The organism is Endozoicomonas sp. ALC013 (assembly GCF_049310205.1).
GTDB lineage: Bacteria > Pseudomonadota > Gammaproteobacteria > Pseudomonadales > Endozoicomonadaceae > Endozoicomonas.
Window position 1 is genome coordinate 1 of the sequence record NZ_JBLYNS010000023.1, and the last position, 46,085, is coordinate 46,085.

Annotated in this window: 39 protein-coding genes and 1 pseudogene; 17 read left to right on the top strand and 23 right to left on the bottom strand. The window is 48.8% G+C overall.

What is annotated here, in order from left to right:
* The coding region (mnmC, locus tag ACO6V1_RS06765) for an FAD-dependent 5-carboxymethylaminomethyl-2-thiouridine(34) oxidoreductase MnmC (RefSeq protein WP_422466271.1) at nt 1–1,105 on the top strand (1,105 nt) is incomplete at its 5' end.
* Nucleotides 1,106–1,379: 274 nt separating this feature from the next.
* Here the strand turns inward: mnmC and msrA are convergent.
* Entirely contained in the window at nt 1,380–2,021 is a 642-nt protein-coding gene (gene msrA, locus ACO6V1_RS06770) for a peptide-methionine (S)-S-oxide reductase MsrA (protein ID WP_422445856.1), read from the bottom strand.
* Nucleotides 2,022–2,072: 51 nt separating this feature from the next.
* The gene (locus ACO6V1_RS06775) at nt 2,073–2,873 is read right to left on the bottom strand and encodes a M23 family metallopeptidase (RefSeq protein WP_422461687.1); all 801 of its coding nucleotides are present in this window, start codon (nt 2,871–2,873) and stop codon (nt 2,073–2,075) included.
* Nucleotides 2,874–3,179: 306 nt separating this feature from the next.
* On the opposite strand from ACO6V1_RS06775, the gene ACO6V1_RS06780 reads away from it, so the two are divergent.
* Nucleotides 3,180–3,800 (top strand): hypothetical protein, encoded by a 621-nt coding sequence (locus ACO6V1_RS06780; protein ID WP_422445860.1) that lies wholly within the window; start codon nt 3,180–3,182, stop codon nt 3,798–3,800.
* Between the two features lie 28 nt (nt 3,801–3,828).
* On the opposite strand, the gene hemG is transcribed toward ACO6V1_RS06780, so the two are convergent.
* The 6 genes from hemG to alaE all read right to left on the bottom strand — a co-directional run bounded on the left by hemG (nt 3,829) and on the right by alaE (nt 11,070).
* Nucleotides 3,829–4,434, bottom strand: coding sequence for a menaquinone-dependent protoporphyrinogen IX dehydrogenase (gene hemG, locus ACO6V1_RS06785; protein ID WP_422466273.1), 606 nt, complete (start codon nt 4,432–4,434; stop codon nt 3,829–3,831).
* Nucleotides 4,435–4,766: 332 nt separating this feature from the next.
* Nucleotides 4,767–5,735: an ABC transporter permease gene (locus ACO6V1_RS06790; protein WP_422466306.1), complete on the bottom strand. Its 969-nt coding sequence runs from the start codon at nt 5,733–5,735 to the stop codon at nt 4,767–4,769.
* Nucleotides 5,736–5,740: 5 nt separating this feature from the next.
* Nucleotides 5,741–6,721, bottom strand: coding sequence for an ABC transporter permease (locus ACO6V1_RS06795; RefSeq protein ID WP_101747624.1), 981 nt, complete (start codon nt 6,719–6,721; stop codon nt 5,741–5,743).
* Nucleotides 6,722–6,853: 132 nt separating this feature from the next.
* A complete protein-coding gene (locus ACO6V1_RS06800) occupies nt 6,854–8,422 on the bottom strand; it encodes an ABC transporter substrate-binding protein (RefSeq protein WP_422466275.1) in 1,569 nt (522 codons plus the stop codon).
* A gap of 63 nt (nt 8,423–8,485) precedes the next feature.
* A complete protein-coding gene (locus tag ACO6V1_RS06805; RefSeq protein WP_422466277.1) occupies nt 8,486–10,234 on the bottom strand; it encodes a dipeptide ABC transporter ATP-binding protein in 1,749 nt (582 codons plus the stop codon).
* 407 nt (nt 10,235–10,641) lie between these two features.
* The gene (gene alaE / locus ACO6V1_RS06810) at nt 10,642–11,070 is read right to left on the bottom strand and encodes an L-alanine exporter AlaE (protein ID WP_163369906.1); all 429 of its coding nucleotides are present in this window, start codon (nt 11,068–11,070) and stop codon (nt 10,642–10,644) included.
* Between the two features lie 461 nt (nt 11,071–11,531).
* Between alaE and thiM the strand changes: the two genes are divergently transcribed.
* The 7 genes and pseudogenes from thiM (at nt 11,532) to ACO6V1_RS06845 (ending at nt 16,385) form a co-directional block, all read left to right on the top strand.
* Nucleotides 11,532–12,341 carry a hydroxyethylthiazole kinase gene (thiM, locus tag ACO6V1_RS06815; RefSeq protein WP_422445870.1) on the top strand — a complete coding sequence of 270 codons (810 nt, stop codon included), beginning with the start codon at nt 11,532–11,534 and terminating at the stop codon, nt 12,339–12,341.
* Nucleotides 12,338–12,850: a ubiquinone anaerobic biosynthesis accessory factor UbiT gene (gene ubiT / locus ACO6V1_RS06820; protein WP_422445872.1), complete on the top strand. Its 513-nt coding sequence runs from the start codon at nt 12,338–12,340 to the stop codon at nt 12,848–12,850. The genes thiM and ubiT overlap by 4 nt, the downstream gene beginning before the upstream one ends.
* Before the next feature lie 208 nt (nt 12,851–13,058).
* Nucleotides 13,059–13,229 (top strand): annotated as a pseudogene (locus tag ACO6V1_RS06825) (IS1 family transposase); the annotation flags it as partial.
* Between the two features lie 44 nt (nt 13,230–13,273).
* Entirely contained in the window at nt 13,274–14,230 is a 957-nt protein-coding gene (locus tag ACO6V1_RS06830; RefSeq protein WP_422445874.1) for an esterase/lipase family protein, read from the top strand.
* A 68-nt stretch (nt 14,231–14,298) separates the two neighbouring features.
* On the top strand, nt 14,299–15,372 hold the full coding sequence (locus ACO6V1_RS06835) for a lipase secretion chaperone (protein ID WP_422445876.1): 1,074 nt from the start codon (nt 14,299–14,301) through the stop codon (nt 15,370–15,372).
* A 378-nt stretch (nt 15,373–15,750) separates the two neighbouring features.
* Nucleotides 15,751–16,017, top strand: a complete 267-nt coding sequence (locus tag ACO6V1_RS06840) for a hypothetical protein (protein ID WP_422445878.1) — start codon at nt 15,751–15,753, stop codon at nt 16,015–16,017.
* Nucleotides 16,017–16,385, top strand: a complete 369-nt coding sequence (locus ACO6V1_RS06845; protein ID WP_422445880.1) for a type II toxin-antitoxin system PemK/MazF family toxin — start codon at nt 16,017–16,019, stop codon at nt 16,383–16,385. The genes ACO6V1_RS06840 and ACO6V1_RS06845 overlap by 1 nt, the downstream gene beginning before the upstream one ends.
* A gap of 190 nt (nt 16,386–16,575) precedes the next feature.
* Here ACO6V1_RS06845 and ACO6V1_RS06850 read toward each other — a convergent pair whose 3' ends face one another.
* Together ACO6V1_RS06850 and ACO6V1_RS06855 are read right to left on the bottom strand one after the other, a co-directional pair.
* Complete coding sequence (locus ACO6V1_RS06850) at nt 16,576–17,001, bottom strand: helix-turn-helix domain-containing protein (RefSeq protein WP_422461695.1); 426 nt, start codon at nt 16,999–17,001, stop codon at nt 16,576–16,578.
* Nucleotides 16,998–17,312 (bottom strand): type II toxin-antitoxin system HigB family toxin, encoded by a 315-nt coding sequence (locus ACO6V1_RS06855; protein ID WP_422445884.1) that lies wholly within the window; start codon nt 17,310–17,312, stop codon nt 16,998–17,000. The genes ACO6V1_RS06850 and ACO6V1_RS06855 overlap by 4 nt, the downstream gene beginning before the upstream one ends.
* A gap of 330 nt (nt 17,313–17,642) precedes the next feature.
* On the opposite strand from ACO6V1_RS06855, the gene ACO6V1_RS06860 reads away from it, so the two are divergent.
* Together ACO6V1_RS06860 and ACO6V1_RS06865 are read left to right on the top strand one after the other, a co-directional pair.
* Entirely contained in the window at nt 17,643–17,876 is a 234-nt protein-coding gene (locus tag ACO6V1_RS06860; RefSeq protein ID WP_422445885.1) for a DUF6364 family protein, read from the top strand.
* Between the two features lie 196 nt (nt 17,877–18,072).
* On the top strand, nt 18,073–26,574 hold the full coding sequence (locus tag ACO6V1_RS06865) for an autotransporter domain-containing protein (RefSeq protein WP_422466279.1): 8,502 nt from the start codon (nt 18,073–18,075) through the stop codon (nt 26,572–26,574).
* Nucleotides 26,575–26,744: 170 nt separating this feature from the next.
* On the opposite strand, the gene ACO6V1_RS06870 is transcribed toward ACO6V1_RS06865, so the two are convergent.
* A complete protein-coding gene (locus ACO6V1_RS06870) occupies nt 26,745–27,035 on the bottom strand; it encodes a helix-turn-helix domain-containing protein (RefSeq protein WP_422466281.1) in 291 nt (96 codons plus the stop codon).
* Nucleotides 27,016–27,153 carry a type II toxin-antitoxin system RelE/ParE family toxin gene (locus ACO6V1_RS06875; RefSeq protein ID WP_422445891.1) on the bottom strand — a complete coding sequence of 46 codons (138 nt, stop codon included), beginning with the start codon at nt 27,151–27,153 and terminating at the stop codon, nt 27,016–27,018. Before ACO6V1_RS06875 ends, ACO6V1_RS06870 begins: the two co-directional genes overlap by 20 nt.
* Before the next feature lie 228 nt (nt 27,154–27,381).
* Between ACO6V1_RS06875 and ACO6V1_RS06880 the strand changes: the two genes are divergently transcribed.
* On the top strand, nt 27,382–27,663 hold the full coding sequence (locus tag ACO6V1_RS06880; RefSeq protein WP_422466283.1) for a hypothetical protein: 282 nt from the start codon (nt 27,382–27,384) through the stop codon (nt 27,661–27,663).
* The gene (locus ACO6V1_RS06885) at nt 27,650–28,033 is read left to right on the top strand and encodes a type II toxin-antitoxin system VapC family toxin (RefSeq protein ID WP_422466285.1); all 384 of its coding nucleotides are present in this window, start codon (nt 27,650–27,652) and stop codon (nt 28,031–28,033) included. Before ACO6V1_RS06880 ends, ACO6V1_RS06885 begins: the two co-directional genes overlap by 14 nt.
* Before the next feature lie 39 nt (nt 28,034–28,072).
* Here the strand turns inward: ACO6V1_RS06885 and ACO6V1_RS06890 are convergent, their stop codons facing one another.
* The 8 genes from ACO6V1_RS06890 to menD form a co-directional block, all read right to left on the bottom strand.
* Complete coding sequence (locus ACO6V1_RS06890; RefSeq protein WP_422466286.1) at nt 28,073–28,945, bottom strand: U32 family peptidase; 873 nt, start codon at nt 28,943–28,945, stop codon at nt 28,073–28,075.
* Between the two features lie 131 nt (nt 28,946–29,076).
* Entirely contained in the window at nt 29,077–30,084 is a 1,008-nt protein-coding gene (gene ubiU / locus ACO6V1_RS06895; protein ID WP_422466288.1) for a ubiquinone anaerobic biosynthesis protein UbiU, read from the bottom strand.
* A gap of 317 nt (nt 30,085–30,401) precedes the next feature.
* Complete coding sequence (thpR, locus tag ACO6V1_RS06900; protein ID WP_422466290.1) at nt 30,402–31,043, bottom strand: RNA 2',3'-cyclic phosphodiesterase; 642 nt, start codon at nt 31,041–31,043, stop codon at nt 30,402–30,404.
* A 123-nt stretch (nt 31,044–31,166) separates the two neighbouring features.
* Nucleotides 31,167–32,567 carry an o-succinylbenzoate--CoA ligase gene (menE, locus tag ACO6V1_RS06905; RefSeq protein ID WP_422466292.1) on the bottom strand — a complete coding sequence of 467 codons (1,401 nt, stop codon included), beginning with the start codon at nt 32,565–32,567 and terminating at the stop codon, nt 31,167–31,169.
* A 36-nt stretch (nt 32,568–32,603) separates the two neighbouring features.
* Complete coding sequence (menC, locus tag ACO6V1_RS06910; RefSeq protein WP_422466294.1) at nt 32,604–33,599, bottom strand: o-succinylbenzoate synthase; 996 nt, start codon at nt 33,597–33,599, stop codon at nt 32,604–32,606.
* A gap of 3 nt (nt 33,600–33,602) precedes the next feature.
* On the bottom strand, nt 33,603–34,442 hold the full coding sequence (gene menB / locus ACO6V1_RS06915) for a 1,4-dihydroxy-2-naphthoyl-CoA synthase (RefSeq protein ID WP_422466296.1): 840 nt from the start codon (nt 34,440–34,442) through the stop codon (nt 33,603–33,605).
* 20 nt (nt 34,443–34,462) lie between these two features.
* Complete coding sequence (gene menH / locus ACO6V1_RS06920) at nt 34,463–35,284, bottom strand: 2-succinyl-6-hydroxy-2,4-cyclohexadiene-1-carboxylate synthase (RefSeq protein ID WP_422466298.1); 822 nt, start codon at nt 35,282–35,284, stop codon at nt 34,463–34,465.
* On the bottom strand, nt 35,281–37,032 hold the full coding sequence (gene menD, locus ACO6V1_RS06925) for a 2-succinyl-5-enolpyruvyl-6-hydroxy-3-cyclohexene-1-carboxylic-acid synthase (protein WP_422466300.1): 1,752 nt from the start codon (nt 37,030–37,032) through the stop codon (nt 35,281–35,283). Before menD ends, menH begins: the two co-directional genes overlap by 4 nt.
* A gap of 239 nt (nt 37,033–37,271) precedes the next feature.
* On the opposite strand from menD, the gene ACO6V1_RS06930 reads away from it, so the two are divergent.
* Complete coding sequence (locus ACO6V1_RS06930; RefSeq protein ID WP_422461713.1) at nt 37,272–38,507, top strand: hypothetical protein; 1,236 nt, start codon at nt 37,272–37,274, stop codon at nt 38,505–38,507.
* Nucleotides 38,508–38,584: 77 nt separating this feature from the next.
* Here the strand turns inward: ACO6V1_RS06930 and ACO6V1_RS06935 are convergent, their stop codons facing one another.
* On the bottom strand, nt 38,585–40,036 hold the full coding sequence (locus ACO6V1_RS06935; RefSeq protein ID WP_422466302.1) for an isochorismate synthase: 1,452 nt from the start codon (nt 40,034–40,036) through the stop codon (nt 38,585–38,587).
* A 255-nt stretch (nt 40,037–40,291) separates the two neighbouring features.
* Between ACO6V1_RS06935 and ACO6V1_RS06940 the strand changes: the two genes are divergently transcribed.
* Nucleotides 40,292–40,636, top strand: coding sequence for a hypothetical protein (locus ACO6V1_RS06940; protein WP_422445917.1), 345 nt, complete (start codon nt 40,292–40,294; stop codon nt 40,634–40,636).
* Between the two features lie 53 nt (nt 40,637–40,689).
* Here the strand turns inward: ACO6V1_RS06940 and ACO6V1_RS06945 are convergent, their stop codons facing one another.
* A complete protein-coding gene (locus ACO6V1_RS06945) occupies nt 40,690–40,914 on the bottom strand; it encodes a hypothetical protein (RefSeq protein ID WP_101749297.1) in 225 nt (74 codons plus the stop codon).
* 150 nt (nt 40,915–41,064) lie between these two features.
* On the opposite strand from ACO6V1_RS06945, the gene ACO6V1_RS06950 reads away from it, so the two are divergent.
* Nucleotides 41,065–41,613, top strand: coding sequence for a hypothetical protein (locus ACO6V1_RS06950; protein ID WP_209203948.1), 549 nt, complete (start codon nt 41,065–41,067; stop codon nt 41,611–41,613).
* Here the strand turns inward: ACO6V1_RS06950 and putP are convergent, their stop codons facing one another.
* On the bottom strand, nt 41,614–43,134 hold the full coding sequence (gene putP, locus ACO6V1_RS06955; RefSeq protein WP_422445920.1) for a sodium/proline symporter PutP: 1,521 nt from the start codon (nt 43,132–43,134) through the stop codon (nt 41,614–41,616).
* Nucleotides 43,135–43,362: 228 nt separating this feature from the next.
* Between putP and ACO6V1_RS06960 the strand changes: the two genes are divergently transcribed.
* Nucleotides 43,363–45,954, top strand: a complete 2,592-nt coding sequence (locus tag ACO6V1_RS06960) for a hypothetical protein (RefSeq protein ID WP_422466304.1) — start codon at nt 43,363–43,365, stop codon at nt 45,952–45,954.
* The last annotated feature ends 131 nt before the right edge of the window (nt 45,955–46,085 follow it).

Genomic DNA, 46,085 nt, shown 5'->3' on the forward strand with positions numbered 1-46,085 from the left:
GGCCCTGGCCAGCGAAGCATCGGGTAATCCGCAGGGTGTTCTCTATGCCAAACTTTCTGCCGATAACACGCCGCTCAGCCAGTTCATCCTTAAAGGTTATCAATTCACCCTGGATACGCTAAAAGCACTGGAAATTGAACAGTGGCAGCAGTGCGGTGTTATCCAGTTAGCCATTGATGCCAAAACGGATCAACGATACCAGGCCCTGGATAAACAACATCCGAATGCTCTGCTGCAATACCTGACGGAAGCGCAACTGAGCGATATCGCCGGATTGGGTATTCACTATCCCGGCCTCTACTTTCCCCAGGCAGGCTGGGTGCACCCACCCGCACTCTGTCAGGCTTTGGCCGATCACCCAAACATTCGGGTGGTCACCAGCACGACGGTGAATACGATCGAACCCGTTGAGCAGGGCTGGCTGGTGAAAACCGATGGCGACAGGTTGCACAGTAAAACCGTGATCATTGCCCGGGGAGCGGCCAGTCATCAGTTGTCACAGTTTAACTACCTGCCACTTAAAGCCATCCGTGGCCAGATTACTCAGGCCAGAGCAACCACCGAAAGTGACAAACTGGCCTCCTGTGTCTGCGGAGAAGGCTATATAGCCCCCGCTGTCGATGGCTATCACACCCTGGGCGCAACGTTCAGTTTTAACGACAAAGGTACAGAAGTTCGAGAAGCCGACCACCTGGAAAACCTGGCCATGCAGGCCGGGTATTTCCCTGCCATGTATCAGGCACTCGGTGGAACTGATGCACAAGTGACCGGCGGACGCACAGGGTTCCGCTGCACAACACCGGATTACCTGCCCGTGGTGGGTCCAATCGTTGACCTTAAGCACTTTGTTGCCGCTTATGCACCCCTCAGAAAAAACAGCAAGTTGACCATTGACGTCTGCCCTGAATATCTGGAAGGCCTGTACGTGACCGCCGGACACGGCTCCAGGGGAATAATCTCCTGCCCTGTTGCCGGTGAGATTCTGGCCACCATGATCACCGGTGAGCCCGATAGTACTGTCGGTCTATCAATGCCTGCAAAACTGCTGGAAGCGATTCACCCCTCCCGCTTCCTGATCAGGGATCTGATCAGAAATAAAATATAGGAGGCTTATGACGAGAGTTATAACGGAAGCGAGACTGCCGTCTTTCCTCGACCAATAAACTAGGTAAAAATCGCAAAAAAACAGGTAGCAATACGCAGGGAGGAATCAACAATGGCTGTCTATCTTAGTAGGCATGGATTAGGTAACACATGGTTACCTGTTCATGAAGCTCCTGTTTCAATCCATTCAGCAAACTGCGTCCGGGCAACCTGATCTATCTCTTGGTTGCCCGTTTTTTTGTCTGGGTGAAAATCTTTAGCGGCTACTTAAGTAGTTAACCAAGACAAACACCCGTACCTTTCAGACCACAGTAACCGCCGGGATTCCTGGCCAGATATTGCTGATGGTATTCTTCTGCGTAGTAAAACGGCGGAGCCCCACGAATTTCTGTGGTAATGTCCGGATAGCCCTGCTGTTGCAAAGACGTTGAGAATTCACTCCTTGAGCTTTCAGCCAATACGGCCTGTTCATCCGTGGTGGTATAAATGGCTGAACGATACTGAGTTCCCACGTCGTTACCCTGCCTCATTCCCTGGGTTGGGTCATGGGATTCCCAGAAACATGCTAATAAAGCCTGTGTCGTTACCTTTTCAGGATCGTAAACCACCATCACCATTTCTGTATGCCCGGTTGCTCCGGTGCAGACCTCTTCATAAGTAGGATTGGGTGTGTAACCACCTGCATAGCCAACCGCCGTTGTATAAACACCGGGCAGTTGCCAGAACAATCGCTCTGCTCCCCAGAAACAGCCAAGCCCCAGGTAGATGGTCTGCAAGCCTTCGGGAAATGGCGGCCTCAATGGCTGTCCATTGACATAATGCCGGGCCGGGACCGGCATCACGTCTTCCCTGCCCGGCAGGGCTTTTTCTTCAGTTGGAAGTTGCTGTTTATCAGGGTCTTTACCAAAGAATGTCATGATTATGTCCTCCCTGGCAGGGATCATAACATACCGCAGGGTCTGATGGATTTACTGATCCCCAAGGGTTAACAGTGCAGGGTCAAGCCGCTTATCAAACCAGTTATAGCGCCAGTCAAGATGGGCACCGGTAACCCGGCCTGTGGCACCCACTTCACCGATAGTCTGCCCTCGTTTGATAGCCGCCCCACTTTTCACAGAGACTTTGCTGAGATGGAGAAAGCTGGAAAAAATACCGTGGCCATGATCAATAATGATGGTGCCGCCGGAATAGTAGAGATCCGGGTCCACCAGTCGCACAACCCCATCAGCCGGTGCCACTACCGGTGTGCCTGTGGGTACGGCGATATCCAGGCCGTAGTGTGGCCGCCCCGGTTGACCGTTATACACGCGCTGGCTGCCATAAACGCCACTGATGCGACCTTTTACCGGCCAGTCAAAGCCGTTAAAAAAATCCGCCTGATCGGTATCAGGCACTCTGGCTGCACGCACCTGTTGAGCTTCTCTGCGGATACGGGATAGCACCCGCTCATCCGGTGATACATATTTTCTGGCAATCCCGGTCAACCGCTGAATATCATATTTCCGTGGCTTAAGGATTAAATTAAACGTCTTCAGTTCGCCACTGGCAAAATGCTCTGTATAGGACTGCTTCAGTTCTGCATCACGACCAAAGCCTAGAATAAAGCGCCCATCTTTCGCTACTCTGACTTCCTGGTTGTCATAAACAATCCGACTCCCCGGTGCTGCCTGACCGACCAAAATACCTCCGGGTGTCAGCTGGCTCTGCAGACCGTCTGCACTGACCATCAGAGAAAACACCAGAAGAAAAAAACCTGTAACGAGATGCATTTAAACGTTCTCCTTTTATCATCCTGCCTGGTAATCATTATCGACATTATGATGTTTAACAAAATTGGCACATAACAAAACAGCCTTAAATGGCAATAACTTATTTTTAGAGAAATAAGATATTAATATCAATAAGTTATATACCCCCTACCATTGCAAAAATAAGAATCAGCAGTATTGTCAGTAATACTAAACACAGTGTTATGAACTTTTGGCTCAGCTCGTTATAAATTACTCCCATAACTTGAACAAAACGCCCAATACACCGGATTGTATTGAAGAAACTACGGATAATGGAGTGTATCTATGTTTGGAACTGGAACTGCTACTGCTACTACTGGCAATCAACAAAAGACCACCTTTCTTACTGACTTCCAAACTGACATGATCAACGGAGGGCGCTTCGGGCAAAGGAAGACCACAAAGCCATCAACTACTTCAGCTACCCAGAAAAGTATGTCGGGCACTGACTTTTTGGCAAAGCCAAGTTTAAAAGACCGGCTGGTTTATCCATTCAAGGCGGTCAGAAACCGAATCTTAACGGCCATGATGTTCAGTGGCTCCGCAGGCATGTTTTTGGGCATGGGTGCCGGTGCGGCAGTCGGTGCTACAGCAGGATTTACTGTGGCTCTGATTCCTCAGATATTAGACTTGCTGACTTTTTCTTTTAACCCCTATATTGTTGCCGCTGGTGCCTATGTTGGCAAAGAGGCAGGCATCCGTACCGGTGCCGTTCTCGGGCTTGGCATTGGCGCAGTTGCCACTCTGGCATCTGCTGCCATAGCTCTTGCTCTCAGCGTGGTTCATCTACCAAGGGACATCTATCATGCGGCAACCCTGGATGCCCCCCGTCTGGATGCACCACTGCCGGAGAAGCCATGGCTCACACAGCAACTCAGTCAGGAATTGTCCAAATTTAACGAATAAAAGCCTCAGGACATCATTTTGGATTTAATCATTCCGGGAACTGAAGGTTTTCAATCACGGTACTTTTATAAGCTTCAGCCGCCATTGGGCGGCTTATTTTCTGAAAGTCCCGGTTTAACTGTTCGGCAAATGCCTTAACCCGCATCCAATCGGTAAACTCGGTATTCCTGGTAACATCAACAGGCCCCCCGGTCAGCTTCATAATCAAGCGGATCATCTGTTTATCAATCCAGCGATATCGGGTATACAGCAAAGCACCGGCAAACACTTCCACCCGGTCCGGAGTCCATGAACTCTGTTTCAGGAATTTCTGCAGGTAACGGTTGTTATGAGGGTCCCGTCGTTCAGGCTTGCGGGCGGTCAGATTGACGGAAAAAAAGTAACCCGGAATGGTTGCCAGCTGGTCACTGTATTGCCTGATAAACTGGTAACACGCTTTATGGTGTTTGCCATAACGAATCGAACAACCAAGAATAACACCATCATAAGACCGAAGTGAGAAGCCGTCGTTCAGATCAGTAATAGAGCTGACAAACGTCTCATGACCAGCCTGGGCCAGGCAGTAGCCGATTCTTTCGGTAATTTTTCGGGTCTGGCCTTCACACCCCTGGTGCAACAACGCTATACGGGACATATCTAAATACGTGAGTAATTATAAAACCAATATTTGCGTAGATAATAACCAACTTATAAGTCGGTAGTGTTAACTCAGATCAACAAAGCGGCGAATAGAAGTTGTTCAGATGGTCGCCCTGCAACTCCGTCCGGGACGAACGGAGTTTGGGAGTCATTGACGGGTTCCTTTATTGACCTCCAAACTCCGTTCGTCTTGAGCGGAGTCGAAAGGCGTAAACTCCATACCCTGAATACTGTGCCAATCACCCTTCGACCGTGCATCCTGAGCTGGGTCGAAGGACGCTCAGGGTGAGCGGAGATTATACACACCAAATTCATCGAAATGATGTGCTAGCCCTTATACAGTTTTGGATTCAACACATCCCGGAGCCAGTCCCCCAGAAGGTTGAGCACCAACACCAGCACCACCAGCACAATCCCGGGAATAACCGTAATCCACCAGCTGCCAGAGAAGATATACTCAAAACCACTGGAGATCAGAGACCCCAGAGAGGGCTGGGATACCGGCATACCAAGACCCAGGAACGACAACGCAGCCTCACTGATAATCGCATTGGCAATCTGCACCGTCGAGATCACCAGAATAGGCGACAGTGAGTTTGGCAGGATATGTCGAAACATAATGCGCCCGGCACCAAAGCCCATAACCCTGGCCGCCTCCACATACTCCTTCTTCTTTTCTGCCAATACCGATGCCCGAACCGTACGGGCATATTGAGGCCATTCGGCAATACCAATCACCAGTATCAGCATTAACATGGCCAGCTTACTGTAGAGTTCCGAACCAAAAGAGGCCTGGAAAACCGCCAGCACGATAATCGCCACCATCATGGTAGAGAACGACAGCTGAATATCCGCAACCCGCATCAGAAAACTATCGATTCGACCACCAAAGTAACCGGCGGTCAGGCCCAGAACAATCCCCAGAAAAGCCTGCAGCAACACCGCAAACAGACCGATCGCCAATGAGATGCGCATACCATAGAGAATGGTGCTGAACAGATCACGACCCTGGTCGTCGGTGCCCAGCAGAAAACGTTCATCCCCCTCTGCTGACCACACCGGGGCAATTTCCGAATCCATAATATCAATGGTGGAAAGATCGTAGGGATTGGTGGGTGCCAGGATGGGAGCCAGCAGCGCAGCCCCGACAAACAGCGCGAAAATCAGGGCACAGACCATGGCCACCTTGTCACGGGTGAAGCTGTACCAGAAGGTAGAGTTCCTGAAACGCTCCCAGCGCCCTGGCGCTATATTGGCCGCAGTAGATTCCTGATCGACCGGCGCGTTCGACATCATTTCACTCATTGGGCACTCCTCGCCAGTCTGACGGTGGGATTAATCAGGCCGTACAGCAGATCCACCAGCGTATTCACCACCACAAAAATGGCACCCACAACGATCAGGTAAGCAACAATCAGCGGCGTATCCACCCGGTTGACCGCTTCCAGAAACAGAAAGCCCATGCCCGGCCACTGGAAGACAGTCTCCGTAAGAATGGTATAAGCGACCATGGTTCCTATCTGCACACCGCCAACGGTAATCACCGGCAGCATGGTGTTCTTCAGGGCATGGAGGAAGTAGATACGTGCCTTTTTCAACCCTTTCGCTCTGGCAAACTTGACATACTCGGTATGCAGCACTTCTGACATTTCAGAGCGAATCAGTCGGATAAACAGTGGCAGCATAATGCTGGCCAGCGAGATGGCAGGCAGAATCAGATGCAACAGGCCATCTTGAGTAAACAGGCCACTCTCCCAGCCACCGATAACCGGCACCAGCTCACCACGGCCATAAGATGGCAGCCAGCCCAGCTCAATAGAGAACAGGTAAATACTGAAAATAGCGGTCAGAAAAACAGGAACAGAAATACCGAGAATACTGAACCCGAGAATTAACCGGGTAAACCAGCTGTTGGGTCGAATGGCGCAATACACTCCAGCGGGAATAGACACCAGAATAATGATCAAACTCGCGGCAAACACCAGCTCAAGGGTGGCAGGCATTTTGGCCAGGATAACGTCCAGCGCCGGTGCTTTAAAAAAATAAGAGTCCCCCAGGTCGCCCTGTAACGCGTTACCCATAAATCTTGTGTATTGAGTGAGGAACGGGTCGTTTAACCCCATCTCGTCACGCAACTTTTCACGTTCGGCTTCTGACACCGATTGCCCTACCAGCTCCCGGAGTGGATCCCCAAGATTGTCCTGTATGGAAAAGCTGATAATACTGATGACAAACATCACTATCAGCCCCTGCATAAGCCTACGCATTAAAAATAACAGCATAAATATCGATGCCCATAGCCTGCGATGCCAATAGTCGATGCACCGGATAACTAATAACCGGTGCTGACCGCAGTCACTTCACAGGAAGTAAAATGACTGCTGTCGTCCTTCAGATAAAGGTGTTCTAGGTGATTACTCCTTAATCACCAGGTCGCCCAGATAAGGGAAGTTCATCACGTTAACCACGTCTTTGGCGGCCACGTTCTTGCTGGCACCCCAGGCAAGGTTCTGCCAGTGCAGGGGAACAAAGGCTGCTTCCTCATAGAGGGTACGCTCAACGTCCTGCAGAATCTGTGCCCGTACGGTTGGATCGGTTTCAGAGCCAGCCTTCTTAACCAGCGCGTCTACCGCCTCATTGCAGTAATTGCCGGAGTTGTACTGTCCCCAGCCGGAAACCGAATCGGCACAGGCTGTGAGGTACTCGGTAAAGTTGGCGGAATCTTCCGTATCGGAGTGCCAGCCAATCATCATCATATCCGCAGAACGCTCATCAAACTCTGGCCAGTACTGCGCTTTTGGCAGGGTTTTCAGATCCACTTTAATGTTGATTTTTGACAGCATGGAAGCCACCGCCTGAGCGATCCTGGCATCGTTCACATAACGGTTATTGGGAGCCATCATGGTGATGGCGAAACCATCTTCATAACCGGCGTCTTTCATCAGCTGCCTGGCCTTTTTCAGGTCATAACGTGGCTGCAGATCATCAACATAACCGGCGTAGCCTTTTGGCCCCTGCTGACCGGCAGGTGTCGCAAAACCTTTCATGATTTTTTTAACGATGCCGTCATTGTTGATGGCATAGTTAATGGCCTGACGAACACGCTTGTCTTTGAACGCGGGAACCCGCTCCTGATTCAACTGGAAACTGATGATACGGGTGCCACCAAGGGTCACCAGATCCGTATTGCCAGACCGCTTGATACGCTCATGATCGTTAGGCGGCACAGGGAAGATAAAGTCCACATCACCGGACAGCAGAGCGGCTACACGGGTTGGACCTTCTTTAATGGGGGTAAGCACAATTTCATCCACATTACCCGGCGATTGCTTATCCCAGTAACCAGCAAACCGTTGGAAATCGACACGCACGCCCTGCTCACGCTCGGTCACAATAAACGGCCCGGTACCAGAAGCATTTTTAGAGGCATAGGTATCGCCGTGCTTCTTCAGCAAAGACTTCTCCTGACCTGTGCTATCCAGACCTGCATAGAACTTGCTGTCCATCGGGAAGATATAGGTGGCAGAGTTCAATACCAGGGGGAATGCCTCTTTGGTCACCAGATCAAAGGTATGGTCGTCAATGACCTTCACGGCGGCAAAAGGCTCGAACACCGCTTTGAAATCCGGACTGCTGGCCAGTCGCTGAAAAGTCCATTGAACGTCGGCAGACGTCAGTGCATTACCGCTGTGGAATTTAACGCCTTTACGCAGGGTAAAGCGCATGGTCCTGTCATCAATACGCTGCCACTTTTCTGCCAGACGAGGCTCAAACTGAAGGTTGTCATCCCAGCGAACCAGTGGATCAAATACCAGGTGCGACAACTGCAGCGTGGCACCGGACAGCTGCTCATGCGGGTCCAGAGATACCGGATCGGAATCGTAGGCCATTTTTAAAGTAGCGGCCTGGGCCCCTACCGCCAATGATGCTGCCAGAATGGCTCCGGCCAGTCTTTTTATAGGTCTCTTAATAGAGAGCTTCATGGTTTTTTTCATCATTCCCCCATTACAGGTGTTTCACTTTTTAAAATTACTCAAGAACTATACCTAAGAATGCGCAGCAACACTGGCTTCAATATCCAACCCACTGCGGGACAGATGCTCAACCCTTGGCATCATATTGATCAGATGTCGGGTGTACTCATGGTGAGGATCACTGAAAATCCGATCGGTGTCCCCCACTTCAACCAGTGTTCCCATCTTCATCACACCAATGCGGTCACACATCTGCAGAATAACCGGCAGATCGTGGCTGATAAACAGCATGGTCAGGCCAAGCTCCTCCTGAAGGTCTTTTAACAGGTTGAGAATCTGAGCCTGTACCGATACGTCCAACGCCGAGGTCGGCTCGTCACAGATCAGGAATCTCGGGCGGGTTGCCAATGCCCTGGCAATGGAGATGCGCTGACGCTGGCCGCCGGAAAATTCATGGGGATACTTGACCCCGGCCCCACGACCAAGGCCAACGTGATCCAGCAGATCCGCCACGATACTATTGATCTGACGTTCAGATTCGGCCAGTTGATGAAAACGAATGGGCTCGGCAATGATGTCCTGCACCGTCATTCGAGCATTCATGCTGGAATAGGGATTTTGAAACACCATCTGAATCTGACGGCGAAATGGCTTACGCTGCTTTTCAGTCAGCCGGGTAATATCCTGACCGGCAAACTCAATCAATCCGGAGTCTGGTGGATAAAGACCGGCGATAATCCGGGCAATCGTTGACTTACCGGAACCGGACTCCCCCACCAGACCAAAGGTTTCACCGGCGCGCACCTCAAAAGACACCTGGTTGGATGCCTGAACGTAACGGCGATTTTTTTTCAGGAACGCAGACTGGGTTTCAAAACGAAGGTTAACGTCTTTCACGGTCAGCAGGGCACGGTCGCTCATCTCTGCATTCAATTCAGAAAGCTGCTCTTTCTGCCCCAGCCAGTGATTCTTCACATCAATATGACGCCCCTGTTCTTTTTCGATGTACTCAACCCTGGGAAAGCGGTGCAGTTTAATATCGGTTCTGGGCACGGCACTGATCAGGCTTTGGGTATAAGGGTGTTCCGGGCGACGTAGAATCTGTTCGGTGGAACCCAGTTCCACCAGGTCACCCATATACATAACAGCGACACGATCCGTCACATTGGCAATAACCCCCATATCGTGGGTGACCAGCAGGCAGCCAACGTCCCGCTCTTTACAGAGTTTGCGGATCAATTCGAGAATCTGATTCTGAATAGAGACATCGAGTGCCGTGGTGGGTTCATCGGCAATAATCAGCTCAGGGTCGCCGGACAGGGCAATGGCAATAACAACACGCTGTCGCATACCGCCGGAAAACTGGTGAGGGTACTGCCTGATACGGACTTCCGGCTCTGAAATGCCGACCGAGGTCAGCAGTTCTATTGACTTTTTATAGGCCGCAGCTTTATCAAGCCCCAGATTGACCATGATGGTTTCCACCATCTGAGTTTCAATGGTCAGAATCGGGTTAAGAGACGTCATTGGGTCCTGAAAAATAAACCCGATACGACGACCACGGATCCGGCGAATGGCTTCGCCACTGAGACCACTGATGGCCTGGCCATCCAGCTTGATATTACCACCAGCCACCACACCGGGAGGGCTCAGCAAGTCAATGACCGCATTACCAACGGTGGATTTACCGGCACCGGACTCACCGACAAGGCCCAGTATCTCCCCCTTTTCGAGGGTAAATGAAACCCCTTTAACAGCTACAGCAGTGCCATGACGAGATGGAAACTCAATGCGCAGCCCTTCTACTTCCAGTAAGGACATGCTTCCCCCTTGTAATGCTCAGTCCCGAACGTCAGAAGGTGAACCTCAGCTTCTGAAACTCGCAAGCCATGATGCAAATACGCTGTCGTATATGGGATAACAATGGTCCCCCCACAGAGGGCAGCGCAGTTTGACTTACGACAGATACAGACGATACGTGATACAGCTTATCCCCCATAACAGCCGTCACAAATTGAATAGAAGTTCAGGCCGGACTCATGGGTGACATGAGTGCATGGAGGTTATGTTATTAAGGCATTATTAATGCCAGAGTGCGTCGACAAATACATAAAACCATGTCGACTCATTTCGGAAAATAACTATAACGCCAGGACAGGAAAATAAAAAGCCCTGATTCGAAAATCGCTTACGAATCAGGGCTTTATTCATGAAAAACTGAAGAATTTTTATACAGCAGGAATTGTGACAGGCTTGAACCAGTTGCGACAGAGCTGCAAATAGATTCCGTATGGCCGCCCCATAATCAGCATCGCTCCTATCTGCCCTGCACAGGCAACCAGCAACTGCTCCAGATTGACACCTGTCGACAATAACAGCAAGGCATACAGCGGAATCTGAAACGACAGAAACGCCAGGGCATCCAGCAGCGTCATTTGCATAAACCCATTGCCGATAAACCGGCCACGACGAATCAGCCAGTCACGGTAAAGTCCATAAGCTCTTGCCGTTAACAGGTTAACGGGAACACTCATCAGACGGGATTGCAGTGACTGTTCAAAACTCAGCCCTGCCAGCAGTTCAACACTCATGCCAACCACAATACCAAAGGTAATCATGGCAAAAGTATCCGCCAACATATCCCGATTAAAAACCATCTCCCTCGCTCCTGAAACAAAAAGCCCTGATCGGGCAGAAAAAGCACAAAAAAATCCCTGCACCGATTCTGTGAAGGAAGAACCGGTCAATTCTTTTGAAATAAAATAGAATCCATCAGTCTGTTCAGGAGAAGGTTCTGAAGCCCCTTCCATAGGTAAAAACTGAGATCTGACGGGATAACTGATAAGCAGAAAACTGAACTAAAACGGTAGTATTCAGGCGGTAAAAAATATAGCTAGATACGACAAAAAACAATAGCCAATAAATCCATATTTAGATAATTTGCAGAATATAATTTCAAGATATCTCTTTTAAACAGGAATAGTTGCCAACAACAACCAACCTGATAACAAATGATCTACTCTTGAAATCATTTGTCAGGAGACAAGACCGTGACACGTGTCAATGCACTGTCCGCCAGACATCATTATTATTGAGCATGGATAAAAAGGCCTTTCCTATGCAAGAACAAATGATTCATTCACTCAAAGAAGTGAGAGAAAAGCAGCCGCTGGTTCACAACATCACCAACGATGTGGTCACCAACACCACAGCCAATGCCCTGCTGGCCATTGGTGCATCGCCGATCATGGCCCATGCCATTGAAGAAGTCGCTGATATGGTGAGCATTACCGGCAGCCTGCTGATCAATACTGGAACGCTGACCGGCTCCAGTCTGCAAAGTATGCTTCTGGCCACAGAAACGGCATTACAACTTGAAAAGCCCTGGATTCTCGACCCGGTCGGTGTCGGGGCAACACCCTTCCGGCTGACAGGCAATAAACAGTTGCTGGCCAACAAGCCATCCGTCGTACGGGGCAACGCCTCCGAGATCAAAGCCCTGTTTACCGGTGCCAATGAGGGCAAAGGCGTCGACAGCAGCACTAGCAGTGAGTCTACCCTGGAATTTATTCAGGAAAAGGCCCGTGAACATCACCTGATTATCGCGGTAACCGGTGCTACCGATTATGTGACCGATGGCTACGACGTCTACAAAATCAATAATGGCCACCCTATGATGGCCAGAGTAACCGGCACCGGTTGTACGGCAACTGCCATCATCGGCGCATTTCTTGCGGTCTGCGATACACCACTGATTGCGGCCGTATCCGGCCTTACCTGTCTTGGCATTGCCGGCGAACTGGCCAGTATGGATTGCCCCGGCCCTGGCTCCCTGCAACTGCGCATACTGGATGAGCTGTACTTGCTGGACCGGGCCACCATTGAGAAATTTGAAAAAGTGAGCAATATGAGAAGGAGCTGTCATTGAGTCTGCTGTCATCTATTAGACCTCCTCTGCCCGGTATTAACCTGCGGGAGAGATTCAAAAAACCAGGTATTGAGTTACTGGGCCTGCCGGTCAGGCTGTTGCCATCAGCCATGGTGAACAAGCCGCTGACCAAAGCCATCAACCACATCTTCCATACGCCAATAGAAGAAGGCGATTTTGATTTTCTGGAAAATCGCTGCCTGAAAATCCATATTACCGATCTCGACATCAGCTTCTTTATCAGTTTCGATGGCAGTCAGCTGACCGCTACCGGCCCACGACACTTTGATGTTGAATTCCGGGGAGACAGCAAATCTTTCCTGAAACTGGCCGGCCGACAGGAAGACCCGGATACCCTGTTCTTTCAACGCAGCCTGATGATTGAGGGTGACACTGAGCTGGGGCTTGGAGTAAAAAACCTGCTGGATAGCCTGGAGCTGGAACAGTTGCCGATTCCTGTGCAGCAACTGGCGCGAGTGGGGCAGCAATTGCAGAGAAAAAAAGTCTGACGCAGTGGGCAGTTGGCAGTGCCTATTAAAATCCACTGTCCAAAAAGCACAATAAAAGCTTTGCTTTCCGGCAATGTTGCTGTTTGCCGGGGAGCCTCTGCCTTGCCGAAGTGTTTACAATCCCGCAACCATTTCGATAGTAAAACTCTATGGCAATATAAAGCCTGTCGTCAGACAACCGGTTCAGTTCGAATAAAAACATAATGTATGTAAGAAAAACGCTCAAAAAACAGAACGCAAAAATTTGAATTTCAGAACTTGGATCAAGCGCTTGATAAAAAAGACAATATGCTTTTCAAAACCAAAGAGAATGCATGATTTCGTCATTGGCTTATTGATTAATAGGATTGAGTTTGGCATTAATATTCACGGGATATAAGAGGTTTAGCCCATTATACAATGACAACTAAATTTGAGATTGACATGACAGACACAATAATAAAAAAAATCCTCTGGACAGCACTGACATTTAGCGTTCTATTGAGCACACAGGCCAATGCAGCCTGTATGTTCTGGCAAGACTGTGACGCCTACAAAACCAAATACCCTATTGTTCTGGTGCATGGTGTGGCCGGGTTCGACTCCATTCTGGGCATTGATTACTTTTACGGTGTTCACAATGCTCTCAAGGAGAGAGGTGCCGAAGTCTACAGCCCCAACCTCTCTGCCTGGGAAGACGCCTATGTCAGGGGAGAGCAGCTTGTGACCTATCTGGAAGATTTACAAGCCGCCACCGGTGCCGAAAAATTCAATTTGACAGGGCACAGCCTTGGTGGACCCACTATCCGTTACGCAGCGGGTGTCAGGCCTGACCTAGTAGCCTCTGTAACCACCATAAACGCCGTCAACTTTGGCTCGGAGTTTGCCGATGTGGCCCGGGGCCTGGTTCCGATGGGTGGGAACACAGAAGCTTTTATAGCTCAGGCTCTTGAGCTGATGGGTCAAATAACCGACTTTCTTGCTGGCAACCCTGAGAATCCGCAGGATGCCCTGGACTCGATCACATTCTTGACGACAGCCGGTGCGGCAGAGTTCAACAAAAAGTTTCCCGACGGCATGCCATCCTCATCTTGTGGCCAGGGTGCCCAGGAAGTGAATGGAGTGCATTATTACTCCTGGGGAGGCAATGATGCCGCAACCAACGTTTTTGATATTTCAGACGCCTTCCTGATGCTGACCAGCACAGGCATCAGCGGCAACAATGATGATGGCCTGGTCGGCCAATGCAGTCAGCACTGGGGTAAAGTCATTGGCACTGATTACAGCCTGAATCATTTGGATGCTATCAATCATCTTTTTGGTATTCACCATCTTTTTGAAACCGATCCGGTTACCCTTTATGAAAACCACGCTGTACGCTTGAAAACAGCAGGCTTATAAAAGCAAGGTGTCATCAGTTGGAGAAGGTCTATGAAAGGTCTTCTCCAAACGGTACAGGCAGATAATTCATGAAAGCATCACGACGCAGACAACTCAAAATATCCTGTTTTATCTGTTTCTTGTTTTGTATTGGCGTAATCGTCTATAAACAAATCGCTGAAACAGATAGTCAGCCTGAGGCAGCCCAACCTGTTATCTCTGACCAGTCCTCACCCAATGCTCTGGAAAAGACATCATCAAATAGTTCAGCGGTTTATATGTCCAGCTTCGGAACCTTGCCCGATACACTTCAAGACACCAAGGTTATGGGACGTCTGGCTGTAGACGATAATGGACACCTGATCATTGCCAGTGATATCAGGCAGATCTTCGACTACTTTCTCTCTGCCGTAGAAGAGGAACCGATTGAAACCATTCTTGGCAGAATCAATGAATACCTGACGAACTCACTGACTGAACCGGCACTGTCTGAGGCCAGGGCGATTCTGAACAGTTATATCGACTTAAAACTCGCCTTGTACCGGTTGAAGCTGGAACGCTCTCCCTCTCTTCAGGCATTAGCGGCGGATGGTATCGAATTTGATAAAACGCTCTATCTTTCTTTGCTAGAAGCGCAATTTTCAGACATCGACCGACTGAAATCCATCTATTTGACCAGAGAGGTCCGTGAAGCTTTCTATGGCAAGGAAGAACGATACGATCAATATACCTTTGCCAAAATGAACGTATTGAACGATGGCTCCCTCAGCGATCAGGAAAAGCAGTATCAACTTGAGCAGATTGACGCAAGTGCCCCACAGGAAATGATCGAAGCCAGAAGGGAGGTTCAGATCATTGATGAATTACATCGCAGAACAGCGGATTTAAAGCAGGCCGGAGCTGACGAAAGTGAAATTCGATCCCTCAAAATAGAGATGTTTGGCTACGAGGCAGCAGAGCGTTTTGAGCAGCTGGAAAAAGACCGGGCTGTCTGGCAGTCCCGGATCGACCAGTACCTGGTTCAGAGAAATCATATCCTGTCAGCAGAAGGTTTAAGTCAGGAGGATCAGCAAGAGCAGATAGAAACCCTCAAAGAGTCGCTCTTTGAGGCCAGAGAGCAACTCCGGGTCGAAGTCTATGAACGACAAAAAACAGGTGCCTGATGCAGGCCAGCAGCTCAATTAAGGAATCAGATTTTACCATAGTCTCTGAGAATCAGAGGCTATAGAAAGAATGGTTATGCTCCTGTGGACTCGTTCCCACGCAGAGCATGGGAACGAGGGTGTAAACCCTGTGACTCCGCCCCCCCTTGGCAATTGCCACGAAACAAGTTCTGCATTTACCTGAAATTTGTGAAGGTCACTCCCCGCAAAAGCACAAGCAGCCTGTCTCTTTCGGCCAACAGCCAACGCCTATTAAAATCCACTCCCCAAAACGCACCCCCCCCCCAGCAAAGTTACTATTTGCCGGGAAACCTCTACCTTGCCAAAGTATCTACATCGTATACACTGGTATATTTACACAGCAGATATGGAGGGACAATGCGAACAGAATCCACCATCAAACGCTGGGGCAACGGCCTGGCCCTGCGGATCAGCGGACCGATGCGGGATATTCCCGGTTTTGAAGAAGGTATGGGGGTTGAGGTTGAGATCCATGCCGATGGGTTGTTTATCCGCCGCAAGGTGCCCGCCGGTCCGCTCCCTTATTCAGAACAGGAGCTGGTCGCCAGCCTGAAGGAGACCCTGGCAGACAATAAAGTCAGCGACTGGCTGGAAGATACACGGCCAGGTGAGGAGGACTTTTGATGGCCTCCTCAAGTTCCGGGGTTTACATACCCGAGAGGGGTGACATTGTCCTGCTTGATTTCCATCCGGGCAAGGGGGGCGAAATTGGCAAGCGCCGACCGGCACTGGTGCTCTCTTCGCGCCTCTATAACAAGGCCATTGGCCAGGCCATTTGTATTCCCATCAGCTCCCGGGGTAAAAAACGGCCCGCCAATGTGGAGATTTGCGGCCTGGATATAGAGCCATCCTTCGCTATTCCGGGGCTGATTCGTACCCTGGACTGGCAGCATCGCCGGGCTGAACGGGTTGGTCATGTAGATGCAGCCGTTTATAAAGAAGCGATCCTGAAGCTACTTCCCCTGATTGGCGCTGAAACATTCCTTGATTAACCGCCAGACAAACATTCTCAGGCTTCGCCTGTCACAATCAAAATCTGCCCCCGCAAACCTCGTCAGTCTGGGATAAAGTTGAGCAATCTTGTCCTCAAAGATCGCGAGAAGGAGGTAAAAATGATGTTACCGCACTCGGAGCCAGAAACAATTTAAGGCGTACTTTGACGTAACGCCTTGTGGAAACCGCTCAGGTTTTATGAAAAAACACAGACGGTGAAATCTTGAATCGCTCGGACAGAGCCTGAATATGATCTCTGGTCAGGTTTCTTGAGCCGTTTAAGATCATCGATACCAGGCTTTTACTGCCTAATTCGGTTTTAAGATCATCTGCCTTTAAGTGGTACTGATCCATCAAAGTCCGAAGAATAGCGACACCATCATCAAGTGCTTCGATGCGTCGGTTAAACTCAGAAAACTCTGCGGATTCTTTTTCCCATTTTTCAATAGCGATAGAAAGCACCTCAATCAATGGCAGGTATCGGTCATAATCTTCAATCAGTTCATCCATTAATTCCAGAGCTTGCTCATACTCAGACTCATTGTGGATGCGACTGATGAAACGAGCCTCTGCAAAAAAGTCCACTGCCTTTTCTTTTAAATTGGCGTATCTCATGAACCGGCCTCCTTTAGGTACTTTTTGCATAACTTGTCGTACTCTGAATGAGGGACAATATGCTTCACGTACATTCGGTTATCTCTAAATTCGATAAAGGCAATGAGTCGCAGGTTATTACCACCAATATCAATAATCCACCACTTGTCCTTGTATTTAAAATTATCCAGGCTTGGAAACAGGGCCTTCAATGCTTGCGGGCTGCTAAAGTCACCGTTTCGCAATGCTTTATAAGCGGCATCAATGGCAGCTGCATTGTTAGGGTATTTCTTGGCCGCGTCGTGAAACGGCTTCCTGGAGATAACGTGCATAGTGGTCTCAAAATTTACTTATTGTGAACTTTAGCATAGGGTTGATTTGTTTACAAATTGTGAATATTGCCTTTATATGCAGGGAAGCCATATTGCAATTGATGACAATCGAGGTCGTTTTCAAGTGACAATACAGGGTTGGCCAAGCGAATGATACCGCCTCTGACATCGTTGCCTTAGGAGTTGCCTGGAAATAACTTCCCTATTTTCATTGCCTGACTCCGTTCGGACAGAGCTTGTCGAAGTTCGGTGGCACGACCCTTCGATACTTCGACAAGCTCAGCACTCAGGGTGAACGGAAATCGGGAACTTATTAAAAGACAATTCCTTATGAGCAAACTGACGCTAACCGTTACCCCTGAAGTCATCAGACAAGCCAAAATATATGGCGCAAGCCAGCAGCAAAGCTTATCCAGGCTGGTTGAAAATTTTCTGAAAACCCTGCCCGAAGAGCCGGACACAGGCAAAGTTAGACCCGAAAAACAACTAACCGGCCGCAATGCGGAGCTGGCAGGCATTATCAGCGAAAAAGAGCTGATTTTTAATTATTACCTGAAACTATGAAAACAGGAAAGACCTGAAATAAACAATATATATAATTGGTAGTTTATCCACTACTCTCTTACTTAACTTTCTACCGTGCACCATCCATTTGTTCGCTAATCGTCGTTTTTACATAAGTCATTCGTCATTCATTTTTCGTTTTTTAAACCGTGATTGAACGCTTTGCAAACTTTCCCCGGTATTTGAGGTGTAAGCAATGAGTCGTATGTCTATTACATCAGGCAAAAAGGCCCTGGTCCTGGCTATCAGTTCGGTGCTGGCTGGATGGGTTGGCAGTAATGGCTCGTATGCCGATGGTTTAGACGATTGGCCTCCTAAACAAGCGGTACCAATCAGTGGTAATGAAGAAAAAACTGTGCCAGCCGGGATAATCACGATAAAAGATACTTGCGATGGGGGTAGCAGTCAGTCAGCATGCAACATTTCAATGACCGGTGGCACACTGACAATCCCGTCTAATGCCACTATCAAGGTAGAGGGAACAGGGGATGCAAGTATTGTCAGTAAAACTGGCAATAATACAATTACTAATGAAGGAAAGGTGAGTGTAGTTAAAGATGCTACGGGCGTACGATTAAAAGCTGACAAATTAACCATAGGTGGTGGCGGTGAGATTGATGCATTTTCGGGTGCGGACGATACCACCGGCGTTGTCATTGAGGGCGGCGAGCTGACAAACTCCAGCACGGTAAAGGGTTCTAATTCTAAAGCAGCTATTAAAATTGAGGGTGGCACGCTGATAAACTCCGGCAGCATAGAGAGCTCTGCAGCAGCTATAGAAATCACTGGAGCAGCTACCGCTACCTTTAATACGGGATCTACTGTTAAGGGATTACATGCCTCTGCCGTGGCGATTGATGCATCAGCCGCAACAGGAAAGGTCACCGTTAATATCAATGAGGGTACGTTTACTGGGGATATAAAGGGCAATGCCGGGAAAGACAATGAGCTGAACATTAAAAAAACTGGCGACGGCATCAAGAACAATATCAGTGGTTTTGAAACTATCAATATCACCGGCACGGGCTGGACAGCCCAGGGGCATGTATCCGGTGCAAACAAGTTGAACACCAACAGCGCGATCGAAGACCTTTATGTCAGTAAAAAAGATTCAGACTTAGTGACGAGCGCTGATCCTGATACCCTTAGAATTAAAATGGCATCTGAAACTCTGGCGATTGAAACCGATACCGCCAGCGGTGCTGACAGCAAAGTCAAAAATCTGCATATACTCGATGCTACACATCTCAACTTAAGCGACGGTAACAGCTCGTCGCCTGGCCCCGCTACAGTTGACACAATCACTGTTGGCGGCACTGCTGGCTGGCAGGTTGATGGTGTGGCTAAAGGTGTAACCGAAGTCAACACCACCGGCACCGTTGGCAAACTTTACGTCGATGATAAAGAGGCTAGTGAACTAAGCAGTATTCAAAGTGCTGCCGGTTTGCTGAAGGTAGGATCTGAAAACCTGAAGATTACCACCAATAGTCCTGGCACAATAGAACACCTGCATATACTGGGCGCTAAACAGCTCACCTTTGGTGAAACATCCTCTGGCTCCGCCTCGGTCGGGCAAATCAATGTTGGCCCTACCGCTGCCTGGACAACCGCTGGTAAGGCTGAAAATGTAAGCGTAGTCAAAACCACTGGCACCATTGAAAATCTCTATATCATCGAAAACGAAACGCCAGTCAGTGCTGCTGGTTCTTTATGGGTGAAATCTAAGTCTGACGGTCTAACAATCGCTACCAATATAAGCGGTGGTGCCGAAGGTAAAATCAGCAACCTGCACATACTCAGTGCTAAAAACAAGCTCACACTAAGCGATGACGAAGCAAATTATCAGTCCGGCTTTGCCACAGTTGACAAGATCATTGTTGGCGAAGAAGTTGGCAAACCAGATGGCGATAACTTGGATGTTGACGGTTTTGCCAGCGGAGTAACCAAACTCAACACCGTCGGCATTATTAATCTTAATGTTTATGATAAGAACCCTGAGACAAGTGGTGGTAGTAATGGGAGTGATACGCTCAAGGTCATCTCTGAAAAACTGGCGATTGTTACCGACATCGCCAAAAACCCTAACAGCAAAATCGAGAACCTGCATATACTCGGCGCTACACAGCTAAACTTAAGCGACAGCGTTAATGAATTTGGCCCCGCCGCAGTTGAACAAATCACTGTTGGCGATACCGCTGGCTGGCAAGTCAACGGCCTGGCCAAAGGAGTCAGCGCAGTCAACACCCGCAGTACCATTAACAATCTTTATGTCCGAGGCAATGCTGCTGTACCAAGTGCCATTACAGACAAAGAAAAAGACAACACTGTCGGTTCTTTGCAGGTAATGTCTGACCAGCTGGCGATTGTTACCGATACCGCCAGCGGGGCTGAAGGCAAAATCAACGACCTGCATATATTGGGTGCCACAAAGCTAACAGGAACGGCCCCTGCTATTGAAAATATTCAAGTCTATAGCGCTGAAGATTGGAAACTGCTCCCTGTTTTGAGTGGCGTTAAAAACATCACTGCCAAAATGCCTGCATCTGCATCAGGGGCTTCAAGTGTCCCAACATTTATTAGTGCTATTTCTTTGAGATCCGATGCAACAAATTTAAATGATTCTGATGCAAAGACTCTAAGTATCAAAGCTCTCAAATCCGATACAAACCACCCCAATATCACTGCAGATAAGCTCGGGCTAATAGAAAAACTGACCATCGGTAAAGAAGCAGGGATTGGCGATATCTCCAATGTGAAAAATATCGAAATAGCTACAGCTTCAGCTGATCCTGATTGGCAGGTCGGTTTGGTAAACAATGCCTCTGAAATTACTGTCACTAACAGCACCGTTAACAATCTTTCTGTCAACGTTAGCGGCGCTAATGTACCTGTTGGCAATCAAAGAAGTGCTGTCGGTTCTTTGCAGGTCAGGTCTGACGCACTGAAGATTGCTACCACCGGTTCTGGCAAAATCGACAATCTGCATATATTGGGTGGCACAGAGCTACAAGGATCGGGCCCTGTTGCTATTAAAAATTTAGAAGTCAATAGTGCTGACAGTTGGAAACTGCTCCCTTATCTGAGTGGCGTTGAAAAAATCACTGCCAAAATGCCTGCATCTGCATCAGGGGCTTCAAGTGTCCCAACAGTTATTAGTGCTATTTCTTTGGTGGGGGCCAATGCAAAAGATTTAACTAAGGATGCAAAGACTTTGAGTATCGTAGCTCCCAAGTCCCCTGCAACCTCTCCCCAGGTCACCGCAGATAAGCTCGGGCTAATAGAAAAACTGACCATCGGTAAAGCAGCAGGGATTGGCGATATCTCCAATGTGAAAAATATCGAAATAAATTCAGCTACTACTGATTGGCAGGCCGGTTTGGTAAAAAATGCCTCTAAAATTACCGCCACCAGCACCATTGAACATCTTCACGTCGACGATAGTAAAGCTAAAGAATTAAGTGCCATTGACAAAGCTGACGGACGACTGAAGGCAGGATCTGACAATCTGACGATTGTCGCAAATGCAAGCGATAAGTCCGCGAGCAAAATCAACAACCTGCATATACACGGTGCTGCACAGCTCAATATCAGCGATGGGAAAGACCAGCCCGGCCCCGCCTCGGTTGATAAAATCATTGTTGGCAAAACCGATGGCTGGAAAGTCAGGGGTTTGGCCAAAGCTAGTAACGTCGAAACCACAGGTACCATTAAGCATCTTTATGTCGGTACCCAAGACCACAAGCTAAGTGCGAGTGCAATTGAAGACACTGCTTCTTTGCGGGTGGTGCAGTCTGGCGAACTGAATATCAAAACTGATAAAAACGGCGACGCTGACGGCAAAATTGACAAGTTGCATATATTGGGTGGTACAACGCTGAAAGGCACAGATCTTGTTATTAACAATATTGAAGTCAATAGCACTGACGATTGGAAATTGCTCTCAGCTCTGAGTGGCATGAAATCCATCACTGCCAAAAAGCCTGCATCAGGAGAGGATTCAGGTAACCAGGAAGTTATTAGTGCGATTACTTTACAAGGGTCTGGTGCGACAAAGCCACCAGAAAACGTTTCAAAGACTTTAAATATTAATACTCCCAACTCCATTCAGATCAGCGCAGATGAGTCCGGGCTAATAAAAACTCTGACCATCGGTGATGCAGCCGCGGCTGGCACTATCTCAAATGTGAAACAGATTAAGATCAATTCACCTAATTCTGATTGGCAGGTCGGTTTGTTAAAAAACCCTTCTCTAATTACTGTTGATGATGCTGTCAAGGCAAACTCCATAACCATAAAAGGTCCCGGTAGCCCCGCCTCCAGGGCCAGCTCTGGCTCGACGAAGGGTGTCTTGAACGTAGCGTTTGACCAACCGGCGGATGATTTCTTTCACATTACAGGTGGTGATGCGATTGCCAAAATTGATTTTGCTAATACCAGCGAACGCCCCAGTCTCAAGTTTACGCCAACTAAGAGCATGACGTTTGACAACATAAACGGTCACCCCTCAAAACAAGATACCCTTGTATTTACGGGAGATGTAGGATTTTCTGATGATAAGAATAAGATGCCTGCAGGCTTTTTCGGCATTGAATACCGCTATATGCCTGACTCTGTTCCTGCCAACCTGAAAATGCTTGAATTGTCGTCTATTGACCAGTATTCAACAATCAAAGCTGTCAAAAAAGGATCTGAAGACAGTGATGGAGCACTTAACATTCCATTTGCTACTGCGAGCATGCCGACAGCGTTTTATCTGAAAACCGCCGACGATACGCACTACTCCATCGACTTCAGCTCTACTGACCGCCCCACCACGACCTTTGAAATTGCTAAAGGTCTGGTTACCGAACTCAAGAATGACAGCAGTAAAAATGACCAGTTAGTAATCCGTGGTGGTATTTTAGAGGGAGATATTGACAGCATCAGCTCTCTGGCCATAGCCGGTGGAGAGGCCGATGCCGGGGACTGGACGGCATCTGGAACGTTCAGCAACCTGAACAGCGTCAATGTCCTTGATAAAGGGGTATTAACCGCACTGAATGTTGCCGGGCCATCAAAGTCAGAGCAGCGCTCCGCACCAGGCCAGACCCTGAATGTAACCACTGCCAGCGGCCAGCCGCTGCCGGTTACTGTGTCCAAAGGCGGCCAGCTTAACACTTTGAAGATCAATGATGGTGCCAGCCTGGCAGCAGTTAAACTGCAGGGAGCTACCACCATTAACATTGACGAGAATGCTAAAAATTGGAACGTAGGTTCGGTTACGGATGCTGGTGCCATCCAGGCACCAACCCATGAGTTTACCCAGGTCAAGTTGGGTAAGGATTTAACCACTGGCCCGGTGAATCAGCAGAACCTGGTGTTAAATACCCTGAGCCATCCGGTATCGATAACCGCAAAAGGGATCAAAACGCTGGAACTGGCCAGTGGTGCAAGACTGGGAAATGCTGACGGTGTCAAACAACTGAACATTACCGGTACTGACTGGTCAGCGAAGGAATGGTTACCCGGGGTAAGCACGGTGCAAACCTCCAGTGCCATCTCAGACCTTTCAGTTACCAATAAACCAGCACCTGCAGGTGATGTTCAAGGCAACGCTGCCGAATCGCTGAATTCACTGAAGGTGGAGTCTGACAAACTGGCAATTGCCACCGATGCTAACGGAAAAATCGACCACCTGCAGATACTCGGTGCCACAGAGCTCAGCTTAAGCAGTGGTGTGAATAAGTTTGGCCCCGCCGTAGTGGACAAGATCACTGTAGGCAAAGATGCCACTGGCTGGAAAGTTACCGGATATGCCAGCACAGTCAGCGCAGTCAACACCAAAAGTACCGTGAACAATCTTTATGTCCGCGATGGCAACGCTGCTATACCAAGTGCCATTCAAGACAAAGACATCGCTACCGGTTCTTTGCAGGTGATGTCTAAAGAGCTGGCGATTGCTACTGATACTGTCGGAGCTCAAGGCAAGATCGGTAACCTGCATATACTCGGTGCTTCACAGCTCAACTTAAGCGACGGCGTTAATAAACTTGGCCTCGCCGCCGTTGACAAAATCACTGTTGGCGATATCGCTGGCTGGCAAGTCAATGGCCTGGCCAAAGGAGTCAGCGCACTCACCACCGACGGTACCGTAAACCACCTTTATGTCAGTGATAGCAACGCTGTTGTAATAAATGCTATTACAGACAAAGACAACGCAGCCGGTTCTTTGCAGGTAATGTCTGACGAACTGGCGATTACCACCACTAAGACCGGTGCTGCTGCTGGCAAAATCGACCAATTGCATATATTGGGTGGTACAAAGCTAACAGTATCAGCTCCTGTTATTAACAATATTGAAGTCAACAGCGCTGACGATTGGGAACTGCGCTCAGCTATGAGTGGCGTGCAAAGCATCACTGCCAAAAAGCCGGCATCAGGGAACCAGACAGTTATTAGTGGTATTTCTTTGGTAGGGGCTGATGCAGAAAAGCCAGGCCAGCCAAAGACTTTAAATATTAATGCCAAGTCTGATAACCCAATTCAGATCAGTGCAGATGAGTCCGGGCTAATAGAAAAACTGACCATCGATAAAGCTGCGGTGGTTGGCACTATCACCAATGTGAAAAACATTGACATAAAATCCAATGATTGGCAGATGGGTTTGGTGACTGATGTTGACCGCATTCAGGCAGAAAGCCTTAAATCAGTCAGGGTAGGTAAGGCTTTAAAAGCCGATTTGGTGAAGCAGCAAAGCCTGGTGTTAAATACCCAGAGCCGCCCGGTATCGTTAACAACAGCACAAGGGATCGATACGCTGGAACTGGCCAAGGGTGCAAGACTGACAACGGCCGACGCGGTTCATCATCTGAAAATTACCGATAATGACTGGTCAGCAACTGGAGCGGTTACCATGGTCGGCGATAAGGCCAGCATTGATATTATGGAGGGAATTAGCGTTGGTGCCATTGGCACGATTGCCACGATTGGCAAAGATGTTCAGGTTGCGGCGAAAAAAGCTGATGCTGTAGCGCCGCCATCATCGCTGAAGATTGCCTTTAACCCAACTGAATCTAAAACACTGAAAGTGACTAGCAGCGGTAATATAAAGGGCAATATTGATTTCACCGGGGTATCCGAAAACGCAACAGTAACTCTTGAGCAAACAGGCGGTATGATAGAAGGCAATATCACCGGTGTGAGTGATATTATGATCAGCGGTACCGATGAGTTAAAAGGCTCTATCAAAGGTAAGGTTAAATTAGATATTGTTAAAGGCGGTAAACTGAAAATCCACGAAACAGTCAATGACGGTGGCGACCTTTACCATCAGGTTGGCGATTTGGAGATGGGTCCCGGTACAAATCCCGACCGACCAGTGGTCGTTGCAGATCGCATTGAAATTGAACCTGATGCCAAGGTGGTTGTGGACCTGAAAGAAGTACAAATTAAAGATAAAGAAGAGTTGATGATCTCCAAAGCCCCCATCAAACGAGCCGTTACTCTGGATGTTAAGAATGAGCAGTATGAGCACTTTACCGCCATGCTGGATAGTAAAGATAACAAGCGTATGGTGGTTGCCAGGGAACCTATGGTCAACCATGTCCGTAAACTGGCGACAGCCGGTGGGGCACCCGCTTCTGCTGTCAGAGCCCTGGAAGTTGCCGCTAACAAAAAAGTGGCGGTGAGCGAAAGCGATGACAACCTCAATAAATTTGTGGTCCCTCTTGCCAAAACCTCCGACCAGGCTGCCCAACTTGCCAGACAGCTCACCCCGGATAACACCGCCAGTGCCGTCAGTGCCGCCCAGGGCGCACAGCGAATGTCCGGTAAAGCCATTGAGACCCGCACTACCAGCATCCGCACCGGCATCAGCAGTGGCGATATGATGGAGTCCGGCGGGTTCTGGATTCAGTATGCCTATAACGATGCCACCCAGGATGAACATGACGGTGTTTTTGGCTTTGATGCCAAAACCAATGGCTTTACCCTGGGGGTGGATACCGAACTGGATGATATGACCGATGTGGGGCTGGCCTATACCTACGCTAAAACAGATATCAGTGGTAAAGGCTCTGGCGGCAGCATGGATTCCAAAAATCATATTTTCAGCCTGTACGGTGCCTTTACCCAGGATGAGATGTTCCTGGATGGCCAGCTCAGCTACTCCTCTGGTGATAATGACGCACGGCGCTCCGTCGTTGGTAATGCAGTTAAGGCTAGCTATGACACCAAAAGCTGGGGCATCAGCCTGACAGCTGGCTATACCATGCCCATGGATGATGACTGGAGCTGGCAACCACTCGGTGCCTTTAACTACTACCGTATAGAGACTGATGATTATTCAGAATCCGCTGCTCTTAATCACCTGGCATACGACAATGTTAAAAATGACAATTACTCTATTTTAGAGCTTGGTGTCGGGGTTAAGTTAATGGGCGATATCTACATGGATGATATGGTATTCCAGCCAGCCTTCAAACTGATGGCCTTCCACGACTTTAAGGATGACCCGGTGACCATGACCGCTCACTATGCTGCCGGAGGCGATAGCTTTGTCGTACACGGTGCCAAGCGTGACGATAACCGCTTCCAGTTTGCCGCTTCGGTGGATATGGAGTTGGATAGTAATATGACGCTGTCGTTCAACTACAGCCATGACTGGATGGATAACTTCAAGTCCGATGGGTTTATCGCCCGGCTGCGGTATGACTTTTAGCAGGAGGAGTAATATTTCAGGCTAACGGTTATGTGTGCAAAGTGCTTATAGAGTGTGTACAGAGTTGCCTCCCTTTTCGGGAGGCTTTTTTTTGCAGAGAAAACCGAGAAAAGCGGAGTCAAGCCCTGATTCTTGACACCTGCCGGTCATTTATTCTGTCGGCTATAGTTTCAGACGGGTGAGAAGGTGATGTTCAGTTTGTGCCCGGTCGCTTCGGCGTATTTTTTCAACATGCCCAGGCTGGGCAAGGTTTTACTGTTGGCACTTTCAAGACGGCAGATGCTGGTTTTCTGGGTGCCTATTACCCGGGCAATTTCTTCCTGGGTCATCCCTGCCTCCTGCCGCATGCGGATCAGTTCGCGCCGAAGCGCGAAGAACTCTGCCTTTTCGGCCATGGCGGCTTGGACATCATCACGTTCAAGCATTTTATCCCGAAACGCTTTATAACTTGAGTTTGCCACGCTGTACCTCCCTCATTCGCTGATAGCCAAGCTCTAACTCTCTTTTTGGCGTCTTTTGAGTTTTTTTCTGGAAAACATGCAAAAGGCAGTTTACCCATGTCCTTAGCAACCCGGTCACTGTAGAAGTGGATTTGCCACGTCGTTTGTTTCATAAACACAGGTTAGCAATATTGTTAACTTTTATCAATGCGGTGATGTCGGCATGGTTCCGGGAAGCTGCCCGAGATTTACCCTATGCGGCAACAGCTCCTGCGCTTCTAAGGCAAGCCCAAAAAAACTGTCATCTTGCGTTTATGAGATGTACGTCCTATATTTACAAGCGTACACACCCTCAGGATTTTGTGTTATGTCTACGCAGCAGGAACCAGAACAGACTAGCCAGAGCGTAACCCTGACTCAGCTTCGCAAGAATATCTATCAGCTTGTCGATGAAGTGATCGCCAGTGGTAAGCCATTAACCATTGAACGGGGGGGAACTCTGCTAAAACTGGATGTTGTCACCAGAGCTTCATCAAAACTTGGAAATCTTAAGGTCCGCAACACCTTGCTGCCTGATGGTCCTGATACGGCAGAAGGTCTTGAGGAAGCGATCACCCACCAGTGGGAGCCAGATAATGGTTTTGATTGATACGCATATTGCGGTCTTTCTGCACAGTGGTGATTTGGGCAAGGTTTCCCCGCAGGCTCAGGAGCAGCTTGAACATCATGATATTGTTTTGCCGGAACTGGCCAGGCTGGAGCTTCAGTATTTGCATGAGATTGGCCGGATTGCCTATACCCCTGCCGAGATAGTGGCGGATTTGTATGGTGATGTGGGCATGGTTTGTTCAAAAACGCCCACCGCAGGACTGGTGCAATCGGCTATGGGTATTCACTGGACTCAGGACGTTTTTGACCGACTGATTGCCGCTGATGCCATTTTTTGCGATTGCCCGTTGATTACCCGTGATCAGCGTATCATTGAGCATTTACCTCAGGCGTTCAGTGCCCGCTACTGAGCAGACTTTAATGGGGGTTCTATCATTGCTCCCTGTTACTCAATGGGTTATGCCGGGCTTTCCTGACCAATAGCCATTACATTGTTGAATGTCCGAAGTCATGACCTTACTCCCCAACGCCATTGCCTGCGCCAGTTCATCAGCCACTTTCAGAATATCTTCCGAATGCCCGGAAAGACGCATGGCCTTCACTCCGGCACTGGCCATCACTTGCCACTGATCCAGAATATTATGACAACTGCCAGACAGTGTCTGAATACCGTTGATGGTAAACAGCGCATCACCTTCCCGGGTCGCCAGGGGAATACCTGCTGATGACTTAATACAGCTGAACTCGCAGCTGTCTTTGCTCAGCTCATGGGTTCGGGCGGTAAAACAGCGGGCCGAGTAGGCCAGTGGCAGGTAGCCATAGCTGAATACCTCGGTTTCCAGATCATCAATGCCCAGCTCTGGCAAGCGCCCCATAATCAACTTAAGGTGCTCAAAAGAGAGTTCAACCGGCAAAACCCAGCGTTTTAAACCGGTACCATGCAGAACCTGCAATGCTTCAGCACTGTACAGATTCACCGAAGGACCGGTAATAAAAGGGACGCCCGCTTTTGATAGATAGTGGACAGCGGCCATATCGTTGGCTTCTACAGTAAAGTCTCCGTTCTCACAGACCTTGCTCACCTGAGCCAGTTCAGACTCAGCTTCAATCAGCGTCAGTGTCGATAGAACGACTTCTTTGCCTTTAGACTGCAATAACCTGGCAATGGCTAACCAGTCATCCAGCTTCAGCTCACGTCTTTTCGAACAGACGACTTCTCCCAGGTAGACTCGTTCAAAGGCGGACTCGGCTACTTTCTTGTAAAACGCCATAACGTCTTGTTTAGGCCAGAAGAACAGTAGTGGGCCAAGGGTAATTTGCATAGTTTATTCCCTGTCTGCGCCGGGCGTTACCCGTAAACGCGATCTATCAGCCACAAAGCAAAGCAGGTAAAAACCTTTGTGGCTTCGTGTCTTTGTGGTTTAAATCAAAAGAAACAGCCAAGCAGCCAACATCACTGCCAGGGACGGTTATAGGCACCCAGTGTAGTCTGGCTACCTTCAGACAAACGGGAAAGGCCAGCCATCCAGCGTTCATTGGTGGTAAAACGATCCGGATTGGCCTGGTAATGGTCCAGCGCTTCCCGCCAGATTCTCACCACTTCGGCAACATAGGCGGGGCTTCGCTGGCGGCCCTCAATTTTCACCGCACTGATGCCAGACTGATACAGCTGAGGGATCAAATCCAGGGTATTGAGGCTGGTAGGCTCTTCAAGGGCATGACTGACCTGATCATTCACGGTAAAGCGCCCCTTGCAGAGGGTTGGATAACCGGCCTGCTCATGGTGATCAAAACGGTCGATCAACAAACCTCCCAGTCGGGTTTCCATCCCATTGGCCGTGGTCTGCCAGCGCACAGCGGATGCGGGAGAACAGGCACCGGCAGTATTGGGCGATTCCCCTGTCACATAAGAAGAGAGAATGCAGCGCCCTTCAGCCATAATACAAAGACTGCCAAAGGCAAATACTTCCAGTTCCACCGGGCTTTTCTGAGCCAGTCGCTCAACCTGTTTTAACGACAGCACCCTGGGCAGTACTGCGCGCTTGATACCAAAATGATCATGATAAAAAGACAGGCTGGCCTGGTTAGTGGCTGAAGCCTGAACGGAAAGATGAAGATTAAGATCGGGGTATCGCTTGCTGGCATAGTCCAGCACACTGATATCAGCAGCAATCAGGGCATCGACACCGAAGTCGGCACACATATCCACTGCTTTTTTCCAGCGGTGCCAGTTGGTCGGCTGGGCATAGGTGTTTACCGCAACAAAAAGCCGCACCTTTTTTCCACGGGGATTTTTATCAACGTAGTCCAGTGCCTTCATGGCCCGCTGATCAGAAAAATTCAGACCGGCAAAATGCCGGGCATTGGTTTCATCACGAAAGCCGATGTATACGGCATCAGCACCATTATCGACAGCGGCTTTCAGGGAAGGAAGGTTACCGGCAGGACACACCAATTCCATAGAGAATTATCCAGTAGTTTTTGCGCAGCATAGCACGCTGAACAAAAAACCGACTTGATACTTATCAAGAAATAGCCAGAAAAACAAGTATCAACACCTAGCACATGGTTTCAATGAGTTTGGCGGGTTGTCATGCCTCCGAACTCCGTTCGTCCTGAGCTTGTCGAAGGGCGGAAACTCAGGACTCTGAGATCGTGCCAAGCACCCTTCGTCCGTGCATCCTGAGCGGAGCCGAAGGGCGCTCAGGGTGAACGGAGATTGTATACGTCAAACTCATTGAAGCCATGTACCAGGCAACCATCTACTCATCAGTGTTTTCATGCGCTAATAGCAAGAGGCAACAACGGAAAAGCATGGAGAGATTTATATCGCGTTCCCATTGCAGTGTTCTCACTTTCCAGTAATACCACCTCACCCACCGTCACCCGGAAGCTGGGAAGGTTAAAATACTGACTATGGGTGACATACCTTGGTCGTTTAAACCGCCCCAGGGTTACGTGGGGGCGAAAATTCCGGGTTTCAGCACTGAAGCCTGACTGCACTGCTGCCTGCTCACAGATATCAGCAAGCCGTTTTAACTCCTGTCCTGAATGCATCTCCAGGGCCAGCACCCGGGGGTTTCGGCCATTTGGAAAGAAACGAAAACAACCGGTCATACTGTCAAAGGTATGGTAGTCCGCCAGATCATTTTCAAGATTGCTGATTAACTGCTGTAACTGTCGGGGGGAGCTATTGCCCAGGAATTTAAGGGTAATGTGCTGCTGCTGGGGAGCTACCCAGCGCAAGTCGTGATCATGTCCTTCACCGGCTCGATGAATGGCTTTCTTATGCAGCGTTGCAGCAAGTTCAAGAGGAAGTTTTACAGCAAGAAAAGCCCTGACCGGTGAATTATGGGGCAGCGTCTCATCAAAAGAGGCCGGGATGCTGGAAGCGTTGTAGCTAATAGGGTTATTTTTCATATTATTCTAACTTCAACGTCTGACTGCTAAATTCAAACCAATTGCACCCTGCAATTTGGTTTGGCTAAGTTTGTTGAACCTAGTCTAGTACATTGTTGGCAGAAATCTGCCTGTATCGTCGTATTATTCCAAAAGTGCCTGAAAAAAGCGGCGATTAATCTTGATCCCTGATTCCGCTACCTGCTCAGGAAATAAACGAATATGTACCGGCACTTTGAATTTAGCTATCTTGCCTGCCAGCCTCTCTTTTGTAAATGGTTCATTCAGGGTACCGTCCACCGTCTGAACATAAGCCACAGGGCGCTGGCCATATTCAGGATCCGTCATGGCAACGACCACCGCCTGGACAATCTCCGGGAAGGTCAGCAAAGCCTGCTCAATCTCTTCAGGATGAATATTCTCTCCCCCTGAGATCAACATATTATCCATACGACCAAAGACCTGTAACTGGTCGCCGTGCCAACGCCCTTTGTCACCGGTATTAAACCAGCCACGGGTACCCGGAAATGGCGTCACCTCGCCCTGCTGAAAATAGCCTTTGGCCAGAGTGTCGCCACGCACCTGAATCTCACCTTCCTCTGTTAAACGAACCTCACGCCATGGCAATACCGCTCCGGAAGTAACACCACTACCGGTAAACAGAGGCTCTCCGGTACACACCTGGGAGGCCATCTCGGTCAGACCATAGGTGGTCAGAACAGTGACCCCCTCTGCTTTTACCGCCTCCACCAGCCTTGGGGAAGCAACGCCGCCACCCAGCAGAATATAACGCACACCCAAATCATAGAGTGATAGCCCGGACTGCAGCAGCCTGAATAATTGGGTATTCACCAGGGAAAGATGGGTCAACCGCTGTCTGGTCAGCATGTCATCCAACGACAACCGACGTTCAAACAGCACCATTGTGGTACCAGCCAGCAGGCAGCGCATAACAATGGCCAATCCGCCCACATGAAACAGCGGCAAGGATAGCAGCCAGGTATCACCATAGGTTAATGGCAAGGTATGCATTGAGCCCAGGGCGCTAAAATAATGATTTTTATAACTGTGCGCTACCGCCTTTGGAATGCCCGTTGTTCCAGAGGTGGCGATCAGGTCATAAACGGCTTCAGCATGAATCTTAATGGGCTGAAGTCTGCTCTCCGGTAGTGGCCGCATGAGAGCAATCCGTCGATGAAAATCGATACCTGCACTGTCTGCCACCTGTGCAGCGCCAATACGATCACGATATCCCGACATTTGCGCTTCCGGAAACGCCGGGTTTACCGGGCAGAAAACCCATTGGGAACGAAGACAGGCCAGGGCAACCACCACAGTGTCCAATGGTTTATGGGTGACAAAAAGAAGACGGCGGCCCGCTCTCATGCCCTTATCCCGGTATATACGACAACACTCATCCACCCACGCATCCAGCTGCCGAAACGTGACTCCGCCCTCCTCCAGCTGAATCGCTGTACAGGAGGACTGATGAATGGCTCGATAACGCAGGGGACAGTATTGCAATTCGGGGAAGATCGTTTTCATCAACGGCGTTCTGCTATGCTTCTGTTCAGCTCTGTATTACTGAAAAAAAGCGGGGTTAATGGCAACCGGCTGACCGGCAAAAATCCTTGCAGAGGTCAGGCTGTCGGTAAAAGCCGATAAAGTGTCCAGACCAGGTCGTTCTTCCGGTGTCCACTGAGCGCTGAGCTGCTCCAGTATGTGCAATCCAATAGACGACTCATAAGAAGAGCTGAAAACAGTCCTGACACCAACGCTTTTGCCGGCTGTCACCAGCTGTCGGCAACGGGCCAAACCACCCACCAGCGTCGGCTTGATCACAATGGCCACCAGACCCTGCATGGGTTTTAGATGGTATTTTGGGTGCTGGACCGTTTCATCCAGGGCAAAGCGAAGCCCGGTCTGCTCGTAGAGTTGTGAGAATTCGGCCACATGCGCGGTCGGCTCTTCAACATAAGCAATTCGCTCGACATCAATAGAGGCAGCGACCCTGATGGCTTGATCCAATGTCCATTGCTGATTGGCATCCAGCTTGATGCTGACGGACGTTGGCAAAGCCTGCAGAACCTGGTTAATTCTGACACAGTCGTCTTCTATTGAGTCTCGGCCTATTTTCAACTTGAACTCGGTCGGCCAGTTTCCCTGCCACAGTGCAAGTCGGCGGAGGATATCCTCGGTGCTACCCAGCAAAAGTGGTCCGGTTGCTGGCGGGTCAAACCAATGATCCTGTTGCAACCACCAAAGAGCCGACTCAATACCAAACAGCACTGACGGTACTGGCTGCAAATGCAGAACATCAGTGAGAAAAGCACTGTTGATAGATAACGGCCTGCCACCATTAACGGCCCGACAGAAAGCCTGAAGTTGTTCTTCCGCGTCTGCAAGACTCTCACGGCTAAACCCGGGCAGTGGCGCTATGTCGCCATAACCCCATCGGTCACCGATACGCAAACGCAAAATCAGCCCTTCCCGCTTATTCAGGCAGGTGTGCTTCAGCCATAACGGCTGCTTTAAAGGCAGCCGATACCTCAGGATATCGGCCTTACAGTCTTTCATGCTTCAGGAATTACGACCAAACCGACTGAAATCCGGCTGACGTTTTTCCAGGAAAGCATCCCGTCCTTCCTGTGCCTCTGCGCTCATATAGAAAAGCAGTGTCGCATTACCCGCCAGCTCCTGAAGACCGGTTTGACCATCGCAGTCGGCATTCATGGCGGATTTCAGGCAGCGAAGCGCCAGAGGAGAGTGCTGCAAAATCTCACGACACCATTCTACGGTTGTCCGCTCCAGCTCTGCCAGAGGCACAACGGTATTGACCAGCCCCATATCTTCAGCCTGTCTGGCATCGTACTGACGACAGAGGAACCAGATTTCCCGGGCTTTTTTCTGACCAACGATACGTGCCAGATAGCTGGCACCAAAACCACCATCAAATGACCCCACTTTCGGGCCGGTCTGACCAAAACGGGCATTATCCGCCGCAATCGTCAGATCACAAACCAGGTGCAGGACATGACCACCACCGATGGCATAACCGGCCACCATGGCAATCACCGGCTTTGGACAGGTTCTGATCTGACGTTGCAGATCGAGAACATTCAGATGATGAGTTCCTTTATCATCCTTGTAGCCCGAATCGCCGCGAACGCTCTGGTCACCACCGGAACAGAAAGCCAGATCTCCGGCACCGGTCAGAATCACCACACCCACCGACTCATCAAAGCGTGCCGACTCCAGGGCTTTCTGGATTTCTACAATGCTTTGTGGGCGAAAGGCGTTGCGCTTTTCCGGGCGGTTAATGGTAATTTTGGCCATACCCTCTGCCCGGTGATAGAGAATGTCCTCATAATCACCGCTGAGGTTTTCCCAGATCACACCTGAATCCAGCTGCTTGCTCATATCCAACTCCTTATAGCTCTTCAGAAGAGCTCTCTGAGCAACCGGGCCATAGCCTCTGGTTGCTCCCGATGAACATTGTGTCCACACCCGGTCACCGGGTGGACACTGTGTATCACATTCTCTGTCAGCAAATGCTGTCCAAGCTGCCCGAACTTGTGATCATTTTCACCATAAAAATAATGAACGGACAGTGGTGAACCAGCGCTGAGCTGACAATCAACCTTGAGCCGGGAAAGTGCCCGGCGATAGTCTGGCTGCTTCGATAGACTGAATGCCATCAAGGCATTAGCCAGAATCGAACCACTGCCTTTTGATCGCTCAGCAATCAAAGAGCCAATCTGGCTATCATCCAGGTCAGAAAAAACCGGCTGTTTATACCAGTCCAAAAGCACATCAGCCACTGATTCTTCAGTAAAGCGTCTGGCCCATTGCAGATCTGACCGATAACGCTCGCTTCTTTCCTGCTCACTGACCAGCCCGGGATGCGCTCCTTCCAGTAACAGCTGCGCCACTCGCTGGGGGAAAGCAGTGGTATACGCCATGGCCAGACGTCCTCCCAGTGAATAGCCCAGCAGGTTGAACCGTTTCAGGCAGATGCCTTCCACCTGTTCAATGGTTTGAACCGTCTGTTCCAGGCGATAGCAGAAGTAGCCAACGCCCTGCTTATCTTCCTCCAGCCACAGACTTGAGCCGTGGCCCGGCAGGTCAACAGCAATCAGGCAATAGTCGTCTTTCAGCGCTGCCAGCAGGGAGCCCCAGTCGTTTGCACTGCCCAGAAACCCATGCAGTAACACCAGAACTGGCGCATGAACATCACCAGCGCAGTAGTAAGACAGGCTCACAGTGTTTTCGCCAAAGCGACGGCCTGTTCAATACTTTTTGCCCCAAGGCCAGATTCAGTAAAGACTTCAATAATGGAGCAGCCAGCCTGACTGCAGGCTCTATGAAACTGCGCGGTAAAGTCATCAATGGATTGCGGTGCCGAGTAATCAATTCTGAACATCTCAGCCGCATGCTCTGCGGTAAGACCGTGGGGTGTGACAAAATAATCATTAGTCACATGGGCAACCTCATTGCTACACCCTTTGGTGGTCACATAGAAAATACCACCACCGTCGTTATTGATCAGCACAATAACCAGTGGCGTTTTACACCGTGCAGCCAATTGCAGGGAGTTAAGGTCATGGAGGAAAGAGATGTCCCCGATCAATAACACCATTGGCCCCTGATGTCCGGCAGCACATCCTGCCGCAGTAGCAATCAGCCCATCAATGCCACTGACGCCACGGCTGGCATAAACCCCGGGCAAATGGTGTGTTGAGAAGATATCCACCATGCGAATGGGCAGACTGTTACCCAGAAATAAGTGGCTTCCGGATGGTAACAGTTCCCCCAGAGAAGCACCAAGCCATTGTTCATTAAGCTGGTTTGGTCGTTGACTTTTCAACAATTCACCAAGCTTTTCTGCCTGGGCTGTAAATGGTCTGCTCCATTCTCTGTCAGCCTGTATCGCTTCGCTGTTGAGCAACAGTTGACGACAAACTGAATCAATATCACCCACCAGGCGCACACTCTGCCGCTGTCCTGTATCGACTCTTCTGGGAGCGGGGTCAAGCATCCAGAATTCCTGCCAATGGTGCCGGGCAATAAACTGATCCAATCGTTTCGACGTCAGGTAACCGCCAATCTGTAGCACTCGGTCGACCTTATTGAACAGACTTTCGCTGGCAGAACTGGCCAGTAACAAGTCAGCGTGCCTAATGGTTTTCCGGTGACCGTGCAGCTGTGATTGAACATCGGCAATTAATGGCCAGCCCAGGCGTTCGGATAACTGCACAATGATATTAACGTCAGTCTCAGGCATCACCCGCCCCACCACAATCAGGCCTTTACCATCGGCAAAGTGCTGCCAGCGACCACTATCGGGCAGCCGGGTTAACTCTGGTACAAAGTACTCAGTATAAGGCGTTAATGAGGTCATCCATGGTTGGATACTGGCAAGATAGACGTCATTTTCAATAGAAACCGTTGCTTCCACCTGATGGGGGTAGAGCGGCTCCCGAAACATGCAGTTGATATGCAAAGGCAGCCCCAGCGCTGATGAGCGGGCATACGCCTGATCAATACTGCCCAGCAGCCAACGGAGGGAGATGGACCTGTCCGGCGTTGGCAAGTTCAGCGTCGCACCGGTGTAGTTACCAAAGATATTCAGCTGATCAATGGCCTGATTTGCACCGCAGTCAATCAACTCGGGAGGACGATCAGCCGTCAGAACCACCAGCGGTATACCCGACTGGTGAGCTTCGATAATCGCCGGGTAGAGATTAGCAACCGCAGTGCCTGAAGTAGTGATCAAAGCCACCGGTTCTCCCGTGGCCCTGGCCAGACCCAGGGCGAAGAAACCAAGCCCTCGTTCATCGAAATGAATATGGCGGGTCATACCATGATGATCTGCTACGGCAAAGGTCAATGGTGCTGAGCGGGATCCCGGGGCAATACAGCAATGCCGGATACCCAGTCGCCACAGTTCTTCGATCAGCACTGCAGACCAGATGCCGTTGATATTTGCGTCGTTGGTTTTAACTGTCATGAACTAACTCACCGCATGAGCAGCCAGTGATGGTGGGAATTTCCAGACCTTTCATCAGAAAAGGCCTGAACTGCCGAAGATGATTCCAGCCCGGTAGTCATGGGCTGTTGATATGGTTATGAACTTTTCCTCAATATGAGACTCTAATTCCACAGGGTTATTTATCAAACCATTACTTTAACGGCTGCTTATATTCTCTACAGGCAGGTTCTGTCAAACATTTTTTGAGGTGTATTATTGTGGACACAACTTTTTCTGCTACCGGTAGACCATTAACTTATCAAGAATCAATGGGCAATTCACTAAAGGAAACTGATGACATCAATAAACTGGCCGAAAATTTTATTAAAAAATCTATAGAAATCAATGAACAACGGCAAACTAATGCCGTTAATATCAGCGATATCAGAAAATCATTATTTGCCAGAACCATTAGTCGGTTGAACGAGTTATCGTCAACACGCTTCACGTTAACTCCCGGACTTTATCACCTGGCTAATCCTACTGATCCAGAGCGCTGGGACTGGAATGAATGGCAAAACAATTTAGTTGATAGCCAACAATATGATGCTATTGAAGATATCGTTAAAAATATACCTTTTGATCATAGAACTGATCTTTTGACAGATTTTTTACGAGCCATTGATCCACAATATTTCAATGATCATCTCATTGCAATTGTATTAAAAGATGACACCCCTTTTCAATTTAGAGCAATACTTGAAACCCGTCTTGTAGAAGCAAAGCCCTTTATTGAGACTGCGATCAAAAGAGGACTTGTGCAGGAAAATCTTATCAATAGAATATACAACGAAGGTATCCCTGATACTGGGAAATCAGCTTCACGCAGTGCATCCGCCACCAGGCCAACGAGTCACCAGGATCCCTTTAATGCACTCCAGAATCAGGCAGCCTCACAGCTTGCAACAGAGTTCTCCAGATTATCTGTGGCCCACGGAAACCTGGCTGACAACGACAAAAAACTTATGAGTCAGTTTATCTCTGTGTTAAACACCAACTATCAGTGTCAGGTAGGGTTGTACGAAACCAACCCTGAACTTGGCGAATCTTCTGAAACTTCCAGCAACAACCCAACAACATTTATTAAAGAAGAGTGGGAATCCTGGCAATTCGCTCTGTACGAGAGAGATGATAGCGTTGAACAAGCTTATTATGCTGCCAGGGAAGATAACAAGAGTGAACTTATTATTGAACAAATCGAACATCTATTATTAGCAGTCAGCTGTCCTCAAGAAAAAATCAAGAATGCCTTCCGATCAAATGCTGATATCCTCAGCTTACAGTTGGAATTCCCTGAAGTCGTTCTGGATGATGACAATCTGCTGGGACTTAGTTTTGAAGCTTGTCGCGCCAAAGGAATACCACTAAACAAAATTATTACAGGATTAATTGCATCAGGTTGTTTAACACAAGAATTAATTGATCAGATCATGAAATTGGGGATTGATAATTAATTTAATATCGTATCCGACTAACCAGAACAAATGAAAGTATTACATTGCTTTCATCGCTTCTGAACTTTTCAGGGTTGTCAGCAGGTACGTGAAGAGAGCGCTGCATAATCATGGTCACTGTCTACACGTTGCCCTGCCTGACCCGACAATACAGCGATATCACCGGTCTGTTGACGATCAAGAATATCCAGTACCGTGGCAATTTTATTGCCCAGCTCGGACCACTCTTCGTCGGCCACAGAGTCCTTCACAATACCCGCACCGGAGTAGAGCATCAGGGCATTATCAGCCAGACGGGCGCTGCGAATAGCCACACTGAAATCACTCTTTTGAACACCAACAATCCCACACACACCGGCATACAAGCCACGAGCGTAGGGTTCGTTGGCGGCAATAAAGGAGAATGCGTCCTCTCTTGGAGCGCCCCCCACTGCGGGGGTCGGATGGAGTACGTCCAGTAACTGTTGATCACTCACGTCGTGGTTCAGTACGCCACGAATCTGGTAACGCAAATGCTGAATATGGCGCAGTTTAACAATCGAGTGGCTGCGATCCGCTTCCAGGGACTGGCAGAAGGGTTGCAGCCTATGGCAGATATCATCCAGAACCAGACGGTTTTCATGGATATTTTTACCATCGCTCATCAGCAGGCTTTCCAGCTGAGCATCTTCAAGCAGGTTCTGACCGCGGACAATGGTACCTGCCAGGGCCTCGGTAGAAATAATATTTTCCAGTCGCTTCACCAGTCGCTCCGGAGAGCAGCCAAAAAACGTTTGCCCCTGCCCCTGAAACAGGAACTGATAGGAATGCGGATTCGCCTGCTGCCATGCGTAAAGCAATGAGAATGGGGAGAGATGCCCCTCAAGTTTCAGACACGTTTCCCGGGATAGCACCACCTTATCCAGCACACCCGATGCAAACGCCTGCCGGGCCTTGTCCACCAGTTGGTTCCAGACATTGGCATCAGGCTGGTAACCTGCGAGCTGAAACGTAAAGTCAGCCTCGGGTAACTGCTGGCAGTAGTTGAGTGCTGCGATAATCTCCAGAGCCTTGCGAATACTGCCATGGTATTCCAAAGTATTGTCAGACCTGAGGTTCACACCCAACACCGTTCCCTTGCGAGTCTGAACCAGTTCCAGCAGTGGCAGGATGACCCTGCCATAACCAAAAGCAGGCCAGATTGACGCTTCATCATCCGCAAAAGAGAGGTAGCAGAGGCAGTGACTGCTCCTATGCGCCGGCAAATGGCTCAGGATTTTGTGAGCACTGGCAAATGCACAAGCCAGGTCCTGTCGGCAGGATAATGTTTCTGACCAGCTGTAACCGAGCGCCGCGATAGCATGATCGCCTTCCCGGTCTCTCCAGAATGCTTTTTCACAGCCATCCTGTGCCGCCAGAAAGCCCTGTAGGTGAATGGCCGGGAAAGGGAGCTCAATTCTGACCAGCCGCTTTTCAGGCACAGGTTGAGATAACAGCTTTTCCAACTGTTGCACCATCAATGCCAACTGAGTCTGAATTACACTGGTCAAGACATCCTGCCAATAAGATCGTTAAAAAAAGACATCGTAAGATAACGAAATTGTACGTAGATTGGCCACCGGTATCTGGATCGTATTTACCGAGAAAAGCCATAGCATCCCTAAGGGTATAACCGACTGTTGGTAATAGTAGATGAATTTTTCAACGTAACTTTCTATCATTGCATTTTTTTCAACGCTGAAATTCATGCCTTTCAGCAGAACTGAACCCTTGATCAGTTTCATCAGCACGGGTAACTATTCACCATGGCCACCAATGGAGAGTCAGCCAGACAATGGCTGGAACAGAACAGGGAGCAGATCTCGGAGGAACGAATTCTCCAGATTCGCAGTAACCTGGTAAAAAAAATAAATCAGTTGGCGGATGCTGAGGACCTGACTGTATCGGATGAACATCAGGGGTTGCTGGAGGCCCTTGATGTGATGGATGCCTGGCTTCAGGAACGCGCAACACCTCAGGAAACAGCAGCGGACGCTTCAACGCTGGATTACAGCCCGCTTATTCAGGAGCCGTCGGAAACAGTCCCTCAGCTGACTCAGGAAGAGAAGCTGCGCCGCTTCCAGAACCTGCTGAAGGACACAAAAAAATAACGGCAAATGGTAAGGTTGCGCTCAGGCAACCTCGCCAACCCGCTGCCGGGGCATCACACTTTCAACCGCTCACACTCTTCAACGACCCGGTCGTAGGTCCAGTCCCCGCCGCCGGGATGCTTCACCTCGTGTTCAATCAGCTTCTGGCACATCTGCATAGGGTTCAGTCCCTTTTTTGCCAGTCGCTCCAGAGTCTGCTTCAGCTCATTATCTGCTTCACTGAATTCCTGAGCGCTTCGGGATCCTTTCTTTCTGACTGCAACTTTTATTTGCTTCATCGTCAACTCACCTAAAACAACGTGGGCCTCTGGCAGGCCTGGAATAACACCCCGGCAAGAATAGCAGCGAGGTGATCTCTTCTCAGGCAGCCTCCCGGATAATCTATACTCTATTCTTAGATTCTGCGCGCAGTAAAGCAGGAGTTTACCATGAAACGTCTTTACTACCTGACCGGCTCTCTGGACAGCGTCACCAAAATTACTGAAGACCTGCACCGGGATGGCATCACCAACTGGCATCTCCATGTTTTAAGCCGAAACGAAGCTGGCCTGTATCACAAGCAGGTTCACAGTGCCAATATGCTGCAGGAAAACGATGTCATTCACTCCGGAGAACTGGGAGCCCTCATTGGCGGTGTTGTCGGCCTGCTGGCGGCCACAGTGATTGAGTGGTGGAACCCAATCGGGATAGAGATCCCGCTACCCGCCCTTCTGGTGGTCGCTGGTGTCTTTACCATGTTTGGTGCCTGGAGTGGTGGATTGGCAGGGATCACCCGCGAGAATTACAAAACGGCCCGATTCCACGATGATCTGGTAAAAGGCAAACATCTGATTATGGTGGATGTTTCCAGACAACAGGAGCAGCGGGTGCGCTACCATCTGAGCAAATATCATCCGGAAGCTTCTCTTGCCGGTGTGGATACCACCCTGACACTGCCTTTCAGCCCTAACTTCTGGCGTTATCCGCGCCATAATTAATCAACAACCAGCTTGTCTATTGTCAGGGGATGGTGATTTCACAAGCGCCTGCACCTCCTGAAAGGTTTCGGACTCCGCATCAGAAGGTGCTTTTCCCAACAGGCTAAACACCACTATTGCCACTGACGCCGCGATAAAACCGGGAATAATCTCGTAAACTTCAAAAATTCCCCCACTGAGCGAACGCCATACCACCACAGTTACGCCTCCCACAACAATACCGGCAAGGGCTCCCAACCCATTCATCCGCTTCCAGTAAAGGGAAAACAGCAGCGCAGGACCAAAGGCGGCACCGAACCCTGCCCAGGCATAAGACACCATCTCCAGCACCGAACTGTCCGGGTTGAGTGCCAGCACCGTGGCCAGCACCGCAATAGCGACAACGGCAATACGGCCAACCAACAGCATCTCAGCCTGAGTAGCATTGGGACGCAGCATATTGCGATAAAAATCCTCTGCTACCGCAGTAGAACAAACCAGCAACTGAGAATCTGCGGTACTCATAATAGCGGCCAGAATCGCGGCCAGGAGAATACCGGCTATGACCGGGTGAAAGAGGGTATTCACCATCAGCATAAAAATAGCTTCCGGGTCGTCTAATACCAATCCCTGCCGCTGGGTATATATGATTCCGGTTAAACCAACCAGCAAAGCACCCAGCATACAGATTCCAGTCCATGAAACCGCAATACGCCGTGCCAAGGTTAGCTGATGACTGGACTGCACCGCTTTAAAACGCGCCATAATGTGTGGCTGGCCAAAGTACCCCAGCCCCCAGCTCAATAATGACAAAACCGTAATCACAGAAAGCGCTTCCCCCCGAACATCAGTGAACATGCTGGTCAGATGGGGGTTCAGTTGGTTAATGTCGGCCATCACCTGCCCGGCACCTCCGGTGACTTCCAGCACGGTCACCGGAACGATCAGCAGTGCTGCCGACATCAGCAGGCCTTGCACCAGGTCGGTCCAGCAGACCGCCAGGAAACCACCAAACAGGGTGTAAGAGACCACACTCAACATGCCAAGAATCACTGCCAGCTGGTAGTCGAAGCCAAAAACAGATTCAAAGAGTTTGCCACCGGCTACCAATCCTGAACTGGTGTAAAAAAGAAAAAAAATCAGGATAAAACCCGCACTGACCGGTTGCAGAATATACTTCAGATCGGAGAAACGGTTGGAAAAAAATTCGGGAAGCGTCAAAGAGTCATTCGCAACCGCACTGTATATTCTTAAACGACGGGCCACCAGAAGCCAGTTCAACCAGGTTCCTCCCAATAGCCCCAGCCCCAGCCAGATCGCCTCAAAACCAGCCGCAAACGCATACCCTGGCAGGCCCAATAATAGCCACCCACTCATATCAGAAGCACCGGCGCTTAATGCCGCCGACCACGGCCCCAGTGAGCGTCCGCCAAGAAAATAGTCAGAGGAGTTCTGGGTTCTCTGCCAGGCAATATAACCAACCCCCAGCATGGCAATAAAATAGATCAGAAAGGTTATGGTTATTTGTATTTGGTTTTCCATGATGGCTAAACTCTTGGTATATATATCTTCAACGTTAGCCCACATTTATTTGTTCAATTCAATTGAAATACCTGCTGATTTAATTAGTTATTTATCAAATAAAGTCTGCCAAAAATATGACTCTTAGCCTTTCGATAATAAATTATTTTGATTTAAAGCTGCCCTTATATTGATCCAGTTAAGGTGCGCTATTATTCAAAAATGAACTTGTAATTTGTGGATACAGACATGGACAGTCAACGCATATCACCCCCCTCCTATAACCAGATAAAATTACCTGACCAAAAACCAGCAAGGTACGTTGGAATTGAATCAGGCAAGGACAGTAAAATATTGGATAGTCATGGGAAGCTGGTTTCCAAGTGGGGACGAAAGATTGAGAATTACCTTAAAATAGAGCGAATTAATCCAGAAAAATATGCTCGCAGTCAAAAAATGCATAAGTTCCAAGAATCCATGACCAGCAGACGGGTCAAACTTTTAACACAAGAAGTTCAAAATACATCGGATCATATTGATAGTATTTTGATGCTTCCTAACGAAATTCCAAATGACTGCGAATTTATCAGCCAGAAAAAATTCCAGAAGCTTGTTCAATCAGATGTTAAGAGATATCTCTCTTACGAAATCAAATCCTGCAACTCGGGAGAAAAGCTCCTTCAATTATACGAGGAAGTAAAGAGACTCGGCGATCACCATCGCCTGCCACCCAAAATAACAGACCCTCTAATTAAAAAAATTAATGCTCAAATGGCAATACTTGTTGAGAAAATGCCAAATCACCTCAGAAGCATTGATCCTTGTAAAGAAGATACTCCAACCCTTGAATTGACCAAGCAAAAGTGTGAAGTGGTAAAAGGTCTGTACAAGGCTGCCAAAACGATTGGTTATGACTTATGCAAAGAGCATAGAAAAGCACTAAGAGATACTATGATCGACATGTTTTCCGAAGATGTTGAAAAAGTAGCGACTTGGTGCAAAACAAGAAATAATCTGAAAGAGAATAAATATTTATCAGATCAAATTATAGAAGTAAGAAATTCAATAATATATCCATTCTTGGAAGAAGCTGATACAAAATATAACAAGTATGTTAATAAAGTCAAAAAAAGCACAGATATACAAATAAAAGATTTAGAAGAACAACGTGAAATAATACCCAAAATAATTACAAGACTTAATCAAAAACTAACAACTGCCTCTCAAATCATAAAAAATGAGGCGAAAGCAACGGCAGTTAATGAAAATTTATTAGAAGGCAAAAGAAAACCAACAAAAGCTACAATCCAAAAAATTGAAGAAAGAGAAGTTAATAAATTTAATGAATTTAAAAGTCTACAAAAAGAATATAAAAGCCTGTATGAAACATTGAATTCCAGACTGAAACAATTTGATTCCAGTGTCGAAATATATTTTAAAGACCAACAGAATCTGACACCAGAAGCCATCACACATCCTGAAGCATTCCTGACTGCTTATAGAGGAGTAGAATTAACCAAACCATGGGAAAGCCTACAAAGCCTGGATCCAACAAATACCAATTCTAATTTGGCTTTACAATCCTTCAATCATGCTTGCATTGATAGTCACTTTAAAGAACTTGTGTCTGAGGAACAGGGCTGGTTGCCTGAAAAGGAAATAAAAACACTCAAAAATCATGTTCAAGGATCAGTAATAGAAAACTCTGATCAGAAAGAAGCCTATGATCAATTGGTTGTTGCGCATACCGCCTGTGAGCTGGCCAGAAATGCATATCAAAAAGACACGAAGGATGAGACAAAAAATGCCAAGAGGTATCGTCGACAAGCCAAAATAGTGCAAGGCACTGTTACTTCGCAACAGCTTGACACAGCAAAACAACTGAGAATGTTGCATGCAAAGCCAGTAACCAATAAAACTGACCACATCGGTGTTGATGCCAAGCCCGACGCTGAAATGGATGAAAGCAATAATCACTCTTTGAGTAGCAGTTCTGCTGACTCAAGTAACAAAGCTCCAGCAGTAAGTGATGCTGAAGTACCTCAAGACAGTATTGACGCAAACATTACCTCAGGCCTGCATCAAGAATCAGCTACTGAAAAGCCACAGACCTTACAAGCCAAAAAAGTATTACCACCGATACCCAGTAACAGCAACACTACAGAGAACAGTGACGCTAAAATACAACCCAATGGAAATAAACTACCACCAATAGTACCTCCACGACCCGAAGAACAAACACCACCAGAACGCCCAAAACTACCAACATCAAATCGCCCAACCTGGCCGGCACCAAAACCACCATCTTCTGAAAACAGAACAAGTGGTGGAGTTAAAGGCCAAACCGATGGTAGTAAATCAGTACCGACACCACCACCGCCGCCGCCACTACCTTCTGGCAACACCACAAAAATCGGTGGTGCTAAAGGGCAAACTGATGGTAGCAAACCATTACCACCACCGCCGCCACCACTACCTTCTGGCAACAGCACAAAAAGTGGTGGAGCTAAAGACCAAACAGATGGTGGACATAAACCACCTCCTCCTCCGCGACAGCCAGCACCATCAGCCGGAAGTCAAACCACGCAAGCCAGTAGTGGAGTTAAAGGTCAAGATTCTGGAAGAGTTGCACTTTTAAACGAAATTCGCAATGAACAAAACTTACAAAAATTAAGAAAAGTGCCTGAAGCCAAAAAAAGCGATCGCTCCGCTGCAAACTCTAAAAAAAGCGAGGCCAAGGCACCAGATTCCTTTAACACAATCATAGAGGAATTTAAAAAAAAAATGAATCCTGATGGTGATGGTGATGCTAATGCTGATACTGATGACGACTGGAACTAAGACCACAAAGTTTGGCGCAAGAACATCTTACACAAGACTGCATTACCCGGGCACAGTTATCGAGAGGCAATCAAAAACAGCGTTAACAAAAAGAGGATTTTAAGCATATAGAAAAGAAGCCCCGTTGATTA

Bases quoted from the DNA above. Each gene is read 5' to 3' on its own strand.
- msrA (WP_422445856.1), bottom strand. From the start codon at position 2,021: ATGACATTCTTTGGTAAAGACCCTGATAAACAGCAACTTCCAACTGAA.
- ACO6V1_RS06775 (WP_422461687.1), bottom strand. From the start codon at position 2,873: ATGCATCTCGTTACAGGTTTTTTTCTTCTGGTGTTTTCTCTGATGGTC.
- ACO6V1_RS06780 (WP_422445860.1), top strand. From the start codon at position 3,180: ATGTTTGGAACTGGAACTGCTACTGCTACTACTGGCAATCAACAAAAG.
- hemG (WP_422466273.1), bottom strand. From the start codon at position 4,434: ATGTCCCGTATAGCGTTGTTGCACCAGGGGTGTGAAGGCCAGACCCGA.
- ACO6V1_RS06790 (WP_422466306.1), bottom strand. From the start codon at position 5,735: ATGATGTCGAACGCGCCGGTCGATCAGGAATCTACTGCGGCCAATATA.
- ACO6V1_RS06795 (WP_101747624.1), bottom strand. From the start codon at position 6,721: ATGCTGTTATTTTTAATGCGTAGGCTTATGCAGGGGCTGATAGTGATG.
- ACO6V1_RS06800 (WP_422466275.1), bottom strand. From the start codon at position 8,422: ATGAAGCTCTCTATTAAGAGACCTATAAAAAGACTGGCCGGAGCCATT.
- ACO6V1_RS06805 (WP_422466277.1), bottom strand. From the start codon at position 10,234: ATGTCCTTACTGGAAGTAGAAGGGCTGCGCATTGAGTTTCCATCTCGT.
- alaE (WP_163369906.1), bottom strand. From the start codon at position 11,070: ATGGTTTTTAATCGGGATATGTTGGCGGATACTTTTGCCATGATTACC.
- thiM (WP_422445870.1), top strand. From the start codon at position 11,532: ATGCAAGAACAAATGATTCATTCACTCAAAGAAGTGAGAGAAAAGCAG.
- ACO6V1_RS06830 (WP_422445874.1), top strand. From the start codon at position 13,274: ATGACAGACACAATAATAAAAAAAATCCTCTGGACAGCACTGACATTT.
- ACO6V1_RS06835 (WP_422445876.1), top strand. From the start codon at position 14,299: ATGAAAGCATCACGACGCAGACAACTCAAAATATCCTGTTTTATCTGT.
- ACO6V1_RS06840 (WP_422445878.1), top strand. From the start codon at position 15,751: ATGCGAACAGAATCCACCATCAAACGCTGGGGCAACGGCCTGGCCCTG.
- ACO6V1_RS06845 (WP_422445880.1), top strand. From the start codon at position 16,017: ATGGCCTCCTCAAGTTCCGGGGTTTACATACCCGAGAGGGGTGACATT.
- ACO6V1_RS06850 (WP_422461695.1), bottom strand. From the start codon at position 17,001: ATGAGATACGCCAATTTAAAAGAAAAGGCAGTGGACTTTTTTGCAGAG.
- ACO6V1_RS06855 (WP_422445884.1), bottom strand. From the start codon at position 17,312: ATGCACGTTATCTCCAGGAAGCCGTTTCACGACGCGGCCAAGAAATAC.
- ACO6V1_RS06860 (WP_422445885.1), top strand. From the start codon at position 17,643: ATGAGCAAACTGACGCTAACCGTTACCCCTGAAGTCATCAGACAAGCC.
- ACO6V1_RS06865 (WP_422466279.1), top strand. From the start codon at position 18,073: ATGAGTCGTATGTCTATTACATCAGGCAAAAAGGCCCTGGTCCTGGCT.
- ACO6V1_RS06880 (WP_422466283.1), top strand. From the start codon at position 27,382: ATGTCTACGCAGCAGGAACCAGAACAGACTAGCCAGAGCGTAACCCTG.
- ACO6V1_RS06885 (WP_422466285.1), top strand. From the start codon at position 27,650: ATGGTTTTGATTGATACGCATATTGCGGTCTTTCTGCACAGTGGTGAT.
- ACO6V1_RS06890 (WP_422466286.1), bottom strand. From the start codon at position 28,945: ATGCAAATTACCCTTGGCCCACTACTGTTCTTCTGGCCTAAACAAGAC.
- ubiU (WP_422466288.1), bottom strand. From the start codon at position 30,084: ATGGAATTGGTGTGTCCTGCCGGTAACCTTCCTTCCCTGAAAGCCGCT.
- thpR (WP_422466290.1), bottom strand. From the start codon at position 31,043: ATGAAAAATAACCCTATTAGCTACAACGCTTCCAGCATCCCGGCCTCT.
- menE (WP_422466292.1), bottom strand. From the start codon at position 32,567: ATGAAAACGATCTTCCCCGAATTGCAATACTGTCCCCTGCGTTATCGA.
- menC (WP_422466294.1), bottom strand. From the start codon at position 33,599: ATGAAAGACTGTAAGGCCGATATCCTGAGGTATCGGCTGCCTTTAAAG.
- menB (WP_422466296.1), bottom strand. From the start codon at position 34,442: ATGAGCAAGCAGCTGGATTCAGGTGTGATCTGGGAAAACCTCAGCGGT.
- menD (WP_422466300.1), bottom strand. From the start codon at position 37,032: ATGACAGTTAAAACCAACGACGCAAATATCAACGGCATCTGGTCTGCA.
- ACO6V1_RS06940 (WP_422445917.1), top strand. From the start codon at position 40,292: ATGGCCACCAATGGAGAGTCAGCCAGACAATGGCTGGAACAGAACAGG.
- ACO6V1_RS06945 (WP_101749297.1), bottom strand. From the start codon at position 40,914: ATGAAGCAAATAAAAGTTGCAGTCAGAAAGAAAGGATCCCGAAGCGCT.
- ACO6V1_RS06950 (WP_209203948.1), top strand. From the start codon at position 41,065: ATGAAACGTCTTTACTACCTGACCGGCTCTCTGGACAGCGTCACCAAA.
- putP (WP_422445920.1), bottom strand. From the start codon at position 43,134: ATGGAAAACCAAATACAAATAACCATAACCTTTCTGATCTATTTTATT.
- ACO6V1_RS06960 (WP_422466304.1), top strand. From the start codon at position 43,363: ATGGACAGTCAACGCATATCACCCCCCTCCTATAACCAGATAAAATTA.